Origin of the sequence: Acinetobacter terrae (assembly GCF_002135195.1) — a bacterium.
In the GTDB taxonomy this organism is placed as follows: domain Bacteria; phylum Pseudomonadota; class Gammaproteobacteria; order Pseudomonadales; family Moraxellaceae; genus Acinetobacter; species Acinetobacter terrae.
The window spans coordinates 288,358-346,028 of the sequence record NZ_NEGF01000001.1; the positions used below are offsets into that span (position 1 = coordinate 288,358).

Consider the following 57,671-nt stretch of genomic DNA (forward strand, 5'->3'; position numbering starts at 1 on the left):
ATGACTACAAAAATGCAGGTATCCCGATTCTCCCTGTAGCACGTTCCATTTTACGTACTAAAATTGAATCACTGATTTATGTTGTATTATTTACCATTACAATGAATGCCTTGTTTGTATATGGTTATGTAAACTGGCTGTATCTCGTTATTTTAAACGCGTTATGCATTTATTGGTTTTATATTGGTGTACTGGGCTTTAAAACTGAAAATGACCAATTATGGGCAAAACGCTTTTTCCTGTTTTCGGTTATTCTGATTACGATCATCAGTATATGTTTTAGTTTTACCTCCCAAGCACCAGCAACACAAATCGTGTTTTTTTAAAAAAGATAGAGTTTAACTCTATCTTTTTTTTCACCCTTCAATTTTTATTACTCTAAAAGACCGATTCAATATCCCCTTCCATTTTCATCTATTCCAGCTTCCGCACTTCCACGCTTGCATACAAATCAATCATCACAAAAAGATTCCCTTGTAATTTACCCCTAAAACCACTAAAATTCACGCTTCGCAATTTTTGCGACACAACTTTGGTTGTGACTCCTTGCTTCTGACTTTTCAAAAGTTAGGGGCTGCACAAACCGTAAGGAGCTGACAATGCGTCACTACGAAATCGTACTTTTGGTACATCCAGACCAAAGCGATCAAGTTGTGGGTATGGTAGAACGTTACCTAACTCACATCAAAGAAGCTGAAGGTCAAATTCACCGTTTAGAAGATTGGGGCCGTCGTCAATTGGCTTACCCAATTAACAAAATTCATAAAGCTCACTACATTTTAATGAATGTTGAATGTGGTCAAACTACGCTTAATGAATTAGAAGAATTGTTCCGTTATAACGATGCAATCCTTCGTAATGTTATTATTCGTCGTGAAAACGCAATCACTGAAGAATCATTGCTTGCTAAAAGTGCTGAAGAAAAACGTGCGCGTAAAGCACAACGTGAAGAAGCACAACAATCTCAAGACTCTGCTGAAGCATAAGGAGAACATTAATGGCACGTTTTTACCGTCGTCGCAAGTTCTGCCGCTTTACAGCTGAGAAAGTTGCGTACATCGACTACAAAGATATCGATACTTTAAAACAGTACATCACTGAAAACGGCAAGATTGTTCCTAGCCGTATTACAGGTACTAAAGCTCGTTACCAACGTCAATTAGCGCTTGCTATTAAACAAGCTCGTTACTTGGCTTTGATCCCTTACACTGACAATCATAAGTGAGGTTGAGCTGTGGATATTATTTTATTACAACGCATTAAAAACCTTGGTAAATTAGGCGATAAAGTTTCAGTTAAAGCTGGTTACGGCCGCAACTACCTTATCCCTCAAGGTCAAGCAGTAGCAGCGACTGAGTCGAATACTGCTGCTTTTGAAGCTCGTCGTGCAGAACTTGAGAAAGCTGAAGCTGATGTTTTAGCTGCTGCTCAAGCACGTGCTGACCAATTGAACGAAGTTAACATCGTAATCACTGCTAAAGCTGGTGACGAAGGTAAACTATTCGGTTCAATCGGTACTCGTGACATCGCTGACGCGTTGACAAATGCTGGTCTAGAAGTTGACCGTGCGGAAGTTCGTCTTCCAAATGGCGCGCTTCGTCACACTGGCGAATTCAACATCGCAATCCAATTGCATCATGATGTTATTGCTGAAGTTCTCGTTACTATCGTATCTGAGTAATTTTTGCAAGAAAAAGAGCATGCTTTTGCATGCTCTTTTTTTATCTCTGAAAATAGTCAAAATAGCTTATCCAGATTTACTCAAAAGTAGTGAATACAATTTATTTTTACTGTTTTTAGCTAAATGAAATTTTCGATTCGCATTTTTTTAAAGAACGCGTATGATCTGTTTAGACGAAGATCATTGAAAATTCATTATTCGTCCCAATTTCTAAATTACTCATTTATCGCATTTAAAATCAGGGTTTTATATGTCACAGGCGAATGCCAATTCTAAAGCTACGCTTAACTCATCTAAAGTAGATAATAAAGGAAATGAGTCAGGTCAATTAAAAGAGTTCCGTACCCCACCGCATAACTTGGCGATCGAGCAAGCCGTACTTGCAGCGCTGATGACCGTTGCTGAATCTTTTGAACAAGTTGGTGATGTACTCAGTGAAAATGATTTTTATGCGACACGTCATAAGTATATTTTTCGCGCCATTGAAAAATTAACCCAAGAAAACTCACCTTACGATGCCGTTTTGGTGAATGACTGGCTGATCAAACAAAATTTGCTTGATGCTGTCGGTGGTGAAGAATATTTAATGCAATTAATGGCAGACTCGCCTTCCAGTTTTTATAACCTGGAAACTTATGCCAATAAAATTAAAGAATTTTCTACTTTACGCAGCATGATTAAAGTCAGCTCTGAAATTTTACAGAATGCTTATGACACCAAAGGTCGTAGTGTCAGTGAAATTTTAGATTTGGCTGAAACCAATATTTTTTCCATTGCTGAACAACATAATAACAATGCCAAGGCACAAGGTCCAAAACCCATTAATGCCGTGGTTGCAGACGTATTTGACAAGCTAAATGAACTTTCTCAAATGGAAGGCAGCATTACCGGTTTAACCTCTGGTTTTATGGAACTGGATAATAAAACCTCTGGTATGCAATCGGGTGACTTGATTATTGTCGCTGCACGTCCATCTATGGGTAAAACCACCTTTGCCATGAACCTGGTGGAAAGTGTGCTGTTTAACTGTGATCTACCTGCCCTGGTATTCTCCATGGAGATGCCAGCAGATTCGATTGCCATGCGTTTAATCTCGGCTTACGGTAAAGTTCACCAAGGTCATTTACGTTCAGGCAAACTGGATGGTGATGAATGGTCTAAAGTGACCGGTACGATTTTACAGCTGCAAGAAAAGAACCTGTACATTGATGATTCATCCGCCCTTCCACCGACAGAATTACGTGCCCGCGCACGTCGTATTGCCAAAATGCATGGTGGTAAAATTGGCTGCATCATGGTCGATTATCTACAGTTAATGAAAGTACCCGGTATGGGCGACAACCGTGTCGGCGAGATCTCGGAAATTTCACGAAGCTTAAAAGCTTTGGCCAAAGAAATGATGTGTCCGGTGATTGCACTTTCACAGCTTAACCGTTCACTGGAAAACCGACCAAATAAACGCCCTGTGATGTCTGACCTGCGTGAATCCGGTGCGATCGAGCAGGATGCCGATTTGATTATGTTTATTTACCGTGATGAGGTTTATAACAAAGAATCGAAAGAAGCAGGTACTGCGGAAATTATTATTGGTAAACAGCGTAACGGTCCGATCGGTACAGTTCGTCTGGCTTTTGAAGGTCAATACACGCGATTTAGTAACCTTTCACCAGAGTTTTATGCTCAATATAATGATGAAGAATAAGTAATAAAAAACGAGGTGATGACCTCGTTTTTTTAACTGACTATTTTCTCACAGTCTGCTCTTTAATCATTTAAATTGAAACATGATTTCAGTGCAGCATCTTTTTATACTACTCATTCAACTTAAATATTAGAAAAGATCAAAGAGTAATATGCCACCAGCCCTGATATTTTAATAATAGAATCAAACAATGCTATCTAAAATTTGATTGAAATATACTTTAAATTAGTGTTTATTTTCAGTCATAGGAATACAATATGGCACTCTATTCTGCTTCAGTTCCTCCCCATTTTGAGTGAGATGACAAGCATATCTTTAAGATTCTGATTGTAGCTTATAAGTGATTTTATTCAAATTGCTGTAATGTTTCATGTAACCCCAAGGAGTAACTAGGGTGCGCCAAGCAACAGTTTATATTGACAGAGAAGCTCTGCAATATAATTTAAACCGTGTTAAACAACTTGCACCAACTGCTCAAATTGTAAGTATGGTTAAAGCCAACGCTTACGGACATGGAGTCAAAGACTGTTTAACAGCCTTAAGTGGAACGGATGCCTTTGGTGTCGCCTGCCTTGAAGAAGCACTTGAAATTCGTGAGCTCGGCTATCAACAACCGATTACCCTCATCGAAGGTATTTTTTCTGAAGATGAAATGCAGGTTGTGGTTGAAAATAACATTGAATGCGTCGTGCACCACCAACAACAACTCGATTGGTTGCGAACATATAAAAATGCTTATATTGGCAAAAATTTAAAAGTTTGGGTCAAACTCAATAGCGGTATGAACCGCCTGGGTTTTAAAGTACCAGAAATTATTGAGGTCATTAATTCACTTAAAGCCGAAGGTTTTACTTGTGTTTTAGCTATGCACTTTGCTAATGCTGATGCAGAAAATCACCCTTTAAATGAACAACAAAAAAATCAATTCCTTCAAGTTAAAGAAGCTTGTGCACCGATCATGGGTTCTTGCTGTAATTCGGCAGCCATTTATAAATGGCCTGAATTGAATTTTGATTTTGTTCGTCCAGGAATCATGCTTTATGGTGCATCACCATTTGCGGATAAATCAGTGCACGATTTAGACCTTAAACCAGTGATGACTTTTACTGCTGAAATTATTGCTTTAAACCATATTCAAGCCGGTGAATCTGTGGGTTATGGCTCAACTTTTAGCGCTGAAAAAGAAATGGATTTAGCCATTGTTTCGATTGGTTATGGTGATGGTTACCCACGTGCTTTCCCCAAACAAAACTATGTTGCAATTAATGGTCAACAAACACGGGTAATTGGTCGTGTTGCTATGGACATGATTGCCATTGATGTCACAGGCTTAGATGCAAAAATTGGTACAGAAGTTGAACTTTGGGGCAAAAACCGCTTAGTCGATGATGTTGCAGAAGCCAATGGTACAATTGGTTATGAACTCTTGTGCCGCCTAAGTGCTCGCCCAAGAAGAAAGTAGATATTTAAATTTTAAAAAAACCCAAGTTTAATTTGGGTTTTTTTTAACTCAATCATTAAGCCACACTAGGCTGCACATCATATAAAAAGTTCAAGAAAGCATCTAGGCTTTCTTCATTTAACTGATTTGGGGCAAAACTGTTATAGCCCAAAGATTTAAAATAGTTTTGTATCTTACTATTTCGCCCCACGTATTTCATTGACCAATTATAAAAGTTAGTTTCCTTCAAGGCACATGTTTTAAGCAAAACGATTTCGTGATGTCTAGGATCTTCTCTCAGTTTATTTAAAAGCGTCAGGATATGTTTTTCCTCGCCTTCCAGACATTGAAAAAAATAACCATCGGCATAATACAAAACTCCATGAATTTGATGCTTTGTATTAAAATCTCTCGCCTCAGTTAAAATATCCCGAAGATCTTTTAAAATGGTTTCATCATTTGAGGTTTTTTTACTGGCATAACACAGCTGAAATATCATGACCCAATGCCTTCTTATTGTTTTTAAATAAAAAATAAATATTAATAAAAGATAAAAATATCCAATGGAATTTATCCATTGGATAAAATATAGCAGATGTATTTTTAGCTGTGAATAACAGGCGATTAATCTAGATAATCATCTGTTGGAATAGGCAATTTTTGTAAGCCACGGCGTAAAGTATCTGACCATTGTTTACTCAATTGTCTAAAATAAGGATCTTCTTCATAGATCCGCTTGCCATTCGGAATATGTAACGAATTTTTTTCATAAACGATCGTATCTAATGGCATTCCAACTGAAACATTGGAACGCAAAGTAGAATCAAACGAGATCAAACAACAACGTACCGCCTCATCTAAAGGCATTTCATAAATTAATGCCCGATCGAGTATCGGTTTGCCGTATTTGCTTTCCCCAATTTGAAAATAAGGCGTATCTTCCGTTGCACAAATAAAATTACCTTGCGGATAAATATTATAAAGTTCCATTTCTGAACCTTTAATTTGCCCACCCAGTAAAAGACTACAATAATAATTATTTTGTTCGTGATTGTGAGTATCTTGGGTAACATCAGCAATGACTTTTCTTAATGTCTGCCCCACCAACTCTGCCATTTCGAACATGGTATTGACACTATACAAGTTGGGTTCTTGGCCAAGTTCCAAGTGATTGTTCAAATGACCAATGACTGCTTGTGTTGTGGCTAAATTTCCAGATGTTTGTATCGTGATAAATCGTTCACCCTCCACACCAAAGGTATAGAGTTTACGAAATACCGAAATATGATCCACACCCGCATTAGTGCGCGTATCACTAACAAAGACCAAACCATCTTTTAAACGTAGCGCGCAACAATAAGTCATGAGAACTCCTTATGACTTTTAAATTTTCAGCAAGCGAGTACTTGAACAATAGAATTCATAGACTCAATACCACCACGCTCTCTTATGCCTCTTACTGGTGCAACATCCCAATAATCTCGACCGATTGCCACATATATATGCGAATTAGGCATAAACAACTGATTGCTGGTATCAAAACAATACCACGAATTTTCAAAAAATACTTCTGCCCAAGCATGACTTGCAAGGTGAGCTGTATTCGGTACAAATAAATAACCTGATACATAACGTGCAGGTAGACCTAAATGCTTACACATCGCAATAAACACATGGCTATGATCTTGACATACACCCTCTCGACATTGGAAGGCATCAATAGCAGAGGTTTGTACAGATGTCCGGTCAGGCACATAAGGAATATAATTGAGTATTGCCTCAGACAAAACCATTAAGTTGGCTCGATTCAGCTGAGGAACATAACATTCTGCAAAACTTTTCATTTCTGCATTACACATTGTGCTTGGCGTAGGTTGTAGAAATAATTTGGGATTGACGGCAATATCAATTCCAAATTGGCTATTCGGATTCATTTCCACAATGCCTTGCGCCATAATGGTCATCTGTTGATAAGGTTGGCGCTGCGAACTGGTGATCCAGATATTATTAAAAGCATCAGATTTGATTTGTTTCTCACCAGGCACACTCACATTCCAAGAATGCACTTGCTGATGCACATTCGAGGTTGGCGTCATCTTAATATATTGAATGCTGTTACGTGCTTGATCAGTATATTGGTAATGAGTTTGGTGATTAATCATCAGCTTCATACATCCACCTCAAATAGGTTTTGAATATGATCACTGAACTGATAAAAATTCATGCTGTCTGGGTTTAACTTAAGTTGCTGCCATGCACTATCCAGTCGGTCCCAACCCATCTGGTTCAATAAATCTACTGTTTTATCAATATTTTCCAGAGTCATGGTTCGATCTTGTTTTAGACGAAGCTGTCGATCTAGCTGTTCTATATTTTGTCCCAAAGTAAAAAATAGAAAGATAAATTCAGATTCGGCTTCCAATATCTCCTGACATTCTCCCGCAACATCACAAATATAAGCGACATTTTCAGTGGCATTTTTAATCAGCTGATTGAGTTCCGCATAAGCTTTTGCGGAAAATACCCCACGTAAATCTTGTACATTATCTTTGGCATGTTGAAATTGCTGATTAAAAGATGAAGGTTGTTCTGCATCAAGCAATAATGTGTTTAACGAGCTTGCATCAAAAGCCGGCAAGCAAAATGCATGCGCATATTCCAATGCGTCTTGGTTGTTATGAAATGGAAATTGACTACACAAATATTGAATACGCGTTAAGTATCGACCTAGCCAAAAAATATGTTGAGCATTACTATTTAATAAAATCATGATTTCTTTCCCATGGTTAGATGTTTAAGAATGAAGATTATCGACAACCCATGTGTCTTTAACTCCACCACCTTGTGAAGAATTCACTACTAAAGATCCTGCCTGCATTGCCACTCGTGTTAAACCACCGGGAACGATTTCCGTCCGATAAGGTGCACTCAGTACAAAGGGACGTAAATCGATATGACGCTCAGCAACTCCAAAATCGGTCAGGGTTGGACACACCGATAAATCTAAAGTCGGCTGTGCAATATACAGATTCGGTGTAGCAATAATTTTGTCTCTAAATGATTCAATTTGACTTTTCGAGGCTTGTGGACCAATCAACATGCCATAACCACCCGAACCTTGGGCTTCTTTCACCACCAATTGCTCCAAGTTGGATAAGACATAATCCAAGTCTTGAGCTTCGCGGCATTGGTAAGTCGGCACATTTTTTAAGATGGCTTGCTCACCCAAGTAAAAATGAATCATTTTATCGACATATGGATAGATCGATTTATCATCCGCCACACCTGTACCGGGTGCATTTGCAATCACAACATTGTGACGTAAATAGGCTGACATTAATCCAGCCACCCCTAAAGTACTATCGGGCATAAAACATAATGGATCGAGATATGCATCGTCCACTCGACGATAAATTACATCAACCTGCTGTCTTCCACAGATGGTTTTGACATAAACCTTATCGTTTTCTACAAAAAGATCACGTGATGTCACTAAAGGCACATCCATTTCCCTTGCCAGGAAAGAATGCTCATAATAGGCGCTGTTATAACGTCCAGGCGTTAACACAACAATAAAAGGCTTATCGACATAGGCATTTTCAGCCAAAACTTCTTTAAGTAATTGCGGGTATTGCTCAATACCCAGAATATTGTTTTGCTGGCATAAATCGGGCATTAATTTTTGACTGATTTTGCGGCTTTCCAGCATATAAGACACACCGGATGGTGTTCTTAAATTATCTTCCAGTACATAAAATTCGCCATGTCGGTCGCGAATAATATCAATCCCGCTAATCTGACTGTAAATTTTACCCTTTAAATCGTGTGCATACATATGCGGTTGATAAGCTTCATGCGTCAGCACTTGCAGTTCAGGCACAATATTGGCTTTTAAAATATCTTGTTGATGGTAAATATCATGCAAAAACAAATTCAGCGCACGTACCCGTTGCGAACAACCGAGTGCGACTTTATTCCATTGCTTTTTCTCAATCACCCGCGGAATTAAATCATAAGGAATGGTTCGTTCAATCCCTTCCGATTCCCCGTAGACAGTAAAAGTAATACCCTCATACAAAAAGTGATCTTTCGCTGCCTGGTTTAACAACTTTAATTCATCAATAGTGTGCTGTGATAACCAATGTTCTATTTTGCTACAGGTCTCCCCTGACATGCTTTGATCATCCACCATTTCATTAAAAAAATGTGATTTGAGCTGCTGAAATAAACCGCTTATTTTCGAATGATTCTTATATCCTCCTGTTGATGGATTAACATTAGTTCCCGCCGGATGAGAAAACCCTTCAGCCGTAGACGTTAAATCTGTTCGATCCTTTTCTTTAAGCATACAACCCTCTTAATTGTTATTTATTTTGAATGCAATTAAGCAACAAATATGCCAATAAAAATCCTTTTATCGCTTTTGTCTATTTATTCATCAAGGTATGTGTTATTCAATGGCCGTTTCGATCAAACATGTTTCGAAATATAGATGAGCTCAATTGAAAGACTTGCGAAAAATATTCAGGTTTTTTATTGTGTTCAGCATTCAATGGAGATATAAACAAGCTACTCGTTTTTTAATTTAAGTTATGTCCTCACAAGAAAAAGAAACCTCGAACAGCCTGTACCGACAATGGCAAATTTTATCTCGTCTTTCTACTGGGAAGTGGATGGGTACCCGAGAGTTACAAGAAATTTTGCAACGTGAAGGTATTGATATCAGCTTACGCACCATTCAACGTGACTTAAATCAGATCTCGCTACGCTTTCCCATAGAAAGCAGTAAAACCGTGCCTCAAGGCTGGCGTTGGCGCTCGGATGCACCTATTCAAAGCCTGCCGCATATGACCAGTTCTCAAGCGGTGACCTTTATGATGGTCGAAGAACATTTAAAACACTTACTGCCGCCTAGCTTGATTGAAGAAATGAACCCGTGGTTTGATTTGGCACGTCGTAGCCTATCGACCCAAAACAATGTACGACAATGGATTAACCGGGTTCGTATTGTTCCTGCCACTCAACCTCTGATTCCGCCTGTAGTAGATAAACTGGCGCAACAAGCCATTTATGAAGGCTTACTGCAAGATAAACAACTGGAATGTGTCTATCAGGGGCGCAGTCATTTAAGTGAAGAAAAAACCTATATTTTGAACCCCTTAGCTTTGGTACAAAAAGGTGCAATTATTTATTTAATCTGTACCCGTCATGATAAAACCGATATTCAGACCTTTGCTCTGCACCGTTTTAGATCAGCAATTGTGCTAAATTCGCGCGCCATGCATCCAGTTAACTTTGATATCGATGCTTATATCGATTCTGGGGCATTAGGCTTTAGAGTTGACTATAACAAGCCGACCGAAAATGTGGCATTAAAACTGATTATGTCTGAAGAAGATGCCCATTATTTTGATGAAAGCCAACTCAGTAAAGACCAGACCATCCAAAAACTGGACAATGGTTTAGCTCAAGTCACAGCAACCGTGCCTTTTACCTCACAACTGACATGGTGGTTAAGAAGTTTTGGTCATAAAATTCAGCATATCGATCCGATTGAAGTTTCGAATGCTGTACGGCAAATTATTGATTAAATAAAATACTAAAATAAAAAAAGTCCCAATGATTGGGACTGGAGAATATTTCTATTTGGATCTATTTTTTATTGTCGTACTGTGGGCTTCAAGAACATCAAGCTTTATTTTTTCACCCTGATACAAAGCTTGATGGCGGCTGATTTTATCAATGGAGAAATAAACATTGCGCTTTAGCACGCCAGATCTCCACTGTTATATCGAATTGATTTCATCGTCATATGCATTACCTCTGTTACTAACGTAAAACCAATGTAACCCACAATCCAACGAATGAGAAATCATAAGATCAGAAGCTTTAAGCTGAATTTTTATTAAGCATTTATTCTGAATCTCTATTTCCCCTTGTTCATATACTGTACATTTTTAATCCTGACTTTAATTTAAGTGAAACTTGTACAGCACATGCTTATCTTTAAGGTCACCAATCCATTACTTATACATATGGATTTTACAAATCAGAACTTGTGCAGTGTATATAAAATAGGCAGATTCATGTTATGCAGAATTCGATGGAAAACATGAAAATGCCAGTTCCAGCCCAAGCCGTCAGACATAGACTTTTAAATACTTTTTTCTCACGATACTCAGTCTGGTTTAGCTGTATTTTTATTACATTAACGATTAGCTGGTTTCGTATTATCTATGAACCCCAATCTATTCATTATTTTCTTTCAGATCCATTTCTGAATTCTTTATGGCTGATTTCAGGAATCCTTACACTTGTTGGCGTATATGATATCTTGCAAAGCCAACATTCAATTCTAAAAAATTATCCCATCATTGGTCATTTCCGCTTTATTTTCGAAGATTTCCGTCCTGAAATTCGTCAATATTTTATTGAAGCTGATGAAGATGCCCTGCCATTTTCACGCATGCAACGCAGCCTGGTCTACCGGCGGGCAAAGAATGAAAATGCCGATAAACCTTTTGGTTCCATTATTGACGTTTATCAGCAAGACTATCGTTTTATCACTCATTCCATTACCCCATGCAAGCCTGCCGACCCTGAAAGTTTTCGTATTCAAATCGGCAATCACCAATGTCAGCAGCCCTATAGTGCTTCCATTATGAATATCTCTGCCCTGAGTTTTGGCAGTCTCAGTGCCAATGCCATTCGCGCCTTAAACTTAGGGGCGAAAATGGGGAATTTCTACCATGACACCGGTGAAGGCAGCATTAGTCCTTATCATCTGGAAAACGGTGGCGATATTGTCTGGGAACTGGGCAGTGGCTACTTTGGCTGTCGTACTTTGGATGGCCAGTTTGATCCGGAAAAATTTACCCGACAAGCCCAGTTAGCACAAATCAAAATGATTGAAATTAAATTATCGCAAGGGGCAAAACCCGGGCATGGTGGTATTTTACCTAAAAGTAAGATCTCAGCAGAAATTGCCCAGATTCGTGGCGTCAGTCGTGATCATGACTGTGTATCCCCTTCGCAACATTCGACATTTAGCACCCCGATTGAAATGATGCATTTCATTCAGCGACTGCGGGAACTATCTGGCGGTAAACCGGTTGGATTCAAGCTTTGTATTGGTCAGCCGTGGCAATTTATGAGTATTGTTAAAGCCATACTGGAAACCAAAATTGTGCCTGACTTTATTGTGGTCGATGGTTCTGAAGGTGGTAGTGGTGCCGCCCCGATTGAACTAATTGACCACGTGGGTACGCCTTTACGAGAAGGCTTACTGTTTGTGCATAATACGTTGGTTGGTGCAGGCTTACGCAATCAAATTAAAGTAGGTGCCAGTGGTAAAATTATTAGTGCATTTGATATTGCCAGCATCATGGCCATTGGAGCTGACTGGGTAAATTCGGCACGTGGTTTTATGTTCGCTGTCGGTTGTATTCAGGCGCAAAGCTGTCATACCAACCAATGCCCGGTCGGAGTAGCCACCCAAGATCAAGAGCGTCAAATGGCCCTGCATGTTCCAACCAAGGCAGTTCGTGTATTGAATTTTCAAAAGAATACCCTGCGTGCCTTATCCGAAATGATTGCAGCCGCCGGCTTGAAACACCCGGCTGATATTAAAGCCCATCATTTAGCACAACGCATTAACGACCGAGAAATTAAAAACTATAAGCAATTGCACTTCTGGTTAAAAGAAGGCGAATTACTCAGCAGCGAAGCGAAATATAGCGAAAACTTTTATTCTCAGATGTGGCATTTAGCCCACGCAGAGAAATTTTAGACTTTGCATGATCTAAAGAATAAGCTCAGATTTTTAAAAATAAAGAGGTCATATTGACCTCTTTTCTACGTTGATTAAATAGAAAATCAATAATAACCATCTGAACTTTGGGCATGTAAAAATGCCGGAATTAGACCTGTCAATGCTGCACGGATATCAGCGCGTTCATTAATTAACTGATGCGAACCTTCTTCCAGCATCAACAAAGTCTGGAGCCGAAACTTACGACGAATAAACTCAATGTTATAACGCCAGTCCACGGTCTGATCTTGCGCACCTTGCGCCAACCACACAGGAATACGACATGCAGGACGTGCTTCCATCTCTTGCATCCATTTGGACATGGCTAGAATCCAGTCCATGCCCATCATACGAGGCTGTAAAGGATCTTTTAAACGCACAAAGCGTAGAAATTCTGGGTTATGATTATTGCGTCTAAAATGACGTGGTACTTGACGTTTGATGCGGCGAATAATGCCCAAACCCACAGAATTATGCCACCAGGCCGATTTCGCCGGTCGAATCAGTGGAGAGAGTAATAAAACACGTTCCACATATGGGTTTTCACGGCGTTCCGCAAACTCCAACAAATGATGCAGCAAAATGGCACCACCTGTACTTTGTCCAATACCCAACCATGGTTTGGGCAGTTGACTGGCATTTTTAACGTAGTGATAAACGGCGTGCAAAACCTGCTGATAATGATCAAAGTTCTTAATGTTCGCAGGTGAACCATCACTTAGACCATGACCGGGTAAATCATAAGTGATAACACTAAAACCCTGTTCTAGTAATTCGCGAATAATCGGCTGATAAATACCGCTATGTTCCAAATAGCCATGCAATAAAAACACCGTTCCGCGTATTTTATTAAAAGCAATATTGGCTAAATTCGGTTGGAATACCTGTACATGCAACTTAAACAAAGGCATTTGTACATAGCCCTGCCAATGCTCACAATCCAGTAAATGCATACCATATAATTTACGATAAGCCTGAATCTCCACTGAAGGTTGATAAGGCTTATTCAGGTTTAAGGCTTCAAGCAATTGAGGCGTGGTTTCTCGACTCGGAACCGGTAAGTCCAGCTGTTTTAAAATACTGGGATTTAAAAATGGGATATCTGGCATCAAGGCACCTCTCGGCAATCACTGGAACCAAACCAGACATCACGAATCGTGGCTAACATTTCATAATTGGCACGGCGGCTATGATCATAATTTCGTTCACTTGGACGCCAGCGTGTCAGATGTGTCGGCATAGGCGCTTCAACAGGCACAGTTTCAATACCGTTTAATGCAAATAAACGACGCGTACGCGGCATATGATAACGATCGGTAATTAAAATCACCCTTGGTGCTCCACCTTTTTTTTGCAATAACAACGAGCTAAAACGCGAGTTTTCGCAGGTATTCATGCTTCGATCTTCCAGCAATTTCGCATCCACATCATGTTCTTTCAACCAGCGCTGCATATACGGTGCTTCTACACCACTCAGTACGATTGGGAGTTTATATTCTTTTTCGATGACTAAAGTTTTTTCTAAACGCAGCCGTGTGTAGTCATTCACCACAATATCTTTGCCGTTTTTATCCAAAGTGAGTCCACCACCTAATACCACAATGGCATAAGGTTTTGAACTTTGTAGCTGAGGTTGTTCATTCTGTTCGTGAATTAATGCAATATCTTGATAAATGGTTTCATCGACAGGTTCTTGAGCGACCAGTTCCTGTTCAATTTCATGTGTGCGAAGAAATTCTACATATTTTTCCATTAACGCTTTATTTTCAGTACTGTTCAAGTCCAACAAATCTTTGACTGTTTGAGCGGGATCTTCCTGTTCTATCTCTTCATCTACCGGTTTTGCAAGCAAGGGAATACGTGGTTTTTCCTGATCATCATTTTCCTCCTGTTGTGCATCTTCGATCATTTGTTGCAAGGCTTTATAACGTGCCTGAATCACCGTCAAATTCTGCGAATTATGGTTTTGGATCGCTTCTTCCATCAACTTTAAATAGGCTTGTCGAGCAATCCACAATTTGGAACCCGGCTCCAGATTTTCATGTTCGCTCAATGCAGCCATTTGTTGACTTTTCGCAGCCACTTCATTGACTTCAACAGGAACAAAACTATTCAGGGCTTTCACCACCCAGCCTGAATAAAATGGCGAATAAATCAAAACCATGAAACAGCCGAAAAGAACAAATAACACTGATGCTATTTGTACCAATCGGACCATCCAATGCGATTTCGCCATAATTTTCTTATTCCAAATGTGAACGAATTAAACCGGCTTCATCAAACAGTACCGGTTCAGGTTCTAATAAAATATTAAATTTTTGCTGCACATCGTGTTGTACAGCATGATAAGTGGCCTTCACGTCAGCCAAAGTTGCCTGGTCATAATTCACCAAAACCAGGGCTTGTTTATGGAACATACCCACCATACCTAGCTGCTTACCTTTCCAACCCGATTGATCAATCAACCAACCTGCTGCAATTTTAACGCCACCTTTCGCTTGAGGGTAATGGGGCAAATTCGGAAATGATAGTGCTAAATGGTCATAAAGCTGTTCTGAAATCACCGGATTTTTAAAGAAACTTCCCACATTGGGATATTCTTTTGGATCGGGCAACTTGCTTTGACGAATTTGAATCACTTGCTTTTGCAGGTTTTTAGCTGTTTGCTCATCACCTACTGCTTGCTTTAGATCGCCATAATTCAACATTAGATTCGCGTGCTTAAGCAATTTAAAAGTCACATGAGTAATCACAAAACGATTGGGATCATCTTTAAAAATACTATGTCTATATGAAAAATCACAGTCTGCAGCCAGAATAGTACTGAATTTTTCTAATTGGCGATCATAAACTTGAACAGATTCAATAAACTCGCCTGCTTCAACACCATAAGCCCCGATATTTTGTACTGGAGATGCACCGACCAAACCGGGAATTAAGGCAAGATTTTGTAGACCATACAAATGTTGTGCTGTAGTCCACAAAACGAAGTAATGCCAGATTTGCCCTGCACCCACACGAACAGTCTTGCTGTGTTCATCTTCAGCAAGATATTCAATACCCTGAATATCCATATGCAGCACAAGCGCATGAATATGTTCAGGCAATAACATATTGCTACCACCAGACAAAATCAGAACATTTAACTGTTGCTGCTTGGCATAATTTAAGGCATCCACCAATTCTTGTTGAGATTGAACTTTAATATAATGCGATGCAGTCACATCAAGACTTAAGGTATTAAAAGGCTTAAGTTGAATTTGTGTTTGAATATTCATGTGCTTAAACCTTTATTTCACATCGATCTGTTGTTTGAACTATTGTTTTGAAAATATTGACCCACGCCAAACTACTCGATTCACACTGATCGAGTACACGCTCAAAACCCTCTACACCGCCATAATATGGGTCTGGTAAAGCTTGTTTGAGATAAGTTTGATCGTATTCACTCATCAATGCAATTTTTGCCCGAATCTGACCTGTTCCATATTCTATATGTGCTTGATCTAAAAGAGCTTGAATATTAGATAAATTTTCATGATCCATCGCCAAAATCAGATCAAATTCAATAAAATCTTGAGACTTTAACTGGCGCGCACGCAAGGCTGATAAATCATAACCACGCTTTAAAGCATGTTTCTGGCTACGTTCATCGGGCGCTTTTCCGGGATGATAATTACTGGTTCCCGCTGAATCAATCACAACATTGAGTTGATGTTCATCACAAAAATGTCTAAGCACAACTTCTGCCGTGGGAGAGCGACAAATATTTCCTAAACACACACATAACACCTTATATGGCGTTTTGGATGACATAACAACCTCGATAACTGCTTTATTTTCAGGTGTCTTATGTTAAGTTATTTATGGGATGAATCCTATAGAACGCTAAAACAATAATCTTGAATTTGATATCAAAAAGGATGCAATAGATGAGCCATTTTCAATTCCTGACCGTCTCGAATATTATTTCAGGGCTCGGCTCGATCTATGAGTTAAAGCAATTGTTGCAACAACAACCTTATAAAAAGCTGTTGCTGGTCACAGATGCTGGAATGATTAAGCAACAATTACACTTACCGATTATTGAAATACTTGAAACTATTCAACTTGATTATGTCATTTATTCTAGCGTTCAAGCAGACCCCCCCGAACATATTGTTCTAGAAGCGGTTCAATTCGCAAAAAATGAAAAAATCGATATCGTCTTAGGTTTTGGTGGCGGAAGTTCTTTGGATGTCGCGAAAGTGATCGCCATTTTGGCACATCCTGAGCAACATCAGACTTTGCAAGATTTATACGGCGTAAATAATGTTAAAAATCCACGACTGCCGTTATTTTTAGTTCCCACTACGGCAGGTACCGGTTCTGAAGTCACTCCTATCTCTATCGTCACCACCGGTGAAACCACAAAAACCGGCATTGTCTCTCCGGTTTTATTTGCAGATGTAGCCATTTTAGATGCTACATTTACCCAAAACTTGCCTGCACATATCACGGCTGCTACCGGCATAGATGCGATGGTGCATGCGATTGAAGCCTATACCTCAAAAATAAAAAAGAATCCTTACGCAGACATGTTGGCCAAACAGGCATTACGATTACTCAATAAAAACTTAAGCCTGGTCTTGGCGGATGGACAGAATTTAGAAGCACGTCAAAATATGCTGGTCGGCTCAATGCTTGCCGGTCAAGCTTTTGCCAATGCTCCCGTTGCTGCGGTGCATGCACTGGCTTATCCCTTAGGTGGGCATTTCCATATTTCACATGGTCATAGCAACGCCTTGGTCTTGACTGAAGTTTTAAAATTTAATGCGCCCAAGGCAAAGCAACTCTATGCTGAATTGATGTGCTGGTTGGATCCAAAAAGTACTGGCAGTACAGACGGTTTATGCGATTTATTTATTGATCATATGCAAAATCATCTCGATAAAAGCGGTTTGATTTTAAAATTGAAAGATTTAAATGTTCCGGAAAATAAGCTTGAGCAATTAGCCAATGATGCCATGTTGCAAACCAGAATTTTACAAAATAATCCGCGTGAACTCCAGTTGCAGGATGCCCGACAAATTTATCAAGCTATTTATGCATAATTTGTTTTTGTTTATCTTCATATCATTTTTAAGCGATTTTTTATTGCAATAAAAAACAATATCGCAAGGTGATTTACTTTCCTGTAAATGACCTTGCTTTTACACGCTTGCATTCATTTATTTTTAACAGTACAACTGAATATAAATGACCTCTAGAAAATAAAATTACAATGAAGCAAATACCAAAACAGCGCGCTGATTTTTCATACTTCTTACCCATTCAAACGCGATGGTCAGATAATGATATCTATGGTCACATCAACAATGTCACCTATTACAGTTATTTTGATACCGCAGCCAATGCTTTATTGATTGAAAAGGCAGGCTTTGATATTCGATATTCCCCAGTGATTGGATTGGTCGTCGATTCAGCCTGCAGTTTTTTTCAGGAACTTTCTTATCCTGAAATTATCGAGGTCGGTGTGGTGATTTCCAAACTTGGTAATTCATCCATGCAATACGATTTAGCGATCTTTAAACCGTTCCATGATGTCGCCTCTGCACAAGGTCATTTCGTGCATGTCTTTGTGGATCGCCAGACACGAAAAAGCACCCCGATTCCAAGCGAAATGCGGGATGCTTTATCTGAATACTGTGTGAATGGATAAACTTATTTGAGCTGGATATTCTGTATTTCACCATCAAAGTTTTGCAGAATATCCTTCACTGCTGTTTCTGCATGAAGTAGCTCTGAAGCACGTGCATAGGCTTTTTCTTTACGTTGATTTTGCATGCTATATGGCGTGATTGCTTCAACTTCAGCATATTTGACCTGAAAATGCGTATTCGGCCATTCATTTTTTAATGCTTGCTCTAAGGTGTGTTGTAACTGATTTAACAACTGTTCATATTGTGGTGGAATATGAAATAACGATTCCCCATCAATCTGCCCGGTCATCACACCTTGTTGTGCCAATTCCTGCACAGCAGGCGTTAAAGTGCTATTTCTAAACCAGTATTCCCACTTATCTACGGTCCAATCACCTTCAAGCTGTTGAGGCGTTAGTCTTAAGATATCTTGTGGCATTAAGCTTGAATTTTGAGCTGATACAGTTTCAACCGCAACTCGCTTTTCTTCAAGACTCGGTTGTTCGAATTCCAGAATCGGCTCATTGACGATCTTGGCTGCTGCAACTTCAGATACCGACTCAATTGGCATCTGTTCTTGGCTTAAGAATAAATCTTCCTCTTGAACAGCTACAGCAATGTTATCTTGAGGCTTTGCAGTTTCAGCTTCTACCACATCATTTAACGGGGCAATTTCATCAAATAAGAAATCATCACTGCTTGCTTCTACTTGATCTGCGTTATCTGCTACAAGATTAACATCATCATTCAATTCATCTAAATCAAACAATGCATCTTCTGATGCAGGATCAAATACAATTTGATCTGAGTTTGCTGTTGAATTTGGCTCTGTAACATCAAGCATCGGTTCATCCAAGAAATCATCCGAAGATGGTTCATGAATCTGCGCACTTACTACGGATTGAATTTCAACAACTGGTGCTGCTGGTTCTTGATATTCTTCAACGTATGGTTGTGCATTTTGTACAAGTGCTTGAACAGCGACCTGTGCCGCTTGTTGCTGAACCTGTTGTGGTGCTGATACCAAAACTTCATTCGGTTGTAATGGACGGAACGCGAGTAAGCGTAACACGCACATTTCAAAACCTTGTTCTTGTGTCACGGCAAGTTGTAAATCTGCACGACCCTTGCATGCCACCTGATAATACAATTGTAAATCTTGTGCTGAAATCAGTTGCGACAATTGCATGATTTTTTTATTAATTTCAGCACTATATTTCAGGCTTAAATCTGGTAAATATTGCAGTAAAGCCAATTCATGCAAAGTGGAAATCAACTGATCTAAAACCAGTGAAACATCTAAAGCCTGTTGTCTAAATTGCATCAACAATTCGCTAACACGTTGCTTTTGATTTTGATGAATGGCTAAAACCAGATCATAAATAATGGTTCGGTCAATCAAGCCGAGCATTTCTTTGACATCTTGATGCTGGATTGCGCCCTGACCATAAGCAATCGCTTGATCGGTTAAAGACAGTGCATCACGGAGTGAACCTTGTGCAGATTCAGCAATTTGCCAGATTGCATCTTGTTCTGCCTGAATCTCTTCTTTCTGTAAAATATGCGTCAGATGTTCAGTAATTTCATCCACAGCAAGTGGACGCAATGTAAATTGCAAACAACGAGAAATGACGGTAATTGGAAGCTTTTGTGGATCGGTGGTCGCAAAAAGGAATTTGACGTGTTCAGGCGGTTCTTCTAATGTTTTCAGTAACGCATTGAATGAATGCGTAGAAAGCATATGCACTTCATCGATTAAGTAAACCTTAAAACGACCCTGCGTTGGCGCATACGGAACGTTATCGAGCAGTTCACGTGTATCTTCAACTTTGGTCCGTGATGCAGCATCAATTTCAATTAAATCGATAAAGCGACCTTCATTGACGGCTTTACAGGTTGCACACACTTCACACGGTGTAGAGGTTACACCCGTTTCACAGTTCAAGCACTTTGCCAAAATACGGGCAATCGTAGTTTTACCGACCCCACGTGTGCCAGTAAATAAATACGCATGGTGTAAACGACCACGTTCTAAGGCACTGGTGAGTGCTCGTGACACATGGTTTTGCCCAACCAATTCAATAAAATTACGTGGACGATATTTACGCGCAAGTACTTGATACATGTATGCTCCTTTTTACAGGTCTAAGCATACTGTTTTTTTGAGTAAGAGTGAATGAACAATCTGCAAAAGCGTTCAATCAAATGCGAGATAAGTAGAACTATTTTTTCGATTTTGCCATAACTTAAAGAAAATGGATTAAACCTTCTTTTCTAAAATAAAATCATCTTCCGCGTTATAAATCTTCCCCGTTTGATCTTCCAGAATTTCAAGCAGTTGCTGATCTAAATCCACATAGATTAAATTCCGTGTCTTGACCTGCATCAATTCAAGCTTTCTCTGATCAGGATTACTAAACCGGAAATGTCCTGTATAGATTTCCCGCTTATCATTTCCACTTAAACTTTCACGTTTTAAAGTATAGCTCTTGTCCTGATTGAGCACTAAATCTACAGCCATGCCCGGACATTCTTCGCAACGTGAAATACAGCTCATACACGGCGTGGTACCTTGATATTTCCCGACCCATTTCGCCACTGTCACTTTCTGCTCTTCAACAGTGTCGGTTTGCTTATTATTTTCGTTACTCACTTGTGTAGAGTCCTGACAACCCAACAAAACAGAAGAAGCAATTAAGGGAATAAGAATCGGCTTTTTCATCAGGACAACCCAATGTAGAGATTTTGGTGTGGGGAAAATATCACACTTTTTAACGAATTTATGCCTGCAGAATATGCGCGTTTACATTTCTAAATGATATGCCGTCTAAAACCAGCCCTTACGCCCTTTTAATGCTGCATCTGCACAACGTAAGGTTTCTTGGGTTAAACCCCACAGACGATAATCACCCGTGATCGAAGCTGTAGCAAAATTATGGGTATAGGCGAAACTTAAATTACGCTCAGGGTCACACCATGCGCCAGAACCATTAAAACCCATATGGCCAAAACCTTGTGATTTTTTCCCTAAAGTTAAAACCCGGTGATAGCCCAAACGCCAATGCATCGGTAGCGGCATAATACGGTCGCGCTTGGTATATTGAACTGTACTTAAATTTTTAAAGATATCTGGGCGAATCAATTGCTGACCGTTCCACTCACCACCATCCGCAAGCATGGCATAAATTTTTGCCAGACTATTCGCGGTGAAAACTCCATTTGCAGCCGGAATCACCGCTTTTAAACCTTCATCACTAAAAAAACTAAATTTTTTCATCCCTTTGGGAATCATGGCATCTTGGAAATCTTGCGGGTTTTGTCCTGACCATTCAGCAACCTTATCGAATACTGAAGCTTTCTTTTTTTTCGGTTTTGCTTGTAATGAAGGCTTTGGATCTGTTTTTAATTTTGCCAATGGTCTTGCAACTCGAGCTAATTCAGATTCAGCAACGCCAAAGTACGCACCATCTAATTGCAGTGGCTGAACAAGATACTGTTGCATTAAATCTGACAAAGATTTTCCTGTCGCCTTTTCAAGCACACCACCCACTTGCCAGCCAAAAGTTAAGGGTTGATAAGCTGCATCTATACCTATTTCAAAGCGTGGTTTGGCCTTGGCAATGACATCGAGCATATGATTCCAGTCAGCCATCTCCGATGCATCAGCAATATGATTACGAATGTCATATAAGCCACTTTGATGGCTCAATATATGCCTTAAAGTAATTTGCTTTTTACCATTCTGTGCAAATTCAGGCCAATACAGTGCAACGGGTGTATCGTAATCTAAGAAACCTTCGCTCACTAAAATATGAGCCAGTGTCGCAAGTACACCTTTACCCGTGGAATAGCACACTGACAGAGTATTGGATTGCCAGTTTTCAGTTTCTGATTTTTTACCTGTGTAAATATCAACGACTTTCTGCCCCTGGAAATAAACGACTAAAGCCGCCCCACCTTGTTCAGCACGCGCATCCTGCATACGGCTAAATTGTTTGGCGAGGTCTTTAAAGCGCTTATCTACCTGTCCCTGATAATTTTCTGTATTGGCGAAGATATATTCTTTTATTTTGTTCATTAAACTGTGCTTTCCCTAAACCAGTCGTTATTTACCCAGAGCTTAAAACAAAAAAGCCTAAATCAGCAGTGAGTTAGGCTTTGCTCTTATAGTGCTTTAATACTACCCGAGACATGCGGTTTTTGGTTTTTTGTATTTCGAATCAGGAATTCGATATCCTTACCTTTATTTGCGGTTAAAAACTCAACTTTTGAAGGTAAATACATCGGCAACTTAAACCATACATCCGCTTCATAGCTGTCTGGAAGCGTTAAGCTTGCCAATGCTTTGGCTTTGCTCCACATGCCATGGGCAATGGCTTGTTTAAAACCAAAAGCTTTTGCAGTAATGGCATGAATGTGAATCAAGTTAAAGTCCCCCGAAGTCAAAGCATAACGGCGACCGGTATTTTCCGATACATTCCACTCTGCTTGCATTTCATAGGCAGGTGCTTTTGATTCAGCCACTTTAGCTGCAACTTTACCATTGGTTTTTTGGCGTGCAAGATAAGTCGTTGTACCTTCCATCACCACTTCATTACCCACCTTTGCAGTGGTAATAAAGTCAAACTGGACGCCTTTGTCATGTGCTTGTAATTCCCCGAACTTGCAAGACAACATCAGCTGTTCATTTACCCCAACTTTACGGGTTTGCTTAATCTGGTTACGAATATGTACCAGACCTAAAATCGCAAATGGAAACGCTTCTTGCGTCATCATGTGCATTTGCAAGCTTTGAGACAGCACCGCTAAATAAATCGCAGGAATATAACCGTTATTTTTAAAGCCACAGACTTCATTATAAGCTTTAAGATGTTTTTGATCGACCTTGAATGAATCCACCACATATTCAACTTGCGGTAGTACTTTTTCACCCTTCGGCTTTTTAAAAATCAAGCCTTGAATCACTTTCGGATAGGCTAAATAAGGTTTTGGAAGTTGACTAAAATGGCGAGTATTCATACTGAACCTTTGGAAGTTTTTATTTCAATATTTTGAAAGCTCCTTCTCCCTCAGGGAGAAGGTTGGGATGAGGGGTGAATTCCATCCCATTTATAATACAAATAATCTTACCTCTCCCTAGCCCTCTCCTTAAAGGAGAGGGAAAATTCAAGGCTTTTGAGGTTAAGCACCCAACAAGCTTTGACCACACACACGAACTACGTTGCCATTTAAACCTGTAGAAGCAGAAGATGCAAATAATGCAATGGTTTCAGCAACATCGACAGGTAAACCACCTTGGCTCATCGAGTTCATACGGCGGCCTGCTTCACGAATGGCAAATGGAATTGCAGCTGTCATTTGAGTTTCAATAAAACCAGGTGCAACGGCATTAATGGTTACACCATTTTTCAATAACGGTGCTGTGAATTTCACCACACCAATTACACCTGCTTTAGAAGCGGCATAGTTGGTTTGACCCAAGTTACCCGCAATACCTGAAATTGAAGATACACACACAATACGACCATTCGCATTGAAGCCATCATTTTCAAGCAGGTAATCATTAACACGTTCAATTGCAGACAAGTTAATGTTGATGACCAAATCCCAAAGCTCAGGCTTCATATTGGCCAAAGTTTTGTCACGGGTAATCCCTGCGTTATGCACAATAATATCCAGACCGCCTTGAGCAGCTGCAGCAGCCTTAATTTTTTCACCGGCATCCGCAGCAGTGATGTCAATCGCTAAAGTTGAACCACCAATTGCAGCAGCAACACGGTCTAGATCCGCTTGTTGTTGTGGAACGTCTAAACAAATGACATGCGCGCCATCACGTGAAAGAACGTGAGCAATTGCCTCACCAATACCACGACTCGCACCCGTTACAACAGCAGTCTTGCCAGCAAGAGGTTTGGTCCAGTCTACATCTACAACATCTGCTTTAGAAACGCGGATGACTTGACCAGACACATACGCAGAACGTGGAGATAATGCAAAACGAACTGTAGATTCCAAGTTTGCTTCAGCACCTTCATCTACATAGACAAGTTGTGCAGCGATGCCCTTTTTGAATTCTTTACCGACAGATTTCACAAAACCTTCAAGTGCACGTTGTGCAATGGCTTGTTTTACTGTTTTTGCAGTTTCAGGTGTAATACCGACAACCACAACACGACCAGAAGTCTGGATTTGACGCGCAATCGGATTAAAGAAGTTATAAAGCTCTTTGAGTTGTTCAGAATTTTGAATACCAGATGCATCAAAAATCACTGCTTTAAACTTAGATTCTTTGTCACCTTCATTAAATGCGCTCAGGTTTAAACCTGTTTTTGCAGCGGCCTGTTGTAATTCAGTATTGTTACCTGCATAGCTATTGGCATGAATGTTTGCAAGAATTTGTGCAATTGAACCCGATAAAGTTGAAGATGGCGCGGCACCAAATAGAACTGCCCCCTTAACCACCGGAGTTGCCGACTCAAAACGATCTAAAAAAATCGGTGATGGCAAACCTAAATTTTTGATGACAAATTTACCAATAGGAGATTTTGCGAATGTTTGGTATTGGTCAGTCATGTTTATTATCTCTCATACAAATTAATTTTTGATGGATTTAAAGATATCCTTTTAACTTCAATATGATGTCTAGAGTCTTATATTTCAATACATCCATCAGTTTCCATAGAATCATACTTGAGTTAAACAATGGATGTCTTGACCTGAATGCTTTGTGTAATGTCATTGTAGTCAATTCAGCTGTTTTTAGATTGTGTTAATGTACACCCCAAGAATACTGTAAAATGCTTGGAAAAGCCTTATGAGCAACACAACTCAAGAAAATCCAACAGTTGAAAATTCTGCTACGGAAACTGTGTCAATTACATCAAAAAGTACCGCACGTACAACTAAAAGTTCTGGCACTGCCACAAAGTCAGCAAGCAATACGACCAAGACGACTCGACCTCGTTCAACGTCGCCGCGTAGTAAAAGTACTGCTTCCACTACAAAAAAATCTGAATCTACAATTCAAACCGCTGTTCAACAGGATAAATCCATGAGTCAAAACACTGTTCGCCGCGTTGCTATTATCGGTGGTAACCGTATTCCTTTCGCTCGTTCAAACGGCGCTTATTTCACTGCTTCTAACTCAGACATGTTTACAGCAGTATTGAATGGTCTGGTTGAACGTTTCAACCTACAAGGCCAACGCCTAGGCGAAGTGGTTGCAGGTGCCGTTTTAAAACACAGCCGTGACTTTAACATGACTCGTGAATGTGTGTTAAACACTGAACTTGCTCCAGAAACACCTGCTTACGATATTCAGCAAGCCTGTGGTACGGGTTTACAAGCTGCATTCTTGGTTGCCAATAAAATTGCCTTGGGTCAAATTGAAGTCGGTGTTGCTGGTGGTGTAGATACCACTTCGGATGCGCCAATCGCATTCGGTGACGGCTTACGTAAAGCTTTACTTGAATTGAACATTGCAAAAACAGCTAAAGACCGTTTAAAAGCTTTAACTAAAATCAACCTGAAAGATTTAATGGATGCACCTAAAAATGGTGAGCCACGTACAGGTCTTTCTATGGGTGACCATCAAGCGATCACTGCACTTGAATGGGGTATTTCTCGTGAAGCGCAAGACGAACTTGCTGCATCTTCACACCAAAAAATGGCGGCTGCTTACGAAGAAGGTTTCTTCGATGACCTCATCACACCATTCTTAGGTTTAGAGCGCGACAATAACTTACGTCCTGATTCAACTGCAGAAAAACTGGCAAAATTAAAGCCTGCATTTGGTAAAGGCGATGCACGCACGATGACTGCGGGTAACTCTACTCCGCTGACTGACGGTGCGTCATGTGTACTATTAGCTTCTGAAGAATGGGCTAAAGAAAATGGTCACGAAGTTCTTGCTTACCTAACATTCCAAGAAACTGCTGCAGTAGATTTCGTTGAGAAAAAAGAAGGCTTATTGATGGCTCCGGCTTATGCAGTTCCACGTATGCTTGAACGCGCAGGTCTTAAACTTCAAGACTTCGACTACTATGAAATCCATGAAGCATTTGCATCTCAAGTGCTTTCTACTTTGAAAGCTTGGGAAGATCCAAAATTCTGTAAAGAACGTTTAGGGCTGGATGCACCACTCGGTTCAATTGACCGTTCTAAACTGAATGTTAAAGGTTCATCTTTAGCAGCTGGTCACCCATTTGCAGCAACGGGCGGACGTATTATCGCCACTGCAGCAAAACTGCTAAATCAGAAAGGTTCAGGTCGTGTGCTTGTTTCGATCTGTGCTGCTGGCGGTCAAGGTGTGACAGCGATTATTGAAAAATAATCGAGTGAACGGATAAAAAAAGCACCTCAATTGAGGTGCTTTTTTTATGCTTCAAATTTAATTTTTATTAATCGGATTATTTTTAAAGTATTCATCGACTTTATTCCATGGTGCACTGGTTGCTACACCTTTGACCATATTCTGGTTCACACCTTGGCACAGCTCAGTATCAGGGGTCAAATGGAAAGCATTCACATTCGGATCCATATACGGTAATGAACCAGGACGACGTTGGAAATAGAAGTTTAGCCAATCAACCATTGGCTCAAAACCATAGCCTGCCATTGCCCAAGCACTGTTATGCCCACCCCAACGATGACCAAACTCATGTGCAATAATACGGAAGCCAGATAGACGATAATGACCATAGAAGAGCCATGTATCAACTCCGAGTACTTTCCATCCACCGAGTCCACCACCCATATTAGTCACACCCAAGTTCACTTCATCACGATTGAGAATATCTTGATATACACGGGCATAATCTTCAGCTTTATAGAAGCCATTCGGACCATCCACTTTCCCTGCATTACCAAAGAAATCATGACCCATCACAGCTTTGTGGTTAAACCATAAAGTTTCGAATTCAGACGTACTCAGCATATACGCTAAATTGGTCATCATGATGACCCATTCACGTGCATATACTGGTGTTATACGGCACCATTTACCGGGTTCATCATACGTTCCAAAGTAAATTTTCCATTTTGCCTTAATCGAATTAAGCTTTTGTACATGTGTATCCGTTTCTGAATGAATACGAATATCGTCAAATAAATCAGCTGGCATTTCTACAAATTGGTTTAACCCTTCAAGCTGGACCGAACCTTGACCATCAACTCGATTAAATCGGGTATTGGCATTCATTTGGAGTGGCAATTCAGTCTTAGAAAATGGCTTCAAACTATCTAACTCGACAAGGTTCACCCAAATATTGCTTTGACGTAGTTTCGCTTGAATTTGTAAATTTCTGACAGGTACAGCACTGTAACTTTGTAAACGTAATTTATTTCGATCCAATTGTGCAGACAGAATCTTGTCCATAAAGACATGACGTTCAGCCACATTGGTCAACGTCGACCAACTTTCACCATCTTGTAAAACGCGTGTCTGAGTCATTGCTTGTGTTTCTAACAGACGATTTGGCGTTGCCGTTTCACTATATAGTTTTTGTTTCACACGACGTAGCGGCAACACTGTGATACTGTTCGTCCCAAGTGTATACAGCTCATCACCATATACAATCAGATCGTTAGATAAAGCGAGCGCTTGTAATTGACTTTGTCCTTTTAAGCGGAATTGTGCCGCTGAATCAACAACATTACTTGGTAGCACAGTTGTTGCAGCTTGAATATCTTGTTGCTTAAAGCTTTGAATACGACCCGAAGGTTGGGCAGCATACACCAGTCCTTCTTGTGCTGAATTCACAATCACGGTAGCAATACTATTTTGAGTCTTATTCGGTTCAATCAGAGTTATTGAATCAGATGCCGCTACAATTTTATCAATATCATAAACATAGCTATTAGCTACATTGGTTGAAGCATATAACTGATTACCAATGACTTCTAAACGTGCCACACAACCTTTCATACAAGTCGGCAAACTCAAACGGCTGATTTTTTTGGCACTAAGGTCATTTACACCCTTTACATCCTCTTGTTTCCACACGTTGATACGGTTTTGTTGATCTGCAACAAAAACATAATCTTTATTCGCAGTAACGCCCATTGGGTAAGTGATGGCATAAGAGGATTGGTCACCATTCGATGAACCTGTCCCTAAAGACATGACCAATTCAGCCACTGCACCATTTAAATTAAACACATCGACACGCTGGCCAGTACCTGTTGCCACATAAAGTCGATTTTGCTCAATATAGATATCTGTTAAGTCTGTCCATACAACCTTTCGTCCTAACGCATTGGTTGCACTCAAAGTAATCGAAGATAAAGCGCGTTTATTTTTGAGGTCATAACGCAAAATTTGTGGTGTTGGATGATAATCACTAATGTATAAAATATCGTTATGCTGAACTAAAGCCCGTGGACTCCAAGAGCTTAATGAAAAAGTGGCTGCGGTAAGTTCAGACGCAACATCGGCAATACGAACCGTACTTAATATATTTTCTTCTGCTACTACTGGTTGATCTATTGGTAGTTGTACAGATTCTTCAGGATGAATAACCCCTGTATCTGATAATTGTTGATCTGAATCCCCTCCACCACCACAAGCTGTCATTAAAAATGCTACAGACAGCGACAAAATGGCTAATTTAAGCTGCACAACTCATCCCCTAAATTTAAAAAATCAAAATAAAAATAAATTAAAAATCAATTTCTTATAACTTGTTTTTGTAGTTTGAACCAGCACAATGATTGAGGACTCAATCAAGTCCTCAATCATTACTAATTAACCATTCACATTATTTTTATAATAGCTTTAACTAGGTTTGATTAATTTTTAATCATTTAAATTTTAATTTTTCGATCATCAGGCATTCACACGTACACCCAATTGCATTTCGATATGGTCATAACACCACTGAAAAATAAAGGTATACACCAAAATACACATGGTCATACTGAAATCGAGCAGAATGGCCTGCCAAATACTCATTTCCATAGCATAGGCAACCATTGGAATAGTGGCTAACATCAGGCCACCTTCAAAACCGATCGCATGCAGAATACGCACACCCACCGTTCTTTTTAAATGCCGCTTGGCTTCAAACTTTTCAAAGAAATGGTTAAAGGTCATATTCCAGAATACTGAAGTTACCGCCATCACAATACCGAGTATGCCAGTCACTTCCATCGGCATATCAAAAATAAAGCTCAAGGCAATCGCAATGATGACCAACAGGATGATCTCATAACTCAGCGCATGGACAATCCTTCTTTTGGAAATCAACATTTTAATACTCATTAATTTAGGTGAAGGCATTTTATTTTGATATTATTGATTAATCGAATTAGATTCTTTCAAAAGTTTTGATAGATGAATATTAACCAAGAACAACTGATTATTTTTAAAACTGTGATTGAAACCGGTTCATTTTCTGCTGCCGCGAGAAAGCTGGGGAAAGTCCCGTCTGCGGTCAGTATGTCGATTGCCAATTTAGAAATAGATCTGAATTTATCACTATTCCAACGTGTGGGACGTGAGCCTGTTCCAACCCCACAAGCACTCACCTTATATGAAAAAACCGAACAACTCTTAATCGAAATCAATCAGTGGAAACAGCACGCTTTTGCTTTAAGTGAAGGCTTGGAATCGAGTTTGAACATTGTGGTGGTCTCCGAGCTGTTACACACTCACTGGACCGACTATATTTCACTGATCGAAAAGCAATTCCCGGAACTGCAAATCAATATTTTTTCAGCACCGCAAGAAGATGCTTTAAAGATGCTGCTCAATCAGACGGCTCAATTGGCATTGATGTTTGAACGGGAACAATTGGAAAGTCGTGAACAGTTTGTCGAACTTAAACGTGAAGCCTTGGTGCCAGTAGCCGCAATTAATTCCCCTATAGCTGCATTTGAACAAGTCAGCTATGAGCAAATTTTGCAAAGTCGGCAAATTGTGGTGGCCAGTCGTGACCGCACTATTAAGCCTGAATTGTTATTTTCAAAAAAATATTGGCGCACGGACAACAATCATTCTGCCTGTTCCATGATTATCGAAGGTTTGGGTTGGGGGGTTTTACCTTTGGAAATGTTAAATCAAAATCCACATATTAAGCAGCAACTTAAAATTCTTAACTTTTTAGATTTCAGTCCTAAATTTGAATATTTTGTCGATTTGGTCTGGAGTCGTGAAAGTCAACTGGGGGCAGCTGCTCGTTTTTTGATTAATCACATCCGAAATTCGCGGAAAAACACAAAATAGACAGGCCTTATACATGCTTTTTACTTGGGTTAAAAGCAGATTGTGATATAACAAATATAGGGAAATAACTTTAAGAACTAGACCAATGACTCAATCAGCCTTAAACCAATTAAAAAGCCTCACTACGATTGTTGCCGACAGTAGCGACCTTTCCGCTATTGAAAAATTCCGTCCCTTGGATGCAACAACCAACCCATCACTGATTACCGCTGCCGCAAATCTGCCTGAAAATAAGCAACTGATTGAAGATGCATTTGAACAAGCCAAGTCTGAAGGTTATAGCGGTGATCTTTTAGTTGAACGTACCATTGACATTCTGACGGTTAAATTTGGCGTTGAAATTTTAAAATTGATCGAAGGTCGTGTTTCGACTGAAGTCGATGCTGCCCTTTCTTATGATACCGATGCCACGATTGCCAAAGCCAAAGAATTACTGGCTTTGTATAAAAATTATGGTATCGATCAAAATCGTATCCTGATTAAAATCGCTTCAACATGGGAAGGCATTCAGGCAGCAAAAGCATTAGAAGCGGAAGGTATTCACTGTAATCTGACTCTATTGTTTGGTTTGCATCAGGCTCAAGCCTGTGCTGATGCCAATGTGACCCTGATCTCACCATTTGTCGGTCGTATTTTAGATTGGTACAAGAAAGCTGAAAATGTAGATCACTACCCGATTGATAAAGATCCGGGTGTACTTTCAGTGAAGCAAATTTACCATTTCTACAAACAACACTGTATTAAAACGGAAATTATGGGTGCAAGCTTCCGTAGTATTGACCAAGTCCTAGGATTGGCTGGCTGTGACCTACTTACAGTTTCGCCAAACCTTTTGGCAGAGCTTGAACAAGATCAACGTGAAGTGGTTGCCCAGCTTTCAACCAATCATGCACAAGCCCATTGCCAGCGTATGGTTACACCGTTAACTAAGGAAACGTTTAAAGAGCAAATTGAACATGACTTGATGTCTTCGCAACTTTTACAGAGCGGGATCGATGGCTTTATTAAGGCCCGCGAACAATTAAGTACATTACTTCGCCAATCTTTTGGCTTAGATGCTGAAATACAAGCTTAAAATAGCAATATTGCACCATCAAAAATCCGATTTTGTTATAGTGAACAAGTCGGCTTTTTTGATTGTTTGAGAGTGTATTTATTGTGTTCGGCATCACCGATCTTACCACCTATATTATTGGTACAACCTTAATTGTGTTATTGCCGGGACCCAATTCTTTATACGTGATGTCCATCGCTTCACGTTTTGGCATTAAAGCCGGTTATAAAAGTGCATTCGGTGTTTATACCGGTGACATTGTTTTAATTTTACTCACAGCCCTGGGTGCTGCTTCATTACTGCATGCTTTTCCTTGGTTATTTACCTTACTGAAAATTATTGGTGCATTTTATCTGAGCTATTTAGGAATAAAATTGCTCATTGCGGCTTATCACACATGGAATTCCGCACACTCACAGAAAGAAATCGCTACAGTTGAAAAAAATATTGAGCAACTCCATCCCTTTAAAACCGCGTTAACCATTAGCATTTTAAATCCTAAAGCGATTCTGTTTTATTTATCCTTCTTCGTACAATTTGTAGATCCGGCTTACCCCTATCCTGCAATTACCTTTGCTGCGCTTACGCTGGTATTACAGATCATTAGTATGAGTTATTTAACTGTACTGATTTTTTCAGGTGCAAAACTCGCGACATATTTTACTCACCGTTATAAAATGACTGCATCCTGTGTTGCTGCTGTTGGAATTTTGTTTTGCGGTTTCGGGCTTAAGCTTGCGACAACGACTTTGTAAATTTCGAGTCATGTTAAATAATTAAATCCATAACAACGCTATTTATTATTTCAATTATGCCTTTGCGCTTAAAAATGAAAGGCGTATGATTATTACGCTTTTCCACCATTATAAAATGATCACCGCAAAGGATTTATGCAAAAACTTCTCCAAGACTTTTCTGTCCCTGCTGTATTTGCAGGTTTCATTACCTTTCTGATTGGTATTAGTGTTTCTGCGGTTTTAGTCATTCAAGCTGCACAAATATTGGGGGCTACTCCAGAGCAAATCACCTCCTGGTTTTGGGCCTTAGGTTTGGGGATTGGGATATCGGGTTTAGTTTTATCGTGGAAGTTTAAATATCCCGTTGCGACGTCTTGGTCTACTGCTGGGCTGGCACTCATTTTAGCGACGGGTAGCGGCTATAGCTTATACGAAGCCATTGGGGCATTTTTCATTAGTGGGCTACTCACCGCTATTTTAGGTTTTTCAGGTATCTTTCAGAAAGTTTTGTCCTATATTCCACAAAGCTTGACCAGTGCCATGCTTGCTGGTGTATTACTCAAATTTGGCATCGCACTTTTTGCCAGTATGCAAAATGATTGGGAGTTTATTCTTTCACTTTTAGCCATTTACATTTTATCTAAACGACTGTCACCACGTTATAGCATCGTAATTACGGTGATCGCTGGACTGGCCCTTTGTCCAATGTTTATGGAGTTTCATACTCCAGTTTTACAATGGAGCGTAGCGAAGCCTGTATGGATCACGCCTGAATTTACCTGGTCGGCTATTTTAGGTTTAGCCCTGCCTTTATTTGTGATTAATATGGCATCTCAATATTTACCCGGAATTGCCATGATCAAAAGCTATGGCTATCAACCGCATGTGAATCAGCTTATTGGCTGGACTGGGATTGCTCAAACATTGCTTGCCCCTTTTGGTTGCTACAGCGTCAATATTGCGGCTATTAGTGCTGCAGTCAGTTTAGATGATCAAGTGCATCCCGATCCTCAAAAACGTTATATTGCAGGAATGAGCTGTGGCTTTTTTTATATTGTAATGGGTATTTTCGCGGCAACCTTAACCAGTTTACTGATGTCATTTCCGCCTATTTTTATTGTGGCCCTTGCAGGAATTGCTTTATTTGGCACCATCAGTCATAACATCGCCATCGCCTTTCAAGATGTCAGTGAACGAGAAGCTGCTTTAATGACCTTCTTGTTCAGTGCTTCAGGAATACAGTTTTTCGGGATTGGTTCAGCATTTTGGGGATTATTATTTGGTTTTGCAGTGTCTATCATTTTGAAGTTTAGAACACAACCATCATTCAAATAACTTAGGTTTTTACTATTTAGGTTTTTACTCCTTATATCCCTAGCTTGGGATATAAGCATATTTCATCTATTTTTATTTTCCCTAAGGAATGATCTTAATCCCTTGAGATAATAAATAAAAAGAAATGATATAAAAGACGAAAACCAAAAGGCTTGGACCCAATTGAGTAAGACCTTCAGATTTAACCCAAAAAGTATGTATTCAATCTTTCAAATATAAAATGACATCAAGCACTTTCTAAAAAAATGCAGGACTATATTTTTGAATAAATTGAATGGTTTGTTGAAATGTATGCTGACTTGCCTTTTTACTCATCATGAATTGATATTCATGTACTAAAAACTCTTTGGAGTCTGGATAAAATACGTCGGTCACGGGTATTTTCTGGTTCATCAAGGCTTGTACAAAAGGAACCGATTGGGTTCTGGTTAAAAAGTCTTTATTTCCACCACTAATAAATACCGGTGGATAATTCGCTGTTAAATATTGAATTGGGGAAATACTTTTTAAAAATTCCGCATCGTCTTTTTTATTGCCTGTATAAGCTTGAACCAAGTTAAATACGCCCCATTCGATTAATTTCAGCTCATTGGGTGCAGTATTAATAAAAGCATTCATATCATAAATACCGCAATGTAAAATCAAGCCTTTAATCTGGTCGCGTTGAATCAACGGCGTAATACCTGACTGCTGCGCAAAATCCGGATTACTGATTAAAGCTGCATAATGACTGACTAAATTCGCACCTGCAGAATCACCCGCCAAATACATTTGATTGGCATTAATATGATAGTTCTGCGCATGTTCGGTTATAAATTTTAATGCCTGATTAATTTGTAGCAGCTGATTAGGATAAATCGCTTTTGGGGCAAATTGGTATTGCACTGAAACCACGTTATAACCCTGATCAGCCAAGAGTTTAAAGTAACCTCGCGCGTGTTCTTTAGAACCTGAAACCCATCCACCACCATGAACCCAGACTACGGTCGGACGTGGCTCAAGTTGCATCACATTTTTGGGCTGATACACATCCAAAGTTAATGACGCTTCCTGCATATACATTATATTTTTCTGCACCAGAATCTCTTGCGGTGCATATTTATCAATCATCTTTTTTTGCACATTGGTGGAAGCATTAAAAACACTCGCAATCACCTTGGTATTACTTTGTGTATTCTGACAACCGCTACTGTGTAGGGCAGCAATTAAACACAGACTTAAACCGAAAAATTTTGAATACACAGGCTTCCCTTATTGAACTTATTTCGCCTGCAATTTGTTGGAGACGGTCATATTTTTGGGCATTTTAATCCCTGTTTAAACATTTAGAAATACTTATGCAAATGTTGAGTTTTTAACTCAGATTTAAATGCAAAACAGAACACATTTATATCCATGATTTTTATATAATTTAATGAATTTTAAATCATTTTTCACAGACTAAATTGATCATTCAAAGACAATGTGCTATCTATTAATTAATAGCCACATAATAAACACCAAGGAACAAGTCTTATGTCTTATCAAAATATTTTAGTCCCAGTTGACGGTTCTGACATTTCATTATCTGCAGTTAAAAATGCGGCTCAGATCGCCCAAGCTTTTGGTGGTCAATTAACATTAATCAGTTTAGTCACTGAAGACCCTTTTTCTGAAGCAGACTTTTACTACCCATCTCCCATTATGAAAGAATATTTCGTCCAAGCGTATGCTAATGCTGAAAAAGCATTGAAACAGGCTCAAGCGATTGCCAGCGAAAATGGTATTACTGCCAACACTCAAATCGTGAAAGGTAATGTCTCGGAAGAAGGCATTATTGAAACTGCAGAAAAATTAAAAATTGATCTGATTGTTATGGGTTCACATGGTCGTAAAGGTTTCCAAAAGTTCTTGTTGGGCAGCTTTGCTCAAGATGTTTTAAAAGGCACAAAACTTCCTGTTTTAATTGTTAAAGAATAACTATTGATCAATAAACCCTGCAGTTGATGTGGGGTTTATTCGGGTCTTTTCATGATCCTCTCATTTGTCATAATGACTGACGATTACAATTAAAAAATCTTTCCAATTCAGCTATATTCATAAGGATAATTTCATGACGTATAAACATATTTTAGTTCCAGTAGATGAATCTCCTATTTCTTATGCAGCTGTTGAACAAGCATTATCCTTAGCCAAAGAACTCCATTGCCAAGTCACGATTACCAGTGTGATTGCTGTAGATCCATTTGTGGGTGTGGACTTTTATAAAGTTGCGCCTGCAATTACAGATTATTTTATACAAGCTGAAAAGAATGCGCAGTTGCGCTTGGCCGAGATCAAGCAATCATTCATTCGAGATAGCATTGATGTGGATACCAAAATTATTCGAGGTGTATCGCCTGCTGAAGGAATCATTCATGTGGCTGATGAAGTCGGTGCTGATTTAATTATTATGGGCTCGCATGGCCGCACAGGATTCAAAAAATTGATGTTAGGAAGTGTGGCGCAAGCCGTACTCACCCAATCGCCAATACCTGTATTGATTGTAAAAGTTTAACCATCAAAAAAGTCCCTAAATTTAGGGACTTTTTATTTGATCACAAATAAAAGCGTCTATCTTTTAAATCCATAGATCTAACTGGCTTTATCCAAGGCATGTGGAGCAACTTTTTTATCTCCATCATGATCAGCATCATTCTTTTGACATGCTGATAAACCCATTAACATGCTTAAGCTGATGGTTAACGTAAATATTGTTTTAATCATAGTCTTCCCTTATACATTTTCTATGTAGGTGTCTAACTATAAAATAATCAACTCACCCATAACGATCAGTAAGCCTTTTATTTAGCTTTGTATCTCTAAACCTGCCGATTTAAAAATTTTCAACCTATTTACGACAACACTTAAATAAGGGATATAGAATTTATTTGGAAATGTACTGATGCAAAGTCTGTAGATAAAGTTCTGCTTCAATTTTGTTGTCAAAAGTTTTTTGGTACGTTCCCATCGCCTGAATATTATTCGGCGTATATTCAATCACGACAACAAAATGTCCATCACTGGTACTTTTTGAAACTCGAATAGCAATAATATGTTGGGAGTTTAAATAAAAACCATCTTCAATTTTAACTAACAAAACCAACCTCCAGTCCACTTAATAAAACGACAGGCTTAATCCAATGAAAGTCTGCTAAATAAACAAAGCCCATTTTATATGAGCTTCAATATTAGGATTTTACGCCATTAATGTGATTTAATCGACACTTTTAAAATGATCAATCAATAGAAAATATGTCTTATCACTTTATCTTTTAATTTAGTTATTCTAAACACTAGATCATTTATTCTTCCGTTAAATTGCATTCTAAAAATAAAAAGCCTTTTCTCGGTTTTAATCAAGAAAAGGCTTTTTTAGTCATTTAATGAATACTCGGTTAGATACTAAGCATACTATTTAAAGTTTCTGAAACGTTTTTAGATTTCACTTGTGGTTTTAAAGCTTCCAGTGCAGTTTTGACTTCTGTACGTTGTGGCTCTGCCAAGGTGTACCAGCGAGAAAGCACTTGCAGTAAACGCGAACCGACAATCGGGTTTTTCTCATCCAGATATTTGGCCAGATCAATAAAGTGTTGAACACCAAAACTCCAGGTATTGACTGGATTGGCATTTAAACCACCACTCACTGAACGAATACGGTTTGGTGTACCCAAATCATAATCAGGGTGAGAAGTTAAGTATTTGATGGTTTCTGCATTTGCTTTCGGATGCGCCGCCTGAACCATAAACCATTGATCTAAAGACAAAGCTTCATCTTCAAAGCGGCTATAGAAGTCCGCCAAAGCTTCTTTGGCTTGTGGTGCATCATTCCAAACCAAGACTTTAAGCGCACCCAAACGTTCCGACATGTTGCCTGTGTGATACTGCTCATAAGCCAGATCAAAGGCAAAAGTATCCCCCTGACGTGCAATCATACTGAGCATGATGTTTCTAAGTGCACGAACACCCATCGCTTGAGAGAATTCATTTTGCATATCTGGATCTAATTCCAGGTAAGTCTCTTTGCAGAAGGCACCCAATTCACGTGCCAATGTGTCTAGCAAAGCATTACGCTGTTCTTGAATCACTTCAGGACGATATTCACTGTCGATACGGCTACCCAAATAGCCTTCTGTCGGTACATCAAACAAGCGTGATGCCAACAGTGGATCTTTTTCAATAACTTCAGGCAGAGTATTTTTCATGGCTTGGATATAAATATCAGCATCATGACCTTCCAATAAAATACGTTCCAGCAAAGTTTGGGTGGCCTGCCATTGGTTGAACCCGTTGGTTTCATGTTGCATCAAGAAAGCCAGTTCTTCATCTGAATAGTTAAAATCCAGATTGACCGGTGCAGAGAAGTTACGCAGCAATGACACCACAGGTTTTGCGGTTACGCCGGTAAATTCAATGGTTGCCTCATTTTGATCAAATAAATACACGCCATCTTTAACACCATTTTCAAATAGTGCTTCAGACTGCAAGGTATATTGCTCACCTGTTTCTGCATTAAACAGTGCCAAAGCCACTGGAATCGGTACAGCTTTTAGGTTTGGATATTTATGGTGATCTTTTAACGATTGTTTCAAACTTAAACGATAGGTTTGAGTCGCAGCATCGTACTCACCTTTGGCTTCCAGTTTTGGTGTGCCTGGTTGGTTGTACCAAATCAGGAATGCTAATAGATCAACACCAGAACCTGCAGTCAGTGCTGAAACCCAATCTTCAACTGTCACTGCCTGACCATCATGACGGCGGAAGTATTCGTCCGTGCCTTGACGGAATTTTTCTTTACCAAGCAAGGTTGCCATCATGCGGTTAATTTCCGCACCTTTTTCATACACCGTTGCAGTATAGAAGTTATTAATTTCGACAAAGTGGTCTGGACGTGGCGGATGCGACAACGGACCTGAATCTTCAGGGAATTGATGCGCTTTTAATACTGCAACATCATCAATACGTTGTACGGCAGCGGACTGTAAATCTTCAGAGAAAGACTGATCACGGAATACCGTCAAACCTTCTTTCAAGCACAGTTGGAACCAGTCACGGCAAGTAATCCGGTTACCGGTCCAGTTATGGAAGTATTCATGCGCAATCACCGATTGCACGCGCATGATTGCAGCATCAGTGGTGAATTCTTCATCTGCCAACACACATGAAGTATTAAAGATATTTAAGCCTTTATTTTCCATGGCACCCATATTAAATGCACTGGTTGCCACAATCATATAGTTGTCTAAATCGTAAGGACGACCATAATGCTCTTCATCCCATTGCATAGAATATTTCAGGGCTTCCATGGCAATGTAACATTTTGGAATATCTTTTTCTACTGCATAAATTTCTAAAGAAACATTACGACCTTCGGAAGTCACATAAGAATCTTTCAGAACCGCCAAATCTCCAATCACGCAGGCAAACAAATAACTTGGTTTCTTGGTTGGATCTTCCCAAATGGTATAGTGACGACCTTCTCCGGCTTCACCGGCTTCCATTAAGTTACCATTAGCCAAAAGTACAGGAAATTTTTTATCCGCTTCTACACGTGTGGTAAATACAGACAGGACATCCGGGCGATCGGGATAGAACGTGATTTTGCGGAAACCTTCAGGCTCGTTTTGAGTGACAAATAAATCGTCACCCGCCTGATATAAACCTTCAAGCTGGGTATTGCTTTCAGGATGAATCACCACTGCAGTCTCAAGAATGACTTGATCTGGTGCATTAGCAATCACCAGTTGTTCAGCATCCAGTGTGTAGTCTGCTTCGGTCAATTGCTTGCCGTTTAAAGTAATTGATTTTAATTCCAGGTCACGACCCAACAGCACCAAATCGCCTGATGTCTGGCGCTTCATTACCAATGTTGCGTTTACATCGGTACGATCTGTATGAACTTGAATATCCAAGTTGATTGAATCAACCAAAAAAGAGGGTTTTTCGTAGTCTTTCAAATAAACAGTTTGGTCTGCTTCAACCACTGGGTTTGCCGCGATATTCATATAATGTCCTAATCCTGTAGTTCTTAAGCCAAGACTTTGTTTTTTGTGAGTGCTTCGATCATACGACAACTTTCACAATCTGTCTGTGCGATTGATTTGAGTTATATATGGGCACATTGCTCACAATTTTCAATTCGTTGTCTGAACATCGGTACAATTAATATTTTAGTTGCTTACTTATCATACGTGCAGTTAAAAATGATGCGCCATAACGCCAATACCTTTCAGTAATGTAAATAGAAAATAACTGTCTTTTGATATCTCTTTATATTATTTGAGCAAGATTTAGCTGGCTTATAAACTGGCATAACTCAAAGTGACAGATATTTTCAAGATGAATACATTTTGAGCACGTTTCTTGCTTGTATATATTTGTGTAAAGCGCACTATAAAATCAGATCAAAATTAGAAGAGGTGTCCCATGTATTTAAGAGACCATATTGTCCGTGTGGAAAATATCAAGACCATGCAAACTCTCGACGCTGCCGGAATCGACCATAAAGTGATTGCCATGTTTATGAGCTGTGAAGGTATTCCAATGCAATCGCCCGATATTTGCGCAATTTTAAATAATTACGATTCATTAGGCAGCAAAAAAATTCCCTCGAAAAAGGTTCAGGCTTTAATCAATGCAAAGCAATTAGGTGAGGAGGATGAGTCATTACCTTGCCCTGCCTCTTATTAATTAAAGAATTTAAATCCCCCTCGATAGTCTCTGCTCTTGTGGAGATGGAAGATTTACTTTTCCATCTCCACATAAATGAATAATAAATGCTTAGGTTATTTTTCTAGCACAAAGTTCGCTTATATTTTCCTGCTTGCATTTATTGTTCATTCAGCGCTATTCAATCACGTTACAATAAAAGAGATGTGTATAATCGTTTGAATGATTAACCAGACTTGTGATTGACTTTTTCCATGCTCCTTCAGATTCTGCAAAAACAGTTAGATGAAAGTACATCATGCCCTTTGTGTCAGGCATCCATGTTCTGGATTGAAGCAGAACAGTACGATCAAGCACTTAATTTTCATGAATGTAGTCACTGTCAGCATCGTGTCTTTCAAGATGGACGCACCAACTGTCATTGTGACAAATGTTTAGTCAATCGAAAAAAAATGCTCACCGAAACGCGTCTTCAAGAGCAACGCAAAATCAAATCGAAAAATAAAGATAATGTCGAATATCGACTGGACCAGATCAGCTTTCTGAATAAATTGTTTCTACTGAGTATTCTGGACAATCAGGTTCAGGAACATACCACGCATCATGAATATATTGATTGGGAAAGTATTAAATACCATTCAATTACACCGAATTATTTATTTCAAAATTATTTGGTCAAGCAACTGGTTAAGGAACAAATCCTCATAGCCAAAGATTTTGCCGCCGAGGCACATCATTACTATGTCAATGTGCGTTTGGATGGTTATTCTGAACCGAGTCTTTTTAGCGTCACCCAGCAACTTCGCAACTGGTTTTATGAAAATTTAACCATGGGCGTGCCCTTTAAAAATGCCGATGAAGTTAAAAATGTACTTTATCTAGCGCTGTATCAGGAAATCATTCAGTTTGCCCAGTTCTATTGCCGTACTTGGGGCATACAAATTGCGGGAAACAACAGTTTTCAAACCTTTTGTTATCGCCTGATGGATTCATTGGCTGTGGGGCAAATTTATTATCTGGTGCAAACTGCGCTGGAATATTTGCATCAACAAAAAGCACTACAAGCACGTAATGAAAACTTTATTAACACCAACTTGTTAAAGAAAACCTTGCAGCAATATCGTGAACGTGCCGTGACAGAAAAATGGGAAACCTCCACCCTGCCGCGTCCTCACAATATTCCGTTTAGCAAAATGAGCGAAATCCTGTTTTTCCGCTTTCTGGGCTATGATGAAAGTATTTTTTTCCAGCCAATTTGGCGGATCTGGAAAAAGATTGAACCACGCTTAAGCTTCTATTCACAAAAACGCTGTATGTATTGTGGTTCCAATGAGCTGACTGTCGATTATGATGCTGAAAATTATGTGACCTTATGCTGTCGTACCTGTAAGCATCAAGACCACTATTTTACCCAATAGGATTTCACCCAATGAACGGTGATCAAGATGTCTAGTCTCTCCAATCCTATGTATAACTTAAGGAATAATCCTATGGATCAAACTTCAACATTGGTCGAGCATATTGTTGAAGCATGGACTCAGCTGCAAACGGAGCAGCCTTTGGTGCAATGCATTACCAATAGCGTTGCAGCCAATTATGCAGCCAATGTTTTGCTGGCTGCCGGTGCTTCTCCGGCCATGATTGATAATCCATTTGAAGCCGAAAGTTTTACCACTATTTCAGCTGCACTTAGCATTAACATGGGTACACCGACCAATGAACAGATGCAGGCGATGCAAATTTCTGCACACACGGCGCAGCGTACCAATACCCCTTGGGTGCTTGACCCTGTCGGCTATGGTCCCGTTTTAAAATGGCGCTCGGATATGGTGGATGAATTACTGCAATATAATCCAACGGTTATTCGCGGGAATGCTTCAGAAATTAGCACCCTTGCAGGCAATCAGGTGATCTCCAAAGGTGTTGATAGCACCTTAGATAGTGCCGATGTCTATAACCAAGCCAAAGTATTGTTAACACATGCTGAATGCATCGCGATTTCAGGTGAATCAGATTTTATTTTAAGCAAAGAACTTGATGCTGTGATTCAGGTCAATGGTGGCTCTTATTTACAACCCAAAGTCACTGCAACAGGCTGCGCGCTCGGTGCTTTAATTGCTGCTTACTGTGCGGTAACCACCCCGACTATTGCCACCATTGCTGCACATACACATTTTGCCATTGCAGGAAAACTGGCATTTGAAAAAGCACAAATGATGGGTCAGTTTAATGTGGCATTTATGGATTACATCCACAGTTTAAATCCAGATTTAATACAGCAATATGCTGATATCAAAATTCTTGAAATCTAAGACATAATTTTATCCGTATTAATGATTCCGTATGGATTTTAGTTTTTAAACAGCAGCGTAAAACCATTTTTCAGCAGGACATACTCAATGGAACTTAGACATTTACGTTACTTTGTGGCTTTGGCTGAAGAACTCAATTTTACCCGTGCTGCGCAAAAACTCTGTACCGTTCAACCTTCCCTCAGCCAGCAAATTAAAGATTTAGAGGAAGAAGTCGGTGTAAAACTCATTGACCGTAGTGCACGAAAAATAGCTTTGACTGCAGAAGGTCAAGGTTTTTTAAAATATGCCTTGGAAGCGATTAAATACGCAGAACTTGCAGTCGCTCATGCACGTCAAATCTCCAATCAAGGTCAGCAACAGCTGTTTATTGGCGTATTGCACGTTGCAGAAATGACTATCATCCCTCAAGTGATTCAACAGGTTCGTGCTCAATTTCCTCAAGTCGATCTTAAAATTAGAAGTTTATCCTGTAGCGAACAGGTACAAGCGTTGAAAAATTCCGAACTGGATTTAATTTTTAGTCGCGTGTGTATTGATGATCCGGTGTATACCAGTACGATGCTGTTTGAAGAAAAATTATTATTCGTCGCCCATCAAAACTATATTGCCAATCGTAAGATTCAAGACTTAAGACAAATTCAAAACGATGACTTCATTGTTTGTGATCAGCTCTTTTCGCCATTTTTTTACCAGCGAATTGAAGAGTTCACGCAAAAAGAAAATTTAAAACTACAGTATAAATATCAAGTCACCAATGCCTTACAGCATATCAATCTCATCAATATCGGACTTGGATGGAGCTTTATTCCTGAATATGCACGGCAATTGCTCAACCCGAATGTACAGTCAATTGAACTAAAACAAGACTTGCCAACTTTACCGCTGTATGCCAGTTATCGAACAGATGCTGAAAATCCAGTTTTGCAATTTACCGCAAAAATCATTCAGCAATCTGTTCAACAACAACTTTCAAAATAGCTTTTTAAAAGCTGAATTAAGCGATTTTATAATTCATTTTTTCTAGCACATGCGTTAATTTCTGCAAAGCGACTGCATCATCATACAATGCGTCCTGATGGCGCCATGCCACATAACCATCCGGACGAACCAACAACATGCCTGCTTCAGCAATTTCACAGGTCTTTTGCCAGATACCGTAAACATCTTTCACTTCCTGTCCGATGGTCACCACATTCAAATAAAGCAGGTCTAATTGAACAGCTGCCTGTTTCCACGCAGTTCCGGATAAACCAGTCACCAAGGTTAATTTTCCATTCCCAACAATATCTAGTGTGGAAACCTTCTGGCCATTTTTAGCATCAATTAACCAGCAATGTGGAATTTTCGCTCCAGGACGAGAAGTTGCCTGTAAATACAATTGTGGATCAGCTTGCCATTGTTCATCACATTCATCATCTAAAACCACAGCAAGCGACTGATAACGCTGATTCAGCTCCACACCTTGTGCATTGAACTCAAAGTTCTTAATGTCTAAGGCATGATTCAACTGAAGACGTAATTCAGCCGCGTCTGCTGTTGGTGCATTCAATCGACCTAACAATTGTTGTGTGGTTGCTATACCTTGGTCAAAACCAAAAACATCTTTGAGGTGCTTATAATCCATCCGAGATTGATTGGCACGTGCCACAATTTGCTGTCCAACTGGAACACGTTCATCACTATAAGAAGTTAATAACTCTGCCTTCGCCCAATCTTTAATGACAAAAGCCAGTTTCCATGCCAAGTTAAATGCATCTTGAATACAGGTATTTGAACCTAAACCACTCGATGGTGGATGACGATGTACGGCATCCCCGCCGCAGAAAACCCGACCAACTGAATAATGCTTGGCAAAAGCCTGATTCACATACCATGCCGATACATTTTGCACTTCAATATCAACATCGTCCGTACCAATGAAGGTATGAATACGTTGAATGATCTGTTCTTCGGTATATTGCGGCTCACCTTGAGCAATATCGAAGCCCCAACCTGCAATCCAGTCATTCCATGGAGAAATGGCACGCAGCAAGCCCATGCCAATTTCACCAAAGCCCGCGGCAGGATTGACTATCCAATGCAAAATGCTTGGGCGATGTTGCACATACTTGCGTAAGTCTGCTTTAAAACGGACATAGGTCGTACCGGCACGCGCCATATGACCTTCAATCGGAAGACCAATTTTTTCAACGATTTTAGATCGTGCACCATCCATACCCACCAAATACTTGGCACGTACAGAATACTTTCGATTTTCCAAGCGGTCTAAAAACCAGACTGTAACGCCATCATCATCTTGTTCATGATCTAGATATTCGGTGTTGTAAAATAGATTAGCACCACGCGCGACCGCATGTTTAACCAGCAGTGCTTCCATTTCCGGTTGCACCAAATCGAATAAAGGCGAAGGACTGCCCTTTACATAATCGCCATGCCGTAAATCTCCTGTTCCCCACGCTTGAATACGGGCAATTTCTTCGCCAATCAAACTGGTGGTGATCATGCTTTCCCCCATGTGTTGCCATGGAGTAGCTCTACTTTTAGCTTCTTCTTCTAAATCAAATTCACGCAATACTTCTACCGCACGCTGATTGGTAATGTGCGCACGTGGAGAATTTGCCAAGCCATTAAACTGGGTATAAAAACGTACAGAAATACCATAAGTGGCCAAGGCCAAAGCTGTCGTTGCACCTGCCGGACCTGTACCAATCACCACAACATCCGTATCGAAAGGCTGATTTGACATCATATTTCCTTATTCAATTCATTTAAATGTGCATATCCAAATGATTAGATTTGCTTTTAATGAACTATAAGGAAAATATCGAGATTATTTAAAAACTATCAAAACTAACTATAGCGATATTAGTCTGAGCTATAGAAACTCAAATTGAATCTTTAGCTTAAATATTAAGCAGCACTTTTGCCCACGCTTTTTTTTTTGCAGAAAATCAGAAACCAGAATGTAGAACACTCTTCCAGCAAGCTGATGAATAATATACTTTAATACACATGCCGATCGAACCACAGATTAAATATTGCTTCAAGAATCGTTTTTAAATCCAGTTTACAGACGCACAGCAAGCCCATACCATCAAAATAATCAGGCACATGCTGCATGAAAAAATTAATATGTGGGGTGGCTTTATTCCTTAAGCGCTGAATGTCGGCAGGCGTCGTTTGCGGCATCACAGCTGGATGGACAAAAATATCTTCCCTGCGCTTTTGCACATCATTTTTACGCTGCTGAATAAGATCCAAAACTTGTAAATATTCCTCAGGCATCTGCCTTCCTTTACGAGGAAAGAAACTCTGCGATCGGGATGCAAAATTCGTATAAATTTTAGGCTGTATGACTGTAGGTACAAACCATAATGGAATCGTCGGATGTCGAATTCGATAATTGATCGCAATGCGAATGGCAGTCTTTAGGGCTCTATTCCTTTTACGATAAGCAGCTAAAGTACCCGCCCTGGAACTCACCACAAAAAGTGGTTTTTCATTTAAAGAAAGCTTCAATATTGCAATAATATTTTGTCCAATCAGTTTATCTTGATGAAAATAATGAACCACCTGGACAGAAACAGCATCTACATTATGAACAAAATCATAAATTTCATTTGCAGTAGAATTTGGAAAAATTTGCTGATCAAATGCCAGCATTGTTTCAAAAAAATGATGTTTCTGTTCAGATGCAAGTTTTGTAAAATCTACAATCCTTTCCGTAATACGCATTAGATCCATTCAGCCCTTATTTTTATACTTTTATTATTCATCATTTTATTAACATTCAACATCCCTAGAAATAGCTATTTTAGGACTGATTAAGTTGCTTGCTCTCTCCATCTTAACTGAATCAGGTCAAAATTCATCTATTTTCTAATCCTTTAGAGATAAATAAAAATGATAAAACCCAACAGCACCTGTCTATTGGGTTTTTAAAGTACTTGAAAAGGAAACTAATTAGAGATATTCATTATCTTTTTCTAGTGTCCCCAATGACCTTCTAGCGATGCGTAATTAAAACGGATTTAATTCGATTATCATCTAATTCCGTCACCTCAAAGTGAACGCCGTGATACTCAAGATAGGTACCTAACATCACTTCTCCGTGAGTTTTTTCTAAAATTAGACCTGCAACACTGATATAACCCGCATCTTCTTCGACTAAATCCATCATGCCCAATTCTAATTCAAGCTGATACACATCCAGCATGCCAGATGCTTTCCAGCTATGATCATCAATTTTCACTAAATCGAGCTGTTCATCCGCATCAGGAAATTCTCCGGCAATGGCTTCAAACACGTCGAGCGGAGAAATTAAACCTTGTACATTCCCAAATTCATCACTCACCAGAACCAATGAACCTTTTGATGTGCGCAAGGTATTAATAGCATCAATCACTTTCATTTTCGCGAAAATATAGATCGGACGATGGCGTTTGATTAAAGCTTTGAGTTGTTCGTCATCATCAATTACATCGAGCAATTCTTTAGCACGAACAACACTGATCACCTTATCCAGACTTCCACGACACACGGGAAACAAACTATGCGGTACTGATAATACCTGTTCACGAATCTGTTCAGGACTATCTTCAATGTCTACCCAAGAAATCTGGCTACGCGGTGTCATGATCGAGGCAACAGATCTTTCTGCCAGGGTTAATACCCCGCCAATCATATAACGTTCTTCATCGGCAAACGCTTCTTTAGCTTCAAAGTGTTGAGCGCTATTCGCCACCGTCTCCATTTTGCCACCCATCAATTTCAAGATGGAATCCGCTGTACGATGACGCAGTGGAATTTTAGATTCATGTTTGGCTACATTGCGCTGACCAAATTGGTTAAATGCTTCAATTGCAATTGCAACACCAATACCTGAATAGATATAGCCTTTCGGAATATGGAAACCGAAACCTTCTGCAATCAAGCTAATCCCAATTAATAATAAGAAGCTTAGACACAAAATCACAACGGTCGGGTGTCGGTTTACAAAAGCAGTTAATGATTTAGAGGCCAATAACATTACAGCCATGGCGACAATCATTGCCACCATCATCACATAGATGTTGTCGACCATACCAATTGCGGTAATCACCGAATCTAAAGAGAATACCGCATCTAACACCACAATTTGTGCAACAACTGCAGCAAAACTTGCATAAACAATATTGGTAGTCACGTTAACTTCAGGTTTGCCTTCAATCTTTTCATGCAGTTCGGTCACAGCTTTATAGACCAAGAATAAACCACCAAACAAAAGAATAAGATCTCGACCTGAGAAGGTCCAATCAAAGACCATAATAAGCGGTTTGGTCAAAGTGACTAACCAAGAGATAGCAAACAATAAGCCCAAGCGCATAAATAAAGCGAGGGAAAGCCCCACTACACGCGCTTTATCACGTTGTTCTGGAGGGAGTTTTTCTGCCAAAATGGCAATAAAGACTAAGTTATCAATACCTAAGACAATTTCTAAAACAATAAGGGTAAGTAAACCAATCCAAATTCCCGGATCTAATAAAAACTCCATTAGTTTATATCCCCGATTTTATGAATTTGGTTAAAATTAAATGTAGACCTGCACGGCGACGGATCCATAGAGGTGACCTGTTCAACAATAGATAAATTAATTATGCACAAACTATAAAATTTGTAATTAGATTTTTTCATTTTCAACCATAAAAATGCCAACCTGTACAAAATACACACTCATTTTTGTGACTTATTTCATCTATTCGTCTGATTTTTTTCTTTGGAAATAGAACAAATCTAACTGTTACAATCACTAAGAATTTTAAAAAAACCAAAATATTACAATATAAGTTATTGTTTTTATGAATTTTATTACAATATTTACTCGATAAATATACTAATTTATTAAGCGTACGATCCAAATATCAGAAATTTTTTGTTAAAAAGATCAGTTCCCAAAGCTGTTTTTTTCACTAGAATAAAAAACAGCCAAGATATTTTTAACTTAAATAATCGATAGCTAAACTTAGATGCGCAAGTCTCTAATCCAATCAAAAAAATTTACAGGGATTATTTGCTATGACAAATGAAAAAGCATTAACCTTCAATAAAACGTCGAAAACGATTGCTAATACTAGCTATGAAGGTGCATATCTTAATCTAGATTCATCATTTGATCAGCATCAAGTTAAGGTCGTGGTCACGCATAATAACCAAAAGTTTGAAATGCTTATGCCTGTCGTTTTACAACACGGCACGCCTACGGCAATGTTATCTTCAGAGCCTTATCACAATTCTGAAGTCCAAGAAGAAGTGTTGAAGTTTGCCCAGAGTATTGTGGGATTTCATCAAGATAAAGACAGCTACACCATGTCCCTTCTAAACGATCACGCTTAATTTTGATTCGTATAAGGAAACCTATAAAGATAAGTTTCCTTATTGCATTATAAAAAACTTAATATATATTAATAAGCAATAAAAATAATTTAATATGTATTGCGAAGCAAAATAGCTTTAGATTAGAATGCTTTTCGATGAAAAATTACAATTACAACAATGAATTAGGGGGTTGTCTTCCATGACTAAAAAATACAGTAAATTTTTACCTTCTCCGGAAAACTTTAGCTTAGAAAATTTTCCATATTATTGGGTTACCCAAGTACATGCTCAATACGTTCAGAATGTCGATCACGTACTAAAAAAATATGGTTTAGATAATTCTCGTCGCCGAATTTTACTCGCTTTAAAATCAAAACCGCATGCAAGTGTGTCGGATCTTTCCGAAATGGTCGTATCCAAGATGTCAACGACCACCAAAATTGTTTATCGCTTAAAAGATGAAGGATTAGTTGATACTTACTCATGTGAAGATGATGCCCGAATTACCCGTGTAGTCTTAACGGAAAAAGGACAACAAATGACCCAGAAGATTAACGATCTCACCAATGTGGTTTTGGAACAATCTTTTGAAGGATTAACCCCCTTACAAATTGAAAAGATGATGGAAAGCCTTAAACATATTTTCAAAAATCTAGCGCACTAATTTAAGTTTCATTTAAAAAATTTAATCAGGAGTTACTTTTTTGCTTTACCTACAGGACATATTACTAAATAAATTTTATTCAATAATTTTCACAAAATCGTTACAATAATAAAATACAATTACAACAATTAAAAAACAGGAGAAACATCCATGACAAAAAAATATAGTAAATTTTTACCTTGTGTCGAAGATTTTAGTTTAGATAATTTTCCATTTTATTGGGTTACCCAAGTACACGCTCAACATGTACAAAACGTAGATCATGCCTTAAAAAAATATGGTTTAGACAATTCTCGTCGCCGGATTTTACTTGCATTAAAGTCGAAATCGCATGCAAGTGTCTCTGACTTATCTGAAATGATTATTTCTAAAATGTCGACAACCACCAAAATTGTATATCGCCTAAAAGATGAAGGATTAGTAGACACTTATTCGTGTGAAGATGATGCCCGAATTACCCGTGTTTTATTAACAGAAAAAGGGCAACAAATGACCCAAAAGATTAACGACCTCACCAATGTGGTTTTGGAACAATCTTTTGATGGCTTGACCCCATTACAAATAGACAAAATGATGGAAAGCCTGAAGCATATTTTCAAAAATTTAGCACGTTAAGCTAGACTTAATCGAAAAAATTCAGTTGAGGCGTTATTTTTTCGATTTTTGCTTTAGGTACATGTGAACACTCAAATTCATCTTCAGGAAACCCTTCTACAAATGATTGGATATCTGGAGACTTCCAACTTAACCATTCATTTAAACGCTCGTGAGGGATAACAATCACTGAGCGTTTAACATTTCCAGGCTCATGAAATTCTTTCATCATGGGATGATCAATTGCATTCATACGCAACACCATCCTAACCTTGAGTTACCTTTCCTTTCATTATTTTCTATCTAACTGATTTTCTTATATTCATACTCTTACTACATATAACCTAGCATGACATGACATTACTTTTATTTGTGAGTAATATCGTGAGTAATTCTTTTTATACCATAACGGTCGTTACTCACATCATGTTAAATGACTTAAAAATCAAGCAGCTAAAGGCTAAAGAAAAAGTATACCGTGTTGCTGATCATTCAGGATTGTGTATTGAAGTGCGTACGACAGGGAAAAAGTTTTGGCGGTACCGCTATCGCTTTCTAAATAAGCCGCAAATGCTGACAATTGGACAGTATCCAGAAATAAGCCTGTCATATGCTAGAACCAAAACAAATGAGTTCCGGGAGCAGCTTGCCAAAAATATTGACCCTATTACAGTTAAGAAAACTGAACGCCTAGAAGCAATGCAGGCACAGGAAGAAACCTTTCGGGCGATTACTGAAGAATTTTGTGACCATAAAAAGAAATCAAAATCAGAAAATTGGCTTTATGTCCGAAACCTTGCGTACAAAGTAGATATCTTTCCGATGATTGGAGACAAGCCGATCAAGGATGTGAGTTCTGTAGATGTTAAAAACATTATGGATAATGCAATTAAGCGAGTTTTGAAATCAGGAAAAGGGACTGGGGAAAATAAGGCAATCTCAATCAGACAAATTATTGCTGAAGTTATGCAGTACGCAATCATCTCTGACAGGCTGATCAATGACCCGACCTATGCATTACGTGGATATATTCACAGCCCAGAAACCGAAAATGCTCAGCCGATTAATTCTAAAGATCGAAAGTTGATCATGCCAAGTATTGATAAATATACAGGCTCTATCAGCACCAAGAATGCGCTTAAGGCAATTATCTATACGATGTTACGCACAGTTGAGATTCGTAGAGGATTAAAGGAATACATTGATTTTGAAGCTCGCACTTGGACCATTCCAATTGCATCTAAATCGGATATTCTTGCTGGTAAACGCAACATGAAGAAAAACCGGATTCATATCGTGCCACTGTCAGATCAGGTTATGCATATCCTAAAAGCACAATTCGCTGCCTACCCTGATAGCCCATATATTTTTCCTGGTGTTAATAACAACACAATGATTGGGCCAACAACTTTAAACCAAGCATTTCGAAATATGGGTTTAGGTCATATCACTATGCATGACTTTAGGGCTACCGCATCAACGAATCTAAATGAAGCAAACTACAATTCTAATTGGATTGAGCTTCAGCTTGCGCATGTGAAAGGTGATAAGGTTAAAGCCACCTATGACCATGCAAAATGGCTGAATGATCGTAGAAAAATGATACAGGACTGGGCTGATATGGTGGATGGGTGGGAAGAATAACCCTAAAAACTTATGAATTATGCAAACTTGCGCATTTCTGCAAGTTGGTTAAACATTATAGAGATTTATAACTTATGCAAAAATTCGATGGCAATATCAAAAATATTACTACATTGACTGATCAAGAATTAACACAGCAATTAATTCCTGTTCGATTTATTCCAGAAACACCGGATGAGCTTAAAGCTAAGAATGTTGTTTATATATTTGATAGTTCAGACTCATTTAATTTAACTTATGATGAGCTAGTTGAAATTGTAAAAAAAGCAAGAATGGCTGGACCTAGAATGATTCCAGTGTTAGGGACAATAAGTTAAAGTTTTTCTATCAAAATTTTGAATAACTTAAAGTAGCTGATCTTGGTTGACAAAACTCAAAATCAGCAATAAATCTTGGTTGACAGGTTTTCATTTTAGCAATAACTCAAAAAAATTTGATAATAAGGATTAATAATGACTGAGCCACATATTTACTGCGATAGAAAAATTATCAAGTGCTCTGTTTGTCGAGCACAGGATGACTATAGTTTTAATGATACTCAGCACTTTTCTATTATTGCTGCCGCAGATGGTAAGCAAAGTAATGGGCGCTACTCAATTGAGAGTATTAAGTGTAAGGACTGCGACAAGGTGACTAGAAATAGTCAAGATCCTTATTTTTATTATTGATTAGAATAAAATAAAACCAACAGAATGCTTCCATATTGAGCATTGCGTGAGATTTGCCAAGCCTTGGAATAAAAATTTAGGCTGGAGTGTGTGGCATAGTTGTTTTGATTATTCGTATGAGTGTGGAAGTGAATATTTAGTTTTAAGTGAATTGAAAAATTAGGTTTAGAAAATAAGAGGATATATGGGTGAGATAATTAAGTTCAAACGAAAGAGGATGTCGAAAGGTATAATTCTTTCAGGAGCTGGTGGTGTTTCCAATGAGAATGGCTTGGTAGCAAAAGAACTCACGCATAGTGATTTAATGTTCTACGGACTTTATTGGGATAATATTATTATAACTCAAATTCCGATGTTTCATTTTACGAATGAAATTATAGAGCAATTTAAAAGCAATGGAGTTATTGAGTTTTATAGTAATGCAGCACCATCAAGAGTTCACTCTTCAGAAATGCAAAGATTGGCACTAGAGTCCCTTATAGCATGCCAAAGTGTTAGAAAACAAAATAAGGATTCGGACTGGTTAATTTATAATAACGTTGCAAATGGTTTCAACACTCTAGATTCTGAGGATTTGATAGAACAGCACACTATTAGGATTGAAATTGCAAAATGCTTACCCTACCCAAGTACGTATGTGCCTATAGATATACTTAGAAGATTTAGAGAAGATTATATTGATGAGTTAGATCGTTTACATTTTGCTAAATACAAATTATTTGAAAAAATAACTCAATACGACAATATTGATCGACGTGAGCTTGCGCGCCAATATGAAATTATAGAATTTGATAGGGCTATTCAAGAATATGAATCTGCTTTTGCTGCAAGATTCCCCTCCTACTCCCTAAAATCAATAATCAGTGATATAAAAAACAATAAACCCCAGCTATGGGAAGCAACAGCAGCTGTGGGGGATCTGTTAATAAGTGGAGGAAGCTTATCTGGAGCCTATTCCGTAGGAAAATCAGTATTTAATATGTTTGGAACAAAGCAAAAAATACATGAAGCCAAACAAAATTCACCAGAATTTCATTTTATTTCGTCAGCCATAGATAATGGAGTGATACTTCAAAAAATAAGATAAGCCCTCACTTGAGGGCTTTTATCATTATTTTAAAAATAACTCTCGCTCTTTAGCTCTGCGATTTACCAAGCCTTGCAAAACTTTACCACCACCCTTATTCCATACGGTGAATTGATCTGCGGCACCTTGATAATCGCTAACATTCAATTTTTTAAGAAGTGTGGATTTCTCGAAAGCGCCTGTACCAATGTTGTATGCCAGTGAAACAAGCGCATCAAACTGGTTTTGAGTAAGTGATACTTTGACCAAATCATTAATTGTTTTTTCAAAGCGCTTTAGATCATGTGCTTTAAATTGTTTAGCCTGGTCTAGTGTGCAAGTATCCCCTTTTTTGACTTTCACACCACTTGGGTAAACTGTAGTGCCAAAGCCTATAGTCCATACTTTCGCTGGGCATAAATAGGCTGCAAGCTCACACCCTTCAAAACTTGAAAGTAAATTGATTCCGTTTTGACTGACTGACTTTTCACCTTTAAAGCTTTCAAGCAAATCATTAATTTTACTTACTTGTGCTTGAGTAAGAGAACCACCTACAATTTTTCTAAAATTACTAAACAAGTTTCTCAAATTATCATCCGTACTTGGGACCGCAGCAAAGCTTTGAATCTGATGCAATGATGGTTGATATAGCTTTTTACCAATATATGATAATACAACCATTAAGCCGCCAGTCACATACGCATGATATTCAACTGGAATAATTTTAAAATCTACCGCCCACTGTAATGCCGGAATTAATACAAGCATTAAAAAAGCCCCCAAGATCGGGAGCTTTACGGAAAGATATTTCCATGCACTTTCGTTTATCAGTTTCATTTACGATCCTCTCTATGGCTTTGAATAATTGCCGTATCTTGTTTAAGTTGATTGATTGTATTGATCGTCCATGTGCCGCCAGAAACCGCTATACCAAGCAATAACATTGCTCCCCACTTCAATAGACCGATAGCGCCTTGGGCTTGATGGTTTTGCTGTTCAAGCGCTTCAATTTTGACTCGTTGCTGATCGAGTGCTTGGTGATACCCTTTATTGATTGCATTAGATTCGATGAGTTGTTCAGATACTTTCTGCAACTTATCTGTCACTTCATTTAACTTTTTCCAAAGTGATGCACTTGGTTCATTCACTTGCGCCCCCTAAATTTTGGCAATAAAAAAGCACCCGAAGGTGCATTGTGTTGAATGGTTTTAAGCCTCAATGTGCATAACAGCACCATGGCAGGAGTTATAAAGTTGGAAATGGTTCCGTTTTTACAACAACGGGCCTAGCAATACCTTTTGTGATTCGAAGCTCATCAATCAAGCCACCAAAAATCGATCCCTCATTAGCTGAGGCTTGCCCAATGTGCAAAGGCGCACTACTGTTCGCAATGTGACTTGCTAAGGGTAGTGAACCTTTAATTGCGCCATTGACTGCAATCTTTAAATTAAGGCCACTTTTAATAATTTGAATATCATATTTCGTGTTTGCAGCAGTAATAACATTTGCAACGGTAAAAGTTTGTCGATAACCACCAAAATCATAATAAAAGTCAATTGATAAATCCTTATTAGACCTGTGTATCGTGAACGACTCTGCGCTTCCATAGCCATTCCTCTTACCCATAATTGAATGATAACCATCCGTTATGCTTTGAGCTGTCAGTGATATTTCAATTGTAAAATCACCGCCACCAATATTTAGATCAGCTGAATGTGGCGTATTAATGCTTTTAGCGGAAGCGCCCTGCAAATCAAGACTTGCATCCCCCCATATCGGATTGGTTGCTGTGGTATTAGCCCCGCCAAATGCGGAATATGTGCGCTTGCCAGTTGCATCAATCAACCCGTTTTCAAAATTAAGTAAAGTGACGACATATGGCCAGAAGTCATCTTTGGCGGCTGTTGCAACAATGACCACTTCACTACTAATTTTTTCAACATCTCCACGAAATGAGCCGACTCTAATGTGATATGTCTCCCCCTCAATAACATCTAGATCTGTATATTCTCGCACCTCACCATCAAGCACCATTTTGGGTGTCGGAAGGCTGTTCGCATCAATCGGAGTGGTTTGGCAATAGTAGCGCTGCTCTGAAACAAGCCCATCCAGATCCCATGTCACAAATAAACTTGGCATTATTCCATATACTCCACATTTAGGTTGTACGGTGCAGAAAATGGTTTTGCAATCTCTGCGATATGATTAAATGCGTGATAAGAATCATAACCATCCCTAACAGTCTTTAAGTGAATTTCGATAGTTCTTGTTTCTGCCTGTATTGCGGAAATAGCAATGGTATAGGATGTTGTTCCTGTTACATTTGCATTGTGTGTTGCCAAAACTACGCCATTTTTATCCTGCTCAATAATGTTTAAATGGGTTGTTGTACCGGGTTCAATTGTTACCCCGCCCTCATACCATCCAATTATTTCACCGCCAGTTTGTTGCACTCGGTTGCGATCCACCCATGTCAAAATCAAATCTGTTTCGATTTCAGCAGGCCAATATTCACCATTAATCTTTACATTAGCAGGCGGATAAGGTCGGATTGCGCGAGCCTTAAATTCAACCTCATAATTTTCTGCATCTGCTAAAGCAAGAACACCGCTTGGTGTAGTTGTTAATACTTTTGAGCTCGCAACTTCACTTTGAACATAAATAGTTTGATCGACTGCAATAAAGTCATCAGCAAAGTATAAAATTGAATTTAAGCTATGATTTTGTGGAATACCAAACGCACCACGCTTCACCATTAAAACCTTGGTTTCAGCATCAAAAGATTGATAAACCATAATTTCATCATTGATAAAAATCTGACTTCCGGTTCGTACAGATGCAATATTGCCAACGTCTTTAACTACAAATGAGTTAGTTATGCGGTCAATAGATTGATCTAAGTATGCAGTTTCACAGTAGTTAATTGTAGCTACTCGCTCAAAACCATTTCCACTATCTACGTGTAGTGCAGCATTCAATGAATTGTTTTGTGATTTTTCAGCAATTGCACATAAATAACCAGCCTCTGGATTATCAGTCAGTTCAATATTTACTTCTCGCTCACCGAAAGCCTGTACCGCTTCAAAATATGGCAACTCAAAAACTTTTGCGTTACATCGTTTTGGTGCTTCAGGTTTTGTGTCAATCGGATCGTCAACAACAATGGTTGTGTTCATCATCCCAGTAGCAGGAATAACTTCAATAAATTCAATGGAAACTTCATTATTGGTTGGGCCACCAAGATTAATACTCATGATGCGAACCAAAATAGTTCCGGTCCATCGTTTTGACCACGGCAATCTGATTAAGTCATAACGATTCCATTTACGCGCTTCTCGCCACCCGGTTGTGAATGACCCCTTAAAAGCACCAGTAGATAATTGCTTAAGCTTCCAGTTCGCCACAATTTCCGCATTTCGCATATTCATAAAATATGGAAAATCTAAAGTTTCAGCATTCACTTGACCCAGTGTTTGAATCAAGCCACTTTCAGAAATCGAGAAGGATGAATTTTTAATATTGGAGCGGTCATAGTAATTTACATTAACCTGATTAATCACCTCATCAGCATTAGTGATTTCATACTGCATGCTTTTGATTTTGCTTTCAGAAATTGTATGAATTTCATTTTCTTCAAACCAATGGTCTCGAAACAAAACCATTTCATATAAACCAGTTTGACGATTCACACGTATCCCGGCTTCAATGTGATAGCAAAGTTCATTAATTGCATCAATACATGATTTCTCAGTGATAGACCAAGATATCCCCAAGCCTTCCTCATAGATTCGATCTGCGGCTTTGATAAAATTTTCATTATTTACAGATGATTCAGGCTTATTCATTGCCGTATCATCAGTAAGTATTTCACGTATTTTATGAATTGGGTTCATGTCTCCATATTCAAGATTTGGCAAACGATCAACTGGTGATACCGCATACGTGTCAGTTATAAATAATGAAATTTTCTTAAAAGCAATTGGGTCAGCTAACGCGCCTTGGGCGACAAATTCAA

54 protein-coding genes and 1 pseudogene (2 of these 55 only partly in view) are annotated in these 57,671 nt (G+C 39.0%); 27 read left to right on the top strand and 28 right to left on the bottom strand.

Features of this window, described 5'->3' with window-relative positions; all coding sequences use genetic code 11:
- The 6 genes from cyoE to alr form a co-directional block, all read left to right on the top strand.
- A protein-coding gene (cyoE, locus tag B9T23_RS01420) for a heme o synthase (protein WP_086192657.1) crosses the window boundary here: on the top strand, nt 1–326 show its final stretch. It extends 553 nt beyond the left edge of the window; 326 of the gene's 879 nt are visible here — the last part of the coding sequence; the start codon falls outside the window, past its left edge; the stop codon is at nt 324–326.
- A gap of 273 nt (nt 327–599) precedes the next feature.
- Complete coding sequence (gene rpsF, locus B9T23_RS01425; protein ID WP_053578020.1) at nt 600–986, top strand: 30S ribosomal protein S6; 387 nt, start codon at nt 600–602, stop codon at nt 984–986.
- Nucleotides 987–997: 11 nt separating this feature from the next.
- The gene (gene rpsR, locus B9T23_RS01430) at nt 998–1,225 is read left to right on the top strand and encodes a 30S ribosomal protein S18 (RefSeq protein ID WP_004676982.1); all 228 of its coding nucleotides are present in this window, start codon (nt 998–1,000) and stop codon (nt 1,223–1,225) included.
- A 9-nt stretch (nt 1,226–1,234) separates the two neighbouring features.
- Nucleotides 1,235–1,681, top strand: a complete 447-nt coding sequence (gene rplI / locus B9T23_RS01435) for a 50S ribosomal protein L9 (RefSeq protein ID WP_067726165.1) — start codon at nt 1,235–1,237, stop codon at nt 1,679–1,681.
- Between the two features lie 250 nt (nt 1,682–1,931).
- Nucleotides 1,932–3,383 (top strand): replicative DNA helicase, encoded by a 1,452-nt coding sequence (gene dnaB / locus B9T23_RS01440; RefSeq protein ID WP_067726163.1) that lies wholly within the window; start codon nt 1,932–1,934, stop codon nt 3,381–3,383.
- A 394-nt stretch (nt 3,384–3,777) separates the two neighbouring features.
- Nucleotides 3,778–4,845: an alanine racemase gene (alr, locus tag B9T23_RS01445; protein ID WP_086192660.1), complete on the top strand. Its 1,068-nt coding sequence runs from the start codon at nt 3,778–3,780 to the stop codon at nt 4,843–4,845.
- Nucleotides 4,846–4,900: 55 nt separating this feature from the next.
- On the opposite strand, the gene B9T23_RS01450 is transcribed toward alr, so the two are convergent.
- From B9T23_RS01450 to B9T23_RS01470, 5 genes are all read right to left on the bottom strand, one after another.
- On the bottom strand, nt 4,901–5,323 hold the full coding sequence (locus B9T23_RS01450; RefSeq protein WP_067726159.1) for a BLUF domain-containing protein: 423 nt from the start codon (nt 5,321–5,323) through the stop codon (nt 4,901–4,903).
- 125 nt (nt 5,324–5,448) lie between these two features.
- Nucleotides 5,449–6,189: a proteasome-type protease gene (locus B9T23_RS01455; RefSeq protein WP_067726157.1), complete on the bottom strand. Its 741-nt coding sequence runs from the start codon at nt 6,187–6,189 to the stop codon at nt 5,449–5,451.
- Nucleotides 6,190–6,215: 26 nt separating this feature from the next.
- On the bottom strand, nt 6,216–6,995 hold the full coding sequence (locus B9T23_RS01460) for a transglutaminase family protein (protein ID WP_086192662.1): 780 nt from the start codon (nt 6,993–6,995) through the stop codon (nt 6,216–6,218).
- Nucleotides 6,992–7,594, bottom strand: a complete 603-nt coding sequence (locus tag B9T23_RS01465; RefSeq protein WP_086192665.1) for an alpha-E domain-containing protein — start codon at nt 7,592–7,594, stop codon at nt 6,992–6,994. Before B9T23_RS01465 ends, B9T23_RS01460 begins: the two co-directional genes overlap by 4 nt.
- A gap of 24 nt (nt 7,595–7,618) precedes the next feature.
- Nucleotides 7,619–9,172, bottom strand: a complete 1,554-nt coding sequence (locus tag B9T23_RS01470) for a circularly permuted type 2 ATP-grasp protein (RefSeq protein WP_086192667.1) — start codon at nt 9,170–9,172, stop codon at nt 7,619–7,621.
- 244 nt (nt 9,173–9,416) lie between these two features.
- Between B9T23_RS01470 and B9T23_RS01475 the strand changes: the two genes are divergently transcribed.
- Both B9T23_RS01475 and B9T23_RS01480 read left to right on the top strand, forming a co-directional pair.
- Complete coding sequence (locus tag B9T23_RS01475; protein WP_086192670.1) at nt 9,417–10,415, top strand: helix-turn-helix transcriptional regulator; 999 nt, start codon at nt 9,417–9,419, stop codon at nt 10,413–10,415.
- Between the two features lie 527 nt (nt 10,416–10,942).
- Nucleotides 10,943–12,613, top strand: coding sequence for an FMN-binding glutamate synthase family protein (locus tag B9T23_RS01480; RefSeq protein WP_086192849.1), 1,671 nt, complete (start codon nt 10,943–10,945; stop codon nt 12,611–12,613).
- 86 nt (nt 12,614–12,699) lie between these two features.
- Here the strand turns inward: B9T23_RS01480 and B9T23_RS01485 are convergent, their stop codons facing one another.
- From B9T23_RS01485 to B9T23_RS01500, 4 genes are read right to left on the bottom strand one after another with little or no spacing between them, the layout of a single operon-like run.
- Nucleotides 12,700–13,743 carry an alpha/beta hydrolase gene (locus tag B9T23_RS01485; RefSeq protein WP_067726148.1) on the bottom strand — a complete coding sequence of 348 codons (1,044 nt, stop codon included), beginning with the start codon at nt 13,741–13,743 and terminating at the stop codon, nt 12,700–12,702.
- Nucleotides 13,743–14,870, bottom strand: coding sequence for an ElyC/SanA/YdcF family protein (locus B9T23_RS01490; RefSeq protein WP_086192673.1), 1,128 nt, complete (start codon nt 14,868–14,870; stop codon nt 13,743–13,745). The genes B9T23_RS01485 and B9T23_RS01490 overlap by 1 nt, the downstream gene beginning before the upstream one ends.
- A 7-nt stretch (nt 14,871–14,877) precedes the next feature.
- On the bottom strand, nt 14,878–15,912 hold the full coding sequence (murB, locus tag B9T23_RS01495) for a UDP-N-acetylmuramate dehydrogenase (RefSeq protein ID WP_086192676.1): 1,035 nt from the start codon (nt 15,910–15,912) through the stop codon (nt 14,878–14,880).
- A gap of 4 nt (nt 15,913–15,916) precedes the next feature.
- Nucleotides 15,917–16,450, bottom strand: coding sequence for a low molecular weight protein-tyrosine-phosphatase (locus tag B9T23_RS01500; protein WP_086192679.1), 534 nt, complete (start codon nt 16,448–16,450; stop codon nt 15,917–15,919).
- Between the two features lie 116 nt (nt 16,451–16,566).
- Here B9T23_RS01500 and B9T23_RS01505 point away from each other — a divergent pair, with 116 nt between their 5' ends.
- Together B9T23_RS01505 and B9T23_RS01510 are read left to right on the top strand one after the other, a co-directional pair.
- The gene (locus tag B9T23_RS01505) at nt 16,567–17,727 is read left to right on the top strand and encodes an iron-containing alcohol dehydrogenase (RefSeq protein WP_086192682.1); all 1,161 of its coding nucleotides are present in this window, start codon (nt 16,567–16,569) and stop codon (nt 17,725–17,727) included.
- A 170-nt stretch (nt 17,728–17,897) separates the two neighbouring features.
- Nucleotides 17,898–18,335 carry an acyl-CoA thioesterase gene (locus tag B9T23_RS01510; RefSeq protein ID WP_086192685.1) on the top strand — a complete coding sequence of 146 codons (438 nt, stop codon included), beginning with the start codon at nt 17,898–17,900 and terminating at the stop codon, nt 18,333–18,335.
- A 2-nt stretch (nt 18,336–18,337) separates the two neighbouring features.
- On the opposite strand, the gene dnaX is transcribed toward B9T23_RS01510, so the two are convergent.
- The 5 genes from dnaX to B9T23_RS01535 all read right to left on the bottom strand — a co-directional run bounded on the left by dnaX (nt 18,338) and on the right by B9T23_RS01535 (nt 24,888).
- Nucleotides 18,338–20,440 (bottom strand): DNA polymerase III subunit gamma/tau, encoded by a 2,103-nt coding sequence (gene dnaX, locus B9T23_RS01515; protein WP_086192688.1) that lies wholly within the window; start codon nt 20,438–20,440, stop codon nt 18,338–18,340.
- Between the two features lie 135 nt (nt 20,441–20,575).
- Nucleotides 20,576–21,037 carry a copper resistance protein NlpE N-terminal domain-containing protein gene (locus B9T23_RS01520; RefSeq protein WP_086192690.1) on the bottom strand — a complete coding sequence of 154 codons (462 nt, stop codon included), beginning with the start codon at nt 21,035–21,037 and terminating at the stop codon, nt 20,576–20,578.
- A gap of 105 nt (nt 21,038–21,142) precedes the next feature.
- The gene (locus tag B9T23_RS01525; protein WP_086192693.1) at nt 21,143–22,393 is read right to left on the bottom strand and encodes a serine hydrolase domain-containing protein; all 1,251 of its coding nucleotides are present in this window, start codon (nt 22,391–22,393) and stop codon (nt 21,143–21,145) included.
- 86 nt (nt 22,394–22,479) lie between these two features.
- On the bottom strand, nt 22,480–23,334 hold the full coding sequence (locus tag B9T23_RS01530) for a MaoC family dehydratase (protein ID WP_086192695.1): 855 nt from the start codon (nt 23,332–23,334) through the stop codon (nt 22,480–22,482).
- A 162-nt stretch (nt 23,335–23,496) separates the two neighbouring features.
- Entirely contained in the window at nt 23,497–24,888 is a 1,392-nt protein-coding gene (locus B9T23_RS01535; protein WP_086192696.1) for a 3-oxoacyl-ACP reductase, read from the bottom strand.
- Nucleotides 24,889–25,129: 241 nt separating this feature from the next.
- Here B9T23_RS01535 and B9T23_RS01540 point away from each other — a divergent pair, with 241 nt between their 5' ends.
- Nucleotides 25,130–26,647: an acetyl-CoA C-acetyltransferase gene (locus tag B9T23_RS01540; RefSeq protein WP_086192697.1), complete on the top strand. Its 1,518-nt coding sequence runs from the start codon at nt 25,130–25,132 to the stop codon at nt 26,645–26,647.
- A 57-nt stretch (nt 26,648–26,704) separates the two neighbouring features.
- Here B9T23_RS01540 and B9T23_RS01545 read toward each other — a convergent pair whose 3' ends face one another.
- On the bottom strand, nt 26,705–28,933 hold the full coding sequence (locus B9T23_RS01545) for an NHL repeat-containing protein (RefSeq protein ID WP_086192698.1): 2,229 nt from the start codon (nt 28,931–28,933) through the stop codon (nt 26,705–26,707).
- 207 nt (nt 28,934–29,140) lie between these two features.
- Nucleotides 29,141–29,563, bottom strand: coding sequence for a chlorhexidine efflux PACE transporter AceI (gene aceI / locus B9T23_RS01550; RefSeq protein WP_086192699.1), 423 nt, complete (start codon nt 29,561–29,563; stop codon nt 29,141–29,143).
- An 84-nt stretch (nt 29,564–29,647) separates the two neighbouring features.
- Here aceI and aceR point away from each other — a divergent pair, with 84 nt between their 5' ends.
- The 4 genes from aceR (at nt 29,648) to B9T23_RS01570 (ending at nt 33,664) form a co-directional block, all read left to right on the top strand.
- The gene (aceR, locus tag B9T23_RS01555) at nt 29,648–30,538 is read left to right on the top strand and encodes an HTH-type transcriptional regulator AceR (RefSeq protein ID WP_086192700.1); all 891 of its coding nucleotides are present in this window, start codon (nt 29,648–29,650) and stop codon (nt 30,536–30,538) included.
- 85 nt (nt 30,539–30,623) lie between these two features.
- Nucleotides 30,624–31,613: a transaldolase gene (gene tal / locus B9T23_RS01560; RefSeq protein ID WP_067726117.1), complete on the top strand. Its 990-nt coding sequence runs from the start codon at nt 30,624–30,626 to the stop codon at nt 31,611–31,613.
- Between the two features lie 83 nt (nt 31,614–31,696).
- On the top strand, nt 31,697–32,347 hold the full coding sequence (gene leuE / locus B9T23_RS01565; RefSeq protein ID WP_086192701.1) for a leucine efflux protein LeuE: 651 nt from the start codon (nt 31,697–31,699) through the stop codon (nt 32,345–32,347).
- Between the two features lie 135 nt (nt 32,348–32,482).
- Nucleotides 32,483–33,664: a benzoate/H(+) symporter BenE family transporter gene (locus tag B9T23_RS01570; RefSeq protein ID WP_086192702.1), complete on the top strand. Its 1,182-nt coding sequence runs from the start codon at nt 32,483–32,485 to the stop codon at nt 33,662–33,664.
- An 81-nt stretch (nt 33,665–33,745) separates the two neighbouring features.
- Here B9T23_RS01570 and B9T23_RS01575 read toward each other — a convergent pair whose 3' ends face one another.
- Together B9T23_RS01575 and B9T23_RS01580 are read right to left on the bottom strand one after the other, a co-directional pair.
- Nucleotides 33,746–33,865 (bottom strand): SMR family transporter, encoded by a 120-nt coding sequence (locus B9T23_RS01575; RefSeq protein ID WP_143222494.1) that lies wholly within the window; start codon nt 33,863–33,865, stop codon nt 33,746–33,748.
- 36 nt (nt 33,866–33,901) lie between these two features.
- On the bottom strand, nt 33,902–34,906 hold the full coding sequence (locus B9T23_RS01580) for an alpha/beta hydrolase (protein WP_086192703.1): 1,005 nt from the start codon (nt 34,904–34,906) through the stop codon (nt 33,902–33,904).
- 273 nt (nt 34,907–35,179) lie between these two features.
- Between B9T23_RS01580 and B9T23_RS01585 the strand changes: the two genes are divergently transcribed.
- Together B9T23_RS01585 and B9T23_RS01590 are read left to right on the top strand one after the other, a co-directional pair.
- Nucleotides 35,180–35,623: a universal stress protein gene (locus B9T23_RS01585; protein WP_067726109.1), complete on the top strand. Its 444-nt coding sequence runs from the start codon at nt 35,180–35,182 to the stop codon at nt 35,621–35,623.
- 133 nt (nt 35,624–35,756) lie between these two features.
- On the top strand, nt 35,757–36,200 hold the full coding sequence (locus tag B9T23_RS01590) for a universal stress protein (RefSeq protein WP_086192704.1): 444 nt from the start codon (nt 35,757–35,759) through the stop codon (nt 36,198–36,200).
- Between the two features lie 369 nt (nt 36,201–36,569).
- Here B9T23_RS01590 and B9T23_RS01595 read toward each other — a convergent pair whose 3' ends face one another.
- Nucleotides 36,570–36,782 (bottom strand): hypothetical protein, encoded by a 213-nt coding sequence (locus B9T23_RS01595; protein ID WP_067726105.1) that lies wholly within the window; start codon nt 36,780–36,782, stop codon nt 36,570–36,572.
- Nucleotides 36,783–37,080: 298 nt separating this feature from the next.
- A complete protein-coding gene (pepN, locus tag B9T23_RS01600) occupies nt 37,081–39,687 on the bottom strand; it encodes an aminopeptidase N (protein ID WP_086192705.1) in 2,607 nt (868 codons plus the stop codon).
- A gap of 421 nt (nt 39,688–40,108) precedes the next feature.
- On the opposite strand from pepN, the gene B9T23_RS01605 reads away from it, so the two are divergent.
- The 4 genes from B9T23_RS01605 (at nt 40,109) to B9T23_RS01620 (ending at nt 43,644) form a co-directional block, all read left to right on the top strand.
- Entirely contained in the window at nt 40,109–40,372 is a 264-nt protein-coding gene (locus tag B9T23_RS01605; protein ID WP_086192706.1) for a hypothetical protein, read from the top strand.
- Between the two features lie 233 nt (nt 40,373–40,605).
- Nucleotides 40,606–41,769 carry a hypothetical protein gene (locus B9T23_RS01610; protein ID WP_086192707.1) on the top strand — a complete coding sequence of 388 codons (1,164 nt, stop codon included), beginning with the start codon at nt 40,606–40,608 and terminating at the stop codon, nt 41,767–41,769.
- Nucleotides 41,770–41,841: 72 nt separating this feature from the next.
- Nucleotides 41,842–42,663 (top strand): hydroxyethylthiazole kinase, encoded by an 822-nt coding sequence (gene thiM / locus B9T23_RS01615; protein ID WP_086192708.1) that lies wholly within the window; start codon nt 41,842–41,844, stop codon nt 42,661–42,663.
- An 87-nt stretch (nt 42,664–42,750) separates the two neighbouring features.
- Nucleotides 42,751–43,644, top strand: a complete 894-nt coding sequence (locus B9T23_RS01620) for a LysR substrate-binding domain-containing protein (RefSeq protein ID WP_086192709.1) — start codon at nt 42,751–42,753, stop codon at nt 43,642–43,644.
- A gap of 16 nt (nt 43,645–43,660) precedes the next feature.
- Here the strand turns inward: B9T23_RS01620 and B9T23_RS01625 are convergent, their stop codons facing one another.
- The 3 genes from B9T23_RS01625 to B9T23_RS01635 form a co-directional block, all read right to left on the bottom strand.
- Nucleotides 43,661–45,412, bottom strand: a complete 1,752-nt coding sequence (locus B9T23_RS01625) for an FAD-dependent monooxygenase (protein WP_086192710.1) — start codon at nt 45,410–45,412, stop codon at nt 43,661–43,663.
- Between the two features lie 257 nt (nt 45,413–45,669).
- Nucleotides 45,670–46,401 (bottom strand): hypothetical protein, encoded by a 732-nt coding sequence (locus B9T23_RS01630; RefSeq protein WP_086192711.1) that lies wholly within the window; start codon nt 46,399–46,401, stop codon nt 45,670–45,672.
- Between the two features lie 271 nt (nt 46,402–46,672).
- On the bottom strand, nt 46,673–48,199 hold the full coding sequence (locus B9T23_RS01635) for a TerC family protein (RefSeq protein WP_067726089.1): 1,527 nt from the start codon (nt 48,197–48,199) through the stop codon (nt 46,673–46,675).
- Nucleotides 48,200–48,720: 521 nt separating this feature from the next.
- Here B9T23_RS01635 and B9T23_RS01640 point away from each other — a divergent pair.
- The 3 genes from B9T23_RS01640 to B9T23_RS01650 all read left to right on the top strand — a co-directional run bounded on the left by B9T23_RS01640 (nt 48,721) and on the right by B9T23_RS01650 (nt 50,299).
- Nucleotides 48,721–49,038, top strand: a complete 318-nt coding sequence (locus tag B9T23_RS01640) for a hypothetical protein (RefSeq protein WP_086192712.1) — start codon at nt 48,721–48,723, stop codon at nt 49,036–49,038.
- A gap of 181 nt (nt 49,039–49,219) precedes the next feature.
- Nucleotides 49,220–49,684, top strand: a complete 465-nt coding sequence (locus B9T23_RS01645) for a MarR family winged helix-turn-helix transcriptional regulator (RefSeq protein WP_067726085.1) — start codon at nt 49,220–49,222, stop codon at nt 49,682–49,684.
- A gap of 150 nt (nt 49,685–49,834) precedes the next feature.
- Nucleotides 49,835–50,299, top strand: a complete 465-nt coding sequence (locus B9T23_RS01650; protein WP_067726083.1) for a MarR family winged helix-turn-helix transcriptional regulator — start codon at nt 49,835–49,837, stop codon at nt 50,297–50,299.
- Between the two features lie 7 nt (nt 50,300–50,306).
- Here the strand turns inward: B9T23_RS01650 and B9T23_RS01655 are convergent.
- Nucleotides 50,307–50,540: pseudogene (locus tag B9T23_RS01655) on the bottom strand (DUF159 family protein); the annotation flags it as partial.
- A gap of 164 nt (nt 50,541–50,704) precedes the next feature.
- On the opposite strand from B9T23_RS01655, the gene B9T23_RS01660 reads away from it, so the two are divergent.
- From B9T23_RS01660 to B9T23_RS01675, 3 genes are all read left to right on the top strand, one after another.
- Nucleotides 50,705–51,922: a tyrosine-type recombinase/integrase gene (locus B9T23_RS01660; RefSeq protein WP_086192850.1), complete on the top strand. Its 1,218-nt coding sequence runs from the start codon at nt 50,705–50,707 to the stop codon at nt 51,920–51,922.
- A 74-nt stretch (nt 51,923–51,996) separates the two neighbouring features.
- A complete protein-coding gene (locus tag B9T23_RS01665; RefSeq protein WP_086192713.1) occupies nt 51,997–52,239 on the top strand; it encodes a hypothetical protein in 243 nt (80 codons plus the stop codon).
- Between the two features lie 568 nt (nt 52,240–52,807).
- The gene (locus B9T23_RS01675; protein WP_228145886.1) at nt 52,808–53,677 is read left to right on the top strand and encodes a DUF6236 family protein; all 870 of its coding nucleotides are present in this window, start codon (nt 52,808–52,810) and stop codon (nt 53,675–53,677) included.
- A 24-nt stretch (nt 53,678–53,701) separates the two neighbouring features.
- Here B9T23_RS01675 and B9T23_RS01680 read toward each other — a convergent pair whose 3' ends face one another.
- The 4 genes from B9T23_RS01680 to B9T23_RS01695 all read right to left on the bottom strand — a co-directional run.
- Nucleotides 53,702–54,244, bottom strand: a complete 543-nt coding sequence (locus B9T23_RS01680; RefSeq protein ID WP_228145892.1) for a lysozyme — start codon at nt 54,242–54,244, stop codon at nt 53,702–53,704.
- A gap of 245 nt (nt 54,245–54,489) precedes the next feature.
- Nucleotides 54,490–54,804, bottom strand: coding sequence for a hypothetical protein (locus B9T23_RS01685; RefSeq protein WP_086192716.1), 315 nt, complete (start codon nt 54,802–54,804; stop codon nt 54,490–54,492).
- Between the two features lie 97 nt (nt 54,805–54,901).
- The gene (locus B9T23_RS01690; protein WP_086192717.1) at nt 54,902–55,795 is read right to left on the bottom strand and encodes a LamG-like jellyroll fold domain-containing protein; all 894 of its coding nucleotides are present in this window, start codon (nt 55,793–55,795) and stop codon (nt 54,902–54,904) included.
- Nucleotides 55,795–57,671, bottom strand: the 3' portion of a protein-coding gene (locus B9T23_RS01695) for a phage tail protein (RefSeq protein WP_086192718.1). 862 nt of this gene lie beyond the right edge of the window; 1,877 of the gene's 2,739 nt are visible here — the last part of the coding sequence; its start codon lies off the right edge, out of view; its stop codon occupies nt 55,795–55,797. The genes B9T23_RS01690 and B9T23_RS01695 overlap by 1 nt, the downstream gene beginning before the upstream one ends.

Bases quoted from the DNA above. Each gene is read 5' to 3' on its own strand.
- B9T23_RS01485 (WP_067726148.1), bottom strand. From the start codon at position 13,743: ATGCCAGATATCCCATTTTTAAATCCCAGTATTTTAAAACAGCTGGAC.
- B9T23_RS01590 (WP_086192704.1), top strand. From the start codon at position 35,757: ATGACGTATAAACATATTTTAGTTCCAGTAGATGAATCTCCTATTTCT.
- B9T23_RS01665 (WP_086192713.1), top strand. From the start codon at position 51,997: ATGCAAAAATTCGATGGCAATATCAAAAATATTACTACATTGACTGAT.
- thiM (WP_086192708.1), top strand. From the start codon at position 41,842: ATGGATCAAACTTCAACATTGGTCGAGCATATTGTTGAAGCATGGACT.
- dnaX (WP_086192688.1), bottom strand. From the start codon at position 20,440: ATGTATCAAGTACTTGCGCGTAAATATCGTCCACGTAATTTTATTGAA.
- B9T23_RS01640 (WP_086192712.1), top strand. From the start codon at position 48,721: ATGACAAATGAAAAAGCATTAACCTTCAATAAAACGTCGAAAACGATT.
- B9T23_RS01490 (WP_086192673.1), bottom strand. From the start codon at position 14,870: ATGGCGAAATCGCATTGGATGGTCCGATTGGTACAAATAGCATCAGTG.
- B9T23_RS01530 (WP_086192695.1), bottom strand. From the start codon at position 23,334: ATGAATACTCGCCATTTTAGTCAACTTCCAAAACCTTATTTAGCCTAT.
- B9T23_RS01540 (WP_086192697.1), top strand. From the start codon at position 25,130: ATGAGCAACACAACTCAAGAAAATCCAACAGTTGAAAATTCTGCTACG.
- B9T23_RS01510 (WP_086192685.1), top strand. From the start codon at position 17,898: ATGAAGCAAATACCAAAACAGCGCGCTGATTTTTCATACTTCTTACCC.
- B9T23_RS01635 (WP_067726089.1), bottom strand. From the start codon at position 48,199: ATGGAGTTTTTATTAGATCCGGGAATTTGGATTGGTTTACTTACCCTT.
- B9T23_RS01585 (WP_067726109.1), top strand. From the start codon at position 35,180: ATGTCTTATCAAAATATTTTAGTCCCAGTTGACGGTTCTGACATTTCA.
- B9T23_RS01505 (WP_086192682.1), top strand. From the start codon at position 16,567: ATGAGCCATTTTCAATTCCTGACCGTCTCGAATATTATTTCAGGGCTC.
- pepN (WP_086192705.1), bottom strand. From the start codon at position 39,687: ATGAATATCGCGGCAAACCCAGTGGTTGAAGCAGACCAAACTGTTTAT.
- B9T23_RS01570 (WP_086192702.1), top strand. From the start codon at position 32,483: ATGCAAAAACTTCTCCAAGACTTTTCTGTCCCTGCTGTATTTGCAGGT.
- B9T23_RS01480 (WP_086192849.1), top strand. From the start codon at position 10,943: ATGCCAGTTCCAGCCCAAGCCGTCAGACATAGACTTTTAAATACTTTT.
- B9T23_RS01455 (WP_067726157.1), bottom strand. From the start codon at position 6,189: ATGACTTATTGTTGCGCGCTACGTTTAAAAGATGGTTTGGTCTTTGTT.
- B9T23_RS01465 (WP_086192665.1), bottom strand. From the start codon at position 7,594: ATGATTTTATTAAATAGTAATGCTCAACATATTTTTTGGCTAGGTCGA.
- dnaB (WP_067726163.1), top strand. From the start codon at position 1,932: ATGTCACAGGCGAATGCCAATTCTAAAGCTACGCTTAACTCATCTAAA.
- B9T23_RS01645 (WP_067726085.1), top strand. From the start codon at position 49,220: ATGACTAAAAAATACAGTAAATTTTTACCTTCTCCGGAAAACTTTAGC.
- B9T23_RS01470 (WP_086192667.1), bottom strand. From the start codon at position 9,172: ATGCTTAAAGAAAAGGATCGAACAGATTTAACGTCTACGGCTGAAGGG.
- B9T23_RS01675 (WP_228145886.1), top strand. From the start codon at position 52,808: ATGTCGAAAGGTATAATTCTTTCAGGAGCTGGTGGTGTTTCCAATGAG.
- B9T23_RS01450 (WP_067726159.1), bottom strand. From the start codon at position 5,323: ATGATATTTCAGCTGTGTTATGCCAGTAAAAAAACCTCAAATGATGAA.
- murB (WP_086192676.1), bottom strand. From the start codon at position 15,912: ATGAATATTCAAACACAAATTCAACTTAAGCCTTTTAATACCTTAAGT.
- B9T23_RS01620 (WP_086192709.1), top strand. From the start codon at position 42,751: ATGGAACTTAGACATTTACGTTACTTTGTGGCTTTGGCTGAAGAACTC.
- B9T23_RS01520 (WP_086192690.1), bottom strand. From the start codon at position 21,037: ATGAAAAAGCCGATTCTTATTCCCTTAATTGCTTCTTCTGTTTTGTTG.
- B9T23_RS01525 (WP_086192693.1), bottom strand. From the start codon at position 22,393: ATGAACAAAATAAAAGAATATATCTTCGCCAATACAGAAAATTATCAG.
- B9T23_RS01630 (WP_086192711.1), bottom strand. From the start codon at position 46,401: ATGCGTATTACGGAAAGGATTGTAGATTTTACAAAACTTGCATCTGAA.
- B9T23_RS01625 (WP_086192710.1), bottom strand. From the start codon at position 45,412: ATGTCAAATCAGCCTTTCGATACGGATGTTGTGGTGATTGGTACAGGT.
- aceR (WP_086192700.1), top strand. From the start codon at position 29,648: ATGAATATTAACCAAGAACAACTGATTATTTTTAAAACTGTGATTGAA.
- B9T23_RS01500 (WP_086192679.1), bottom strand. From the start codon at position 16,450: ATGTCATCCAAAACGCCATATAAGGTGTTATGTGTGTGTTTAGGAAAT.
- tal (WP_067726117.1), top strand. From the start codon at position 30,624: ATGACTCAATCAGCCTTAAACCAATTAAAAAGCCTCACTACGATTGTT.
- B9T23_RS01650 (WP_067726083.1), top strand. From the start codon at position 49,835: ATGACAAAAAAATATAGTAAATTTTTACCTTGTGTCGAAGATTTTAGT.
- B9T23_RS01660 (WP_086192850.1), top strand. From the start codon at position 50,705: ATGTTAAATGACTTAAAAATCAAGCAGCTAAAGGCTAAAGAAAAAGTA.
- rpsR (WP_004676982.1), top strand. From the start codon at position 998: ATGGCACGTTTTTACCGTCGTCGCAAGTTCTGCCGCTTTACAGCTGAG.
- B9T23_RS01535 (WP_086192696.1), bottom strand. From the start codon at position 24,888: ATGACTGACCAATACCAAACATTCGCAAAATCTCCTATTGGTAAATTT.
- B9T23_RS01610 (WP_086192707.1), top strand. From the start codon at position 40,606: ATGCTCCTTCAGATTCTGCAAAAACAGTTAGATGAAAGTACATCATGC.
- rpsF (WP_053578020.1), top strand. From the start codon at position 600: ATGCGTCACTACGAAATCGTACTTTTGGTACATCCAGACCAAAGCGAT.
- B9T23_RS01605 (WP_086192706.1), top strand. From the start codon at position 40,109: ATGTATTTAAGAGACCATATTGTCCGTGTGGAAAATATCAAGACCATG.
- aceI (WP_086192699.1), bottom strand. From the start codon at position 29,563: ATGTTGATTTCCAAAAGAAGGATTGTCCATGCGCTGAGTTATGAGATC.
- B9T23_RS01460 (WP_086192662.1), bottom strand. From the start codon at position 6,995: ATGAAGCTGATGATTAATCACCAAACTCATTACCAATATACTGATCAA.
- B9T23_RS01690 (WP_086192717.1), bottom strand. From the start codon at position 55,795: ATGCCAAGTTTATTTGTGACATGGGATCTGGATGGGCTTGTTTCAGAG.
- B9T23_RS01475 (WP_086192670.1), top strand. From the start codon at position 9,417: ATGTCCTCACAAGAAAAAGAAACCTCGAACAGCCTGTACCGACAATGG.